Origin of the sequence: Pseudomonas sp. BF-R-26, from assembly GCF_019947395.1 — a bacterium.
In the GTDB taxonomy this organism is placed as follows: Bacteria; Pseudomonadota; Gammaproteobacteria; order Pseudomonadales; family Pseudomonadaceae; genus Aquipseudomonas; species Aquipseudomonas farris.
Map to the genome: position 1 here is coordinate 1 of NZ_JAGYGK010000004.1, position 57,289 is coordinate 57,289.

The following is a 57,289-nucleotide window of genomic DNA, read 5'->3' on the forward strand; positions in this document are numbered from 1 at the left end:
GGCATGGGGTTATTCAATCAGCAACCCATCGAGCTCGGCCTCGAGGATCGCGCAATGCATCATGGCCTGGGCCAGGTACTTCTTGACCATGCGCTCGCTCACGCCGATCTCGCTGGCGATGAGTCTGTAGGGCATGCCGTGCAGTTGAGCCAGGATAAATGCATCGCTGACCCGCTTGGGCAAGCGCTGCAGCAGGGCGTCCACTTCGTGCAGGGTTTCGACGATGATCGCCCGCTGTTCCGGTGAAGGCTGCAAGGCGGGAGGTCGTGCGGCGAGGGTCTGCAGCCACGCTTGCTCCAACTGCCGACGACGCCAGTGATCGATGCACAAACCGCGAGCAATGGTCGCCAGATAGGAGCGCTCTCGAACGTCGCAGTCGAACGCCTGCGGCCGCTTGAGCACCCGCATGAAGGTGTCATGAGCCAAGTCAGCGGCATCCATCGCATTCCTGAGGCGTCGACGCAACAACTCGTACAGCCATTGGTGGTGGCAGGTATAGAGGTTTTGAACCGAAGAAAAGTCAGCGATTGTCATTGAGAGCACACGTCCATGGCGACCGGCGTCGCGGTGCAAATAAGAATTGGTCGCGATTAAAGCAAATGGCCGGAAGTCTCGCAAATGATATTGGTTTGCTTTTAGGTGGGCCGTAGCAGCTGCCGAGCCTGCGAGGCTGCGTTCGGCTGCGAAGCAGTCGTGAAATCAGATGTCGCGGTGCGCCAGGAATACCGTGCATGTAGGGTTTGCGACGGCTTTGCCGCCGAACGCAGCCTCGCAGGCTCGGCAGCTGCTACGAGCGCGGCGGCAGCGACCGGTGGTCGATGAACATGGCTAGTGGGTCAAATTGCGCTTAGCTGTAGGGATAACCCAAGGCGCGCGTAACCGCCGACCTTGTAGGAGCGAAGCTTGTGGCGAGGGGGCTTGCCCCCGTTGGACTGCGAAGCTGTCCTAAAACCTGCAATCTCGTACTGCCAAGCACACCGGTACGCACTGGATTTGCGACTGCTTCGCAGCCGAACGGGGGCAAGCCCCCTCGCCACGAGGCGCCCCTTCAGAACACCGTGAGTCTGAGGAAACCCGCAATGTTGACCCTTAACATCAATGGCAAGGACCAGGAACTGGATGTCCCCGCGGACATGCCGTTGCTCTGGGTGCTGCGCGATGTCGCGCACCTGACGGGCACCAAATTCGGTTGCGGCATGGCCCAGTGTGGCGCTTGCACCGTACACGTCGACGGCGCGCCGCTGCGCTCTTGCATCACGCCCGCCACGGCGGTGGCCCACGGGCAGAAAATTCTCACCATCGAAGGCTTGTCCGCCGATGGCTCGCACCCGGTCCAGCAAGCCTGGGCCGAGCTCGACGTAGTCCAGTGCGGTTATTGCCAGTCGGGGCAGATCATGTCGGCGGCAGCCTTGCTGGCGAAGATCCCCAAACCCACCGACAGCGACATCGACCAGGCGCTGTCCGGCAACATCTGCCGCTGCGGCACCTACCCAAGAATCCGCGCCGCGGTCAAACGCGCCGCCGAGATCGGTTGATACCACGTCGAAGGGAGCTGACCCATGAACAGAATCAACCCTGTCTCGCGTCGCGGTTTTCTCAAGGGCAGCGCAGTGTTGGGCGGTGGTCTGGTGGTGGCTTTTGTCATCCCGGGTGCCAATCGCTTTGCTCTGGGCGCCGAGAATCAAGGAAACGTCTTCGCACCCAATGCCTTTTTACGCATTGGCAACGACAACAGCATCACCGTGCTGCTCGGGCATTCGGAAATGGGCCAGGGCATCTGGACCGGCCTGACCATGTTGATCGCCGAAGAGCTGGACGCCGACTGGTCGAAAATCCGCGTCGAACATGCGCCGGCCTCGGCGGCCGATTATGGCCTGCCGGGGTTTGGCGGGATGCAGATCACCGGCGGTTCGACGTCGACCTGGATGGAGTTCGACCGCTATCGCCAGGCAGGAGCGGCGGCGCGCTTGATGCTGATCGAGGCGGCGGCCAAGCGATTCGACGTGGCGCCTTCGCAGATTCGCACCGAATCGGGCGTGGTCATTGCTGGCGACAAACGCGCCACTTACGGCGAACTGGCGGATGACGCCGCCAAGCTGCCGGTGCCGGATCCGGCGTCGATCAAGTTCAAGGAAGCCAAAGACTGGAAGGTCATCGGCAAACCTACCAAGCGCCTCGACACCCCGGAGAAAATCACCGGGCAGGCGAAGTTCGGCATGGACGTGCAATTCGATGGGTTGATGACGGCGATGGTCGCTCGCCCACCGGTGTTCGGCGGCAGCGTCAAATCCTTTGAAGGCGCCGAGGCACTGGCGGTGCCGGGCGTGCACAAAGTGGTGCAGGTGCCCACGGGTGTCGCGGTGATTGCCGATCATTATTGGGCGGCGAAGCTGGGGCGTGATGCGCTGAAGATCGAATGGGATCTGGGGCCGAACGCCGGACTGGACAGCCAACAGCTGCTGGAAAGCTTTCGTAAACTCGCCGCCACCCCCGGCACTTCCGCCAGTAAGGCCGGGGATGCGACGGCGACGCTGGGCAAAGCGGCGAAGACGATTGAGGCTGAATACAGCGTGCCGTACCTGGCTCACGCGCCGATGGAACCGCTCAATTGCACGGTGAAAATCTCCAAGGACAAATGCGAAATCTGGACCGGCACGCAGTTTCAGACGCTGGATCAGATGATCGCGGGGAAAATCACCGGGCTCAAACCCGAACAGGTCGAGATCCACACCCAATTCCTCGGTGGTGGTTTCGGGCGACGGGCCAATCCGACCTCGGATTTTGTCAGCGAAGCCGTGTACGTCGCCAAGGCGGCGGGCGGGCCGGTGAAAACCGTCTGGGCCCGAGAGGATGACATTCGCGGCGGCTACTACCGCTCGGCGTTCCTGCATCAGGCGCGCATCGGATTGGGTGCCGACGGCATGCCGATGGCCTGGAAGCATGTGCTGGTCGGGCAGTCGATTCTGACGGGCACGTCGTTCGCGGCGACCATGGTCAAGAACGGCGTCGACAAAACCTCCGTCGAAGGCGTGGCCGACAGTCCTTATCTTGTGGGGCTGGCCAATCATCAGGTCGAACTGCATTCACCGCAAACCGGCATCAGCGTGCTGTGGCTGAGGTCGGTGGGGCACACCCACACGGCATTTGTCATGGAGTCGTTGATCGATGAACTGGCAGACGCGGCCGGCAAGGATCCAGTGGAATACCGACGCGCCTTGCTCAAGGCGCATCCACGGCATTTGGGCGTGCTGAATCTGGCGGTGGAGAAAGCCAACTGGAAAGCACCCTTGCCAGACGGTCACGCATTGGGCGTGGCGGTGCATGAGTCCTTCGGCAGTTACGTCGCCCAGGTGGCCGAGGTGTCCCAGGACAATCTGGCGATTCGCGTGCACCGGGTGGTGTGTGCGGTGGATTGCGGCATTGCGGTCAACCCGCAGGGCATCGCCGCGCAGATGGAATCGGGTATCACCTTCGGTCTCGGATTTACCTTGCACAGCAAGCTGACGTTCAAGAACGGTCAGGTGGAACAGTCCAATTATCACGACTATCAGGTCCTGCGCCTGAACGAGATGCCGGTGGTCGAGGTGCATATTGTCCCCAGCAGCGACAAACCCGGCGGCATCGGCGAGGTCGGTGTACCGCCCGTGGCACCGGCCGTGGCGAACGCGGTGTTTGCGTTGACCGGACAGCGCCTGCGGGAACTGCCGTTGCAACTGTCGGGGGTGTGAGATGAGACGACATCTGATTCTGGGCGCGGTGGTGCTGATCGGTCTGAGTGGCTATGCCTCGGACCTGTTCGCTGATGATAAAGAGGCGGTGAAGGCGTTCGACACGGTGCAGAAAGTGTTCCAGAGCCCGCGTTGTCAGAACTGTCATATCCCCGGCGATTCGCCGCTGCAGTTCGATGCCGGTATTCCTCACGCAATGAATGTGGTTCGCGGAATGGACGGCAAGGGCGCGGCCGGTTTGCCGTGTGCTACATGTCACGCTGAAGGCAATCCTCCGGCCAGTTATGGCCTCAACGCGCCACCCGGAGCGCCGCATTGGAGCCTGCCGCCGGCTGCGCACAAAATGGCCTGGATCGGCCTGCCAGCCGACAAGTTGTGCGCGATGATCAAGGACCGATCCAGTAATGGCGATCGTGATTTTGCGGCGCTGATCAAACATGTCAGCGAGGACAAACTGGTGCTCTGGGGCTGGCGCCCGGGTGAGGGACGGGCGCCGGTGCCGGTGCCCCATGACATCTTCGTCACCCAGTTCAAACTCTGGGCCGATGCTGGAGGGCCGTGTCCGGTGGCAGGTAGCTGACCAGCGGCGCATTTATAGGGAGTCATACCGGGTATGAGCGACTCTAACGTTCATATCCATCAAGGAGTGAGTGATGCTAACCCCAGGAAAACCGCTCAAACCCGGCGCTGGCGCAGACATGCGTGCGCCGAATGCCCTCGACAGCGCAGATCGCGATGTACTGCGCGATCTGGCGCGAAAGGCCGAGCAAGCGCTGATGGGCGTGCAGATGGCGAGCATGGATGAATTGACGCTGCTCTCCAATCGTCATGGCTTCGAGGCTTTGGCTCAGTTAGGGCTGGAGGCCTGTCAGCAGTTGGGCAAACCCGCGACCCTGCTGTTCTTCGACCTTGATGACTTCAAACGCATCAATCAGCTGTACGGTCGCGCCGAGGGTGACGATGCCCTGAAAACCTTCGCCGATGTGCTACGCATCGCCTTTCGTGAAAGCGATGTGATCGGCCGGCTCGGCAGCGATGAGTTTGCTGCCTTGCTGACCGGCGCCGACGCCGTGGAAATCGCCGCGATCAGAGCGCGCCTCGAAGAAATACTCGATGAACGCAATGCCACAGCGCATCGTGGCTATGACATTCGCTTCAGTATCGGGCAGATCGAGTTTGATTCTCGGCTGCACCAGACGGCGGAAGACTTGCTGGCTTTGGCCGATAAGGCGCTGTGCGCCCGGCAGTTCGATGCTCGTCATTGTTGAATGGCATCTTGCAAGACCGCTGCAATGTGCTCGGCTGTTCGCAACAGCCGGTCGGGCAGATCATTTGGCGAACAACTGATCGATATTCTTGAACGCCTTGAACTCCAGAGCGTTGCCGCTGGGATCGAAGAGAAACATCGTCGCTTGTTCGCCCACCAATCCCTGAAAGCGGATACCCGGTTCGATGACGAAGCGCGTGCCAAGGGCTTTCAAGCGCTCGGCCAGCGTTTCCCATTCCTCCATCCCCAATACCACACCGAAATGCGGCACCGGTACGTCGTGGCCATCCACGGCGTTGGTATGGGCGGCTTCCTGAGAAGCGTTTTTCGGTGCCAGATGAATCACCAGTTGATGGCCGAAAAAGTTGAAATCGACCCAGTGGTCGCTGGAGCGACCTTCCTCCAGACCGAACACTTCACCATAGAAGCGCCGGGCAGCGGCCAAGTCGTAAACCGGGATAGCCAAGTGAAAAGGGGACAGTTGCATCGGACGTGCCTCGACGGGTTGAGCGTTAAGACCGAGTTTAGTCCTGTGCTTTTTGATTGAAAGACGATAGTTTTTGCGACGAGCTCAAATTATTTCGATCAATCGGAGAGCCGCATGCTGCGGGAACTGAAAACCTTCATTGCCGTGACGCGTCATGGCACGTTCGCAGCGGCAGGCATGCACATCGGCCTGACCCAGTCGGCGGTCAGCGCACAGATCCGTAACCTCGAACAGGCGTTGGGCATTCGCCTGTTCGATCGCACCGGCCGTCAGGCGATTCTCAACGCGGCGGGGCAGCGGGCGTTACCGATGGCTCGGGAAATCCTTGAGACCTTCAACCGCATGGCCGTCAGTGATAGCGTCGGCGAGTTTCGTGGCGAATTGAAGATCGGCGCGGTGGCCACCGTCCAGACCGGGTTGTTGCCGCGCGCGCTGTTACGCCTCAGGCAACAGGCGCCATTGCTGGAGGCGAAGCTGGTGCCGGGGGTATCCCTGAGTCTGTTGAGCCAGGTGGACACCGGCGAAGTGGACCTGGCGATTCTGATCAAGCCGCCGTTTGAATTACCCAAGGAATTGTCGGTGCAAGTCATTCGCCGGGAGCCGTTTGTGCTGATCGTGCCGGCAGACCTTGAGGGTGACGACCCGCTGCAGTTACTCGCCAACCATCCACACGTACGCTACGACCGCAATTCTTTCGGTGGGCGCCTGGTGACTCGCTTTTTACGCGAGCAGCAGATCGATGTGCGGGTGGCTCTGGAGCTGGATGAGCTGGAAGCTATCGTCAAAATGGTCGAATGCGGACTGGGTGTTTCGCTATTGCCCGAGGCAGGGCTTTGGCTTGAGCATGGGGCGAAGGTGCGGATCATCCCGCTGGGTGAGCTGACGTTCTACCGGGAGATCGTGCTGTTGCAGCGTTATAGCCAGCGCACACAACCGATCCAGCAGTTGTTTGCGCGGTGTTTGACACAGATCGACGACTAAACGCTACCCCCTGTGGGAGTAGAGAACACAAAATCTGTGTGCGGCGCGGACTATTGTGGGAGCGGGCTTGCCCGCGATGAGGTCATCACATCCAACATTGATGTTGCCTGATACTCCGCAATCGCGGGCAAGCCCGCTCCCACAGTTGATCGAGTGCGCTGCAAGATTGCAGGCATAAAAAAACCCGCCAATCGGCGGGTTTTTTCATGGCTAACCGAAGATCACTCTTCGATGTTGCCCATGGCGGTGGTGTTGAAGCCGCCGTCTACGTACATGATTTCGCCGCTGATGCCGGACGCCAGGTCCGAGCACAGGAAGGCGCCGGCGTTGCCGACTTCGTCGATGGTGACGTTACGACGCAGCGGGGTTTGCGCTTCGTTGGCGGCCAGCATTTTGCGGAAGTTCTTGATGCCGGAAGCGGCGAGGGTGCGGATCGGGCCAGCCGATACGCAGTTCACGCGGGTGCCGTCCGGGCCCAGGGAGCCAGCCAGGTAACGCACGCCAGCTTCCAAGGAAGCCTTGGCCATGCCCATTACGTTGTAGTTCGGCATGGTGCGCTCGGCGCCCAGGTACGACAGGGTCAGCAGGCTGCCATTGCGGCCTTTCATCATTTCGCGGCCAGCCTTGGCCAGGGCCACGAAGCTGTAGGCGCTGATGTCGTGAGCGATGCGGAAACCTTCACGGGTGGTGGCTTCGGTGAAGTCGCCGTCCAGTTGGTCGCCCGGGGCGAAGCCGACGGAGTGCACGATGCAATCCAGGCCGTCCCACTTCTTGCTCAGTGCTTCGAAGACCTTGGCGATTTCTTCATCGCTGGCCACGTCGCACGGGAAGCACAGCTCAGGGCTCGAACCCCAGCCTTGTGCGAATTCTTCGACACGACCCTTGAGTTTGTCGTTCTGATAAGTGAAGGCAAGCTCAGCGCCCTCGCGATGCATGGCGGCAGCGATGCCGGATGCGATGGACAGCTTGCTGGCGACACCGACGATCAGTACGCGCTTACCGGCGAGAAAACCCATGTGTTGCTCCTCTTTTCAGGTTTATTGCGCAGTGGCTGGTGCCAGAAAAGCGGCTTCCAGCAACTGCTGTGTATACGGATGTTTGGGGGCGGCAAAGATACTTTGCGCGTCTCCCTGTTCGACCACTTGGCCATGCTTGACCACCATCAGCTGGTGGCTCAGCGCTTTGACGACAGCCAGGTCATGGCTGATAAACAAATACGTCAGGTTGTACTTGGTTTGCAGTGAACGTAGCAGCTCCACCACTTGGCGTTGCACGGTGCGGTCGAGGGCCGAAGTCGGCTCGTCCAGCAGAATCAACGCCGGTTTTAGCACTAATGCCCGGGCAATGGCGATTCTTTGCCGTTGCCCACCGGAAAATTCGTGGGGGTAGCGGTGCCGGGTTTCCGGGTCCAGACCTACCTCCTTGAGTGCCGCAATAATCGCTTGTTCCTGTTCTGCCTCGGTGCCCATCTTGTGGATCCGCAGGCCTTCGCCGACGATCTGGCTCACGCACATCCGTGGGCTCAGGCTGCCGAACGGGTCCTGGAACACCACCTGCATCTCCCGCCGCAGCGGTCGAACTTCACTCTGCGTCAGGCAGTCTAGCTGCTTGCCTTCAAAACGGATGGTGCCTTTGCTACCGATCAGCCGCAATATTGCCAGGCCGAGCGTCGATTTGCCGGAACCGCTTTCTCCCACAATCCCCAGAGTCTGGCCTTGGGGCAGGCTGAAATTGATCCCGTCTACCGCTTTGATATGGTCCACGGTCTTTTTCAGAAAGCCTTTCTTGATCGGGAACCAGACTTTCAGGTCCTCGACCTGCAGCAACGGCGGGCCAATCACATTGGTCGCCGGCTTGCCGCTGGGCTCCGCTGCCAGCAGTTCCCGCGTGTACGGATGCTGCGGCGCGCGGAACAATTCTTCGCACGATGCCTGTTCGACGATGCAACCGCGCTGCATGACACATACGCGATGCGCAATTCTTCGTACAAGGTTCAAATCATGACTGATCAGTAACAACGCCATGCCCAGACGGGCCTGCAATTCCTTCAGCAGTTCGAGAATTTTCAGTTGAACGGTCACGTCCAGCGCTGTGGTCGGTTCGTCGGCGATCAGCAATTCCGGCTCATTGGCCAGGGCCATCGCGATCATTACCCGCTGGCGCTGGCCGCCGGACAATTCGTGGGGCAGGGCCTTGAGACGCTTCTCCGGTTCGGGGATGCCGACCATTTCCAGCAGTTCCAGCGTGCGCTTGGTCGCGACTTTGCCGGTCAGGCCTTTGTGGATGCCCAACACCTCGTTGATCTGCTTCTCGATCGAATGCAGCGGATTGAGCGAGGTCATCGGCTCTTGAAAGATCATCGCAATCCGGTTGCCGCGGATGTGGCGGATGGTTTTCTCTTTCAGATCCAGCAGATTCCGGTCGGAATAAGTGATGGTGCCGGATGGGTGCCGGGCCAGCGGGTAGGGCAGCAGTCGCAGGATCGAGTGGGCGGTCACCGATTTGCCGGAGCCGCTTTCACCCACCAGCGCCAGGGTTTCGCCGCGCTTGATATCGAAGCTGACGCCCTCGACCACCCGCTGAACGCGTTCGCCGACGATAAATTCGACGGCCAGGTCGCGCACTTCGATCAGATTGTCCTGATTCATTTCACTTCCTCGGGTCGAAGGCATCGCGAGCGGACTCGCCGATGAACACCAGCAAACTCAACATCAGCGCCAGCACCGCAAACGCACTCATACCGAGCCACGGCGCTTGCAGATTGGATTTGCCCTGGGCCACCAGTTCACCCAGGGACGGCGCGCCCGGCGGCAAGCCGAAGCCAAGGAAGTCCAGGGCGGTCAGGGTGCCGATGGCTCCGGTCAGGATGAACGGCATGAAGGTCATGGTCGAGACCATGGCGTTGGGCAGGATGTGGCGGAACATGATCGCACCATTTTGCATGCCCAGCGCACGGGCCGCGCGCACGTATTCCAGGTTACGACCGCGCAGGAACTCGGCGCGCACCACATCCACCAGGCTCATCCACGAGAACAGCAGCATGATCCCCAGCAGCCACCAGAAATTCGGCTGCACGAAACTGGCCAGAATGATCAGCAGGTACAGCACCGGCAACCCGGACCAGATCTCCAGAAAACGCTGCCCGGCCAGATCGACCCAGCCACCATAAAAACCCTGCAAGGCCCCGGCGATCACGCCGATGATCGAACTGAGAATGGTCAGCGTCAAAGCAAACAGCACCGAAATCCGGAAGCCATAAATCACCCGGGCCAGCACATCGCGGCCCTGATCGTCGGTGCCCAGCAGATTGTCGGCCGAGGGCGGCGCGGGGGCCGGGACTTTCAGGTCGTAGTTGATGCTCTGGTAGCTGTAGGGGATCGGTGCCCACAAGACCCAGGCGTCCTTGGCCTTGAGCAGTTCGCGGATGTACGGGCTCTTGTAGTTGGCTTCCAGCGGGAATTCGCCGCCGAACGCGGTTTCCGGGTAGCGCTTGAGTGCCGGGAAATACCAGGCGTTGTCGTAGTGCACCACCAGCGGTTTGTCGTTGGCGATCAGCTCGGCACCGAGGCTTGCGCCGAACAGAATCAGAAACAGCCACAGCGACCACCAGCCACGCTTGTTGGCCTTGAACAGTTCGAAGCGTCGGCGATTGAGAGGGGACAGGTTCATCTCAATGCTCCCGGCTTTCGAAGTCGATGCGCGGATCGACAAAGGTGTAAGTGAGGTCGCCGATCAGTTTCACCACCAGCCCCAGCAGGGTGAAGATGAACAGCGTGCCGAAAACCACCGGGTAGTCGCGGTTGATCGCTGCTTCAAAACTCATCAGGCCGAGGCCGTCGAGGGAGAAAATCACTTCCACCAGCAAGGAACCGGTGAAGAAGATCCCGATGAATGCCGAAGGGAAACCGGCGATCACCAGCAACATGGCGTTGCGAAACACATGGCCGTACAGCACGCGATGGCGGGTCAGGCCCTTGGCCTTGGCGGTGACCACGTATTGCTTGTTGATTTCATCGAGGAAGCTGTTCTTGGTCAGCAGCGTCATGGTTGCGAAGTTGCCGATTACCAGTGCGGTCACCGGCAGTGCCAGGTGCCAGAAGTAATCGAGGATCTTGCCGCCGGTGCTGAGCTCATCGAAGTTGTTCGAGGTCAGGCCTCGCAACGGAAACCAGTCGAAATAGCTGCCGCCGGCGAACACCACAATCAGCAGGATGGCGAACAGGAACGCCGGGATCGCGTAACCGACGATGATCGCCGAACTGGTCCAGACGTCGAAGTGGCTGCCGTGTCGCGTCGCCTTGGCGATCCCCAGCGGGATCGACACCAGGTACATGATCAGCGTGCTCCACAGCCCCAGGGAGATCGACACCGGCATCTTTTCCTTGATCAGGTCGATGACCTTGGCGTCACGAAAGAAGCTGTCGCCGAAATCCAGGGTGGCGTAGTTCTTGATCATGATCCACAAACGTTCCGGCGCCGATTTGTCGAAGCCGTACATGTGCTCGATTTCCTTGACCAGCGCCGGGTCCAGGCCTTGCGCCCCACGATAGGCAGAACCAGCCACCGACACTTCGGCACCGCCGCCGGCAATGCGGCTGGTGGCGCCTTCGAAGCCTTCGAGCTTGGCGATCATCTGTTCCACCGGCCCACCGGGGGCCGCCTGGATGATCACGAAGTTGATCAGCAGAATGCCGAGCAGGGTCGGGATGATCAGCAGCAGTCGCCGAAAAATATACGCCAGCATCTGATTACTCCGTGCCCGCAGGGTCGGCTTGCAGTTTGGTTTCGACTTCTATCGGCAATGTCGCGTTGGGCTTGACCCACCAGGTATTGATGCCGATGTCATATTTGGGCGAAACCTGCGGGTGGCCGATGTGGCTCCAGTACGCCACGCGCCAGGTCTTGATGTGCCAGTTGGGGATCACGTAATAGCCCCATTGCAGCACCCGGTCCAGCGCCCGGGCATGGGCCACCAGGCTTTGCCGCGAATCGGCGTTGATCAGCTGCTCGACCAGTTGGTCCACCACCGGGTCTTTCAAGCCCATGGAGTTGCGACTGCCGGGTTTGTCGGCTGCGTCGGTCATCCAGAACTCACGCTGTTCATTACCCGGCGAGTTGGACTGCGGGAAGCTGCCGACGATCATGTCGAAGTCCCGGGAGCGCACGCGGTTGATGTATTGCGAGACATCGACGCGACGGATTACCAGGTCGATACCCAGGTCGCTGAGGTTGCGCTTGAACGGCAACAGTACCCGCTCGAACTCGGTCTGGGCCAGCAGGAACTCGATGGTCACCGGTTTGCCGGTGGCGTCGACCATCTTGTCGTCGACGATCCGCCAGCCGGCCTCTTGCAGCAGTTGATAGGCCTTGCGCTGTTGGGTGCGGATCATGCCGCTGGCGTCGGTCACTGGGTTCTGGAACGCTTCGCTGAACACTTGCTCGGGAATCTTGCCGCGGAATGGGTCGAGGATCGCCAGTTGATCGGCGTCCGGTAGGCCAGTGGCAGCCATTTCCGAGTTTTCAAAGTAACTTCGGGTGCGCGCGTAGGCACCGTTGAACAATTGCTTGTTGGTCCATTCGAAGTCCAGCAACAGGGTCAGTGCCTGGCGCACGCGCACATCCTGAAACACCGGACGGCGCAGGTTGAACACGAAGCCTTGCATGCCAGTGGGGTTGCCGTTCGGGATTTCTTCCTTGATCAGCCGACCTTCGGTCACCGCCGGAATGTTGTAGGCCTTGGCCCAGTTTTTCGCGGCCGATTCCAGCCAGTAGTCGAACTGACCGGCCTTGAGCGCTTCCAGCGCGACGGTGTTGTCGCGGTAGTAGTCGGTGGTCAGCACGTCGAAGTTGTAGAAGCCGCGATTGACCGGCAGGTCCTTGCCCCAGTAATCCTTAACCCGCTCATAGCGCACCGAGCGTCCGGCCTTCACTTCACTGACTTTGTACGGGCCGCTGCCCAGCGGCAATTCCAGGTTGCCCTTGTTGAAGTCGCGGGTGGCCCACCAATGCTTGGGCAGTACTGGCAACTGACCGAGGATCAGCGGCAACTCACGGTTGTTTTTATGCTTGAACTTGAACAGCACTTTGAGCGGGTCTTCGGCGACCACTTCTTCAACGTCGCTGTAATAGCCGCGGAAGAGCGGGGCGCCGTCCTTGATCAGGGTCTGGAAGCTGAACACCACGTCTTCGGCACGTATCGGGTGACCATCGTGGAAGCGTGCTTCGGGACGCAGGTAGAAACGCACCCAGCTGTTGTCCGGGGCTTTTTCGATTTTGCCGGCGATCAGGCCGTATTCGGTAAACGGTTCATCCAGACCCTGTTTGGCCAGGGTGTCGTAGATCATGCTGATGTCGTCGGCCGGCACGCCTTTGTTGATGAACGGGTTGAGGCTGTCGAAGCCGCCGAACCCGGCCTGGCGGAAGATCCCGCCCTTGGGTGCGTCGGGGTTTACGTAATCGAAATGTTTGAAATCGGCCGGGTATTTCGGCGGCTCGTTGTACAGGGTCAGGGCATGTTGCGGGGCGGCACAGGCCAGCCCGGCGAACAACAGACCGCTGGCCTGCAAGAGCAGGGCGCGTACGGGTTTCATCGATCTTTCTCCGAAGATTTCAACCACCACGCGCTCAGGCCCAGGGTGTAGGGCGGCGTGGTGACGAAGGCGAACCGGTTGCGGTAGGCCAGGCGGTGATAATTGAGGTACCAGTTGGGAATGATGTAGTGCTGCCACAGCAGCACCCGGTCGAGCGCCTTGCCGGCGGCGACTTGTGCATCGCGGGTCTGGGCGGCGAGCAGTTGTTCGAGCAAATGGTCGACTATCGGGTTGGCGATACCGGCGTAGTTCTTGCTGCCCTTGACCCCGACCTGGCTGGAGTGGAAGTACTGCCATTGTTCCAGACCCGGGCTCAGGGTCTGGTTGAGGGTCATCAGGATCATGTCGAAATCGAACTGATCGAGGCGCTGTTTGTACTGGGCACGATCGACCGTGCGCAGCCGTGCGTCGATGCCGATGCTGGCGAGGTTCTCGACGTAAGGCTGAAGGATGCGCTCCAGGTTCGGGTTGACCAACAGAATCTCGAAACGCAACGGTTGGCCGATGGTGTTCTGTAGCCGCTGACCGTTGAGCTTCCAGCCGGCCTCGGCGAGCAGTTCCAGGGCCTTGCGCATGGTTTCCCGCGGAATGCCGCGGCCTTCGGTCTGCGGCAGGCTGAACGGCTCGGTGAGCAGCTTGGCGGGCAACTGATCGCGATAGGGCTTGAGCAATAGCCACTCATGACCGACCGGTAGCCCGGTGGCGGAGAACTCGCTGTTGGGGTAATAGCTCATGGCGCGCTTGTAGGCGCCGCTGAACAGCGTGCGGTTGGTCCACTCGAAGTCGAACATCAGCCCCAGCGCTTCGCGGACCTTGGCCTCGGCGAAAGCTGGTCGCCGGGTATTCATGAACAGGCCCTGGCTCTGGGTCGGGATCTGATGCGCGATTTGCGCCTTGATCACCTCGCCACGGCGCACGGCGGGGAAGTTGTATCCGTTGGCCCAGTTCTTTGCCTGGTGCTCGATGTAGATGTCGAACTCACCGGCCTTGAACGCTTCGAAAGCCACGTCGCTGTCACGGTAGAACTCGACTTCCATGCGATCGACGTTGTACTTGCCGCGATTGACCGGCAGGTCTTTGCCCCAATAATCCTTGACCCGTTCGAAGACGATCTGCCGCCCGGGCGTTACCGAGGTGATGCGATACGGCCCACTGCCCAATGGCGGTTCGAAGGTGGTGGCCTTGAAATCGCGACCTTCCCAGTAATGCTGAGGCAACACCGGCAACTCGCCCAGGCGCAGGATCAGCAGCGGATTACCGGCGCGCTTGAAGACGAAGCGGATGCGCCGTGGGTTGAGGATATCCACCCGCGACACTTCCTGAAGGTTGGTGCGGTATTGCGGATGACCTTCCTTGAGCAGCAGACGGTAAGAGAACGCCACGTCGTAAGCGGTAATCGGCGTGCCATCGTGGAAACGCGCTTCGGGGCGCAGGTTGAACACCACCCAGCTGCGGTCTTCGCTGTATTCCACCGATTGGGCGATCAGGCCGTAACTGGAGGTCGGCTCATCGCCGGACGGCGCGTATTGGCCGGTGCCGACCATCAACGGTTCATTGAGTTCGTTGATGCCGTATTGCAGGAAGTTGCCGGTGGAAACCGGGCTCGAGCCTTTGAATGTGTAAGGGTTGAGCGTATCGAAGGTGCCAAACGCCATCACCCGCAACGTACCGCCCTTGGGCGCTTGCGGGTTGACCCAGTCGAAGTGGGTAAATCTGGCCGGGTACTTGAGCGTGCCGAACTGCGCATAACCATGGCTTTCGCTGATCGTCGCGCTTGCGGGGGAGCTCAAGGCCAGGCTGATCAGGAGCAGAAGGAGGGGACGCTTCAAGTCAGAGATCCGATCCAGGCGGCTTGGGCTTTGTGGGCCGTACAGTAACAGCTTGTATCGACAGGAAAAAGACGGGGGGTTAATGCGGGCGTAATGCTGAAGCGGGTCGAAAAAAAAGATCGCAGCCTGCGGCAGCTCCTACACCGATCATGTACACCCAAGATTGATCGGATGTACGCATTATCTGTAGGAGCTGCCGAAGGCTGCGATCTTTTCGGCATCACATCAATTCTAATTCGGCGAAGCAACCGTCAGCATCTGCCCCGGCTTCAGCGCCTGGCCAACCCGAGGGTTCCAGCGCTTGAGGTGCTGCATTTCAACGTTGAAGCGTTTGGCGACCATGTACAGCGAGTCGCCTTGCTTGACCTTGTACTGGGTCTGTTGCGTCTTGTTGGTTACCTTGCCGTTGGTCTTGCTGTTCGCCGCGACCACGGTGTTGACGCGCCCGGATTTTCGTTTGGTGGTGTCCTGCATCACCAAAGTCTGGCCGACCTTGAGGTTCTTGCCGTTCAGCTTGTTCCAGCGTTGCAGGTCTTTGACGTCGACCTTGTTGGCCTTGGCAATGGTGCCCAGGTTGTCGCCGCGCTTGACCCGATAGGCGCGCTTGAGGCTGGCGATTTCGCTGTCGTCTGCCCCTTCGAACACCGGCTTGAACGATCGCTGACTGATCAGCTCGTCAGGACGCATGGTCGACAGGCTGGCGGTCAGCAGTTGCGCCTTGGACGTTGGCACCAGCAGATGCTGGGGGCCGTCGATGGTGGTGCGCTGCTTGAAGGCCGGGTTGAGCTGGAACAGTTCGTCTTCGTCGATGTTGGCCACCGCGGCAACCTTGGACAGGTCCATGCGCTGGTTGATTTCGACGACCTGGAAGTACGGTTCGTTGGCGATCGGGTTGAGGTTCACGCCATAGGCTTCGGGCGCCAGGACCACTTGCGACAACGCCAGCAGTTTAGGCACATAGGCCTGGGTTTCCGCTGGCAGCGGCAGGTTCCAGTAGTCGGTCGGCAGGCCGAGTCGTTCGTTGCGCTCGATGGCCCGGCTGACCGTACCTTCGCCGGCGTTGTAGGCCGCCAGCGCCAGCAGCCAGTCACCGTTGAACATGTCGTGCAGGCGGGTCAAGTAATCCATGGCCGCGGTGGTCGAGGCGGTGATATCGCGCCGGCCATCATAAAAGCGGGTCTGACGCAGGTTGAAGTAACGCCCGGTGGAAGGAATGAATTGCCAAAGACCCACCGCGTTGGCCCGGGAATAGGCCATCGGGTTGTAGGCGCTTTCAATCACCGGCAACAGCGCCAGTTCCAGCGGCATGTTGCGTTCTTCAAGGCGTTCGACGATGTAGTGAATGTAGAGGCTGCCGCGTTCGCCGGCATTTTCGAGGAAGGACGGGTTACTGGCGAACCACAGGCGCTGTTGCTCGATGCGCGGGTTGACGCCCAGGTTGTCCTGCAACTGGAAGCCCTGGCGCATGCGCTCCCAGACGTCCTGTGGAATTTGTGGTGTTGGTTTTTCGCTGAGCCAGATGGGTTTTTGCTTGGCTCGAGCGGCAATATTCGGAGTGTGTGTCGCTTCGGTCTGCGGCACATGGCTGGAACAGCCCGCCAAAGTGGCGGACACAGCCACCGCAATGGCTTGAGCCAAGCGGGTCAATGCGTCTGAATTGATGGCTTTACGAATAGGTGACGACATTGGCTGGAAGTAAGTTCCGGGCAAAAATGTCGGGCGATTCTAGAAAGCGCACCCCCTGCGGTCAACCATTCAGAATTTTTGTATTATCAAGCAGCCTCCCTAGAACGTATCTTTCCAAGCTCGAAGAGCAGCAAAAACCGCACTCGGAGCCCGGTTATCGGGTCCGTTCCGTTCGTCCACTTTTTCTTTAACGGATGTTTCTCCGGTACGCAAAAACGGATTGGTGCGCTTTTCCAGTGCCAGCGTCGAAGGCAACGTCATGATTCCGGCGTCGCGTTGCCGGGTGACTTTGGCCAGTCGTTCGAGGGTATCGGGGTTGTTCGGTTCGACCGCTGCGGCGAACTTCAGATTGCTCAGGGTGTACTCGTGAGTGCAGTAGACCAGCGTGTCTTCGGGGAGCGCTGCGAGGCGGCTCAGCGAGTGATGCATTTGCTCGGGCGTGCCTTCGAATAACCGTCCGCAACCGGCAGCGAACAGGGTGTCGCCGCAAAACAAATGACCCTGGTGATAAAAGGCGATGTGCCCCAGGGTATGGCCCGGCACCTGGATGACGTCGAAGTCCCAGTCCAGCACGTTGATGCGGTCATTGTCCTTGAGCGCCACGTCCCGCGCCGGGATGCTTTCGCTGGCCGGGCCGTAGACTGTCGCGTCTGTCGCTTTTTTCAGCCGCTCGACGCCGCCGACATGGTCATGATGGTGATGAGTGATCAAAATATCGCTTAACACCCAACCCGGGTGTGCCGCGAGCCAGGCTTGTACTGGCGCGGCATCGCCCGGATCGACCACGGCGCAGCGCTGGGTGCTGTGGTCTTGTAACAACCAGATGTAGTTGTCGGTGAAGGCGGGCAGGGCACTGATCTGTATCATCGTCGGATTCGCCAAGCGGAAAACATTGGCGCATCTTAGAACTTCCTGGCGCGTTGGAGAATGCAATGACCGATAAAGCGTTCGCTCAGGCCGATCCTGAGTGGCTGACATTGATCAGCGCGGCCCGTGAATGGCTGTCCGGGCCCATCGGGCAATTTCTGCTGGACGAAGAACGGCGCATGCTCGAAGACGAGTTGGGGCGCTTCTTCGGCGGCTACCTGGTGCATTACGGCCCTTCGGCGCAGACACCGCCGTCGGCGCCGCAGGTCCAGCGCAATGTGCGGCTCGGTGCGCCGTTGCCGGGGGTCGAGATCGTCTGCGAAGAGCAGGCCTGGCCTTTGAGCGAGCACGCCGCCGATGTGGTGGTGTTGCAGCACGGGCTGGATTTCTGCCTGTCACCCCACGGTTTGCTGCGCGAAGCGGCGAGCAGTGTTCGGCCTGGCGGGCATCTGCTGATTGTCGGAATCAACCCCTGGAGCAGCTGGGGCCTGCGTCATGTGTTCGCTCATGACGCCTTGCGCAAGGCCCGTTGCATTTCGCCGTCGCGGGTTGGCGATTGGCTGAACCTGCTGGGCTTCGCGCTGGAGAAACGCCGCTTCGGGTGCTATCGTCCGCCGCTTGCGTCACCTGCCTGGCAAGCCCGTCTGGCCGGTTGGGAGCGCAAGGCCGGTGACTGGCAATTGTCGGGTGGTGGCTTCTATTTATTGGTCGCGCGCAAGATCGTGGTGGGCTTGCGGCCGGTGCGCCAGGAACGGCGCGAACCGATGGGCAAGCTGATTCCATTGCCGATGGCCAAGGTCAACCGTCGTCACCTCGAACCGTAATACACATTTTATTTTCCCGGCCGGGTTCGCCCCGGCCTCGGGCATCGTCGGTCACCGATCGGCGAGCCACCGCATTTTCTGGATAGATTGGCATGAGCGATAGCGTAGAACTCTTCACCGATGGCGCCTGTAAGGGCAACCCTGGTCCGGGCGGCTGGGGTGCGTTGCTGGTGTGCAAGGGCGTTGAAAAAGAACTCTGGGGCGGCGAAGCCAACACCACCAACAACCGCATGGAGTTGATGGGCGCGATCCGTGGCCTGGAAGAACTCAAGCGCTCCTGCGACGTACTGCTGGTGACCGACTCCCAATACGTGATGAAAGGCATCAACGAGTGGATGGCCAACTGGAAGAAACGCGGCTGGAAAACCGCGGCCAAGGAACCGGTGAAAAACGCCGATCTGTGGAAACTGCTCGACGAGCAGGTCAACCGCCACAACGTCACCTGGAAATGGGTGCGCGGGCACATCGGCCATCACGGCAACGAACGGGCCGACCAACTGGCCAACCGCGGCGTTGATGAAGTGCGTGGGTACAAACAAGCCTAGACCCTTCACTGATCGTTCCCACGCAGAGCGTGGGATCAGGGGGAGCGAGCCTGCTCGCGATGGGGGCTACACGGCGTATCTGAAAGACCCCCCGAGCGTGTTAACATCGCCGCTTTTGCACGATTGACCCGTTGAGAGCTGAGCACTGATGGCCACCAGATCCGTTGTACTCGATACCGAAACCACCGGCATGCCGGTGACCGACGGCCACCGGATTATCGAAATCGGTTGTGTCGAGTTGATCGGTCGGCGCCTGACCGGCCGGCATTTCCACGTTTACCTGCAACCGGATCGCGAAAGTGACGAAGGCGCCATCGGCGTCCACGGCATCACTAACGAATTCCTGGTGGGCAAGCCGCGTTTCACTGAAGTGGCCGATGAGTTCTTCGAGTTCATCAAGGGCGCGCAGCTGATCATCCATAACGCGGCGTTCGACGTTGGCTTCATCAACAACGAATTCGCCCTGATGGGCCATCACGATCGGGCGGACATCACGCAACACTGCTCGATCCTCGACACCCTGATGATGGCCCGGGAACGTCACCCGGGGCAGCGCAACAGCCTCGATGCCTTGTGCAAACGCTATGGCGTCGACAACTCCGGCCGTGAACTGCACGGCGCCTTGCTCGACTCCGAGATTCTCGCCGACGTTTACCTGACCATGACCGGCGGCCAGACCAGTCTGTCGCTGGCCGGTAACGCGTCCGATGGCAATGGTTCAGGTGAAGGCGCGGACAACTCCGCCACCGAAATCCGTCGTCTGCCGGCTGATCGTCAGCCAATCCGGATCATCCGTGCCAGTGAAGAAGATCTGGCCCAGCACATTGCGCGCCTTGAAGCCATCGCCAAATCCGCCGGCGCTCCGTCGCTGTGGCAGCAATTGGCTGAGGCCAAGGCCCAGGCCTGAAGGCCTAAAAGATCGCAGCCTTCGGCAGCTCCTACAGGATCGGGGGGGCTTGATTTGATGGTCAACACGGTTGGCGTAGGAGCTGCCGCAGGCTGCGATCTTTTGATCTTCACAAACGCACCCAACGCCCCACTTCAGGGCATCCCGCTCGCCACATGCGCTCCAACCCTCTACCCTGAGGTTATTGGCAGGCCACGGTCTGCCGCCTCAGGACACCGAGCCTCATGTATAAAGATTTGAAATTCCCGGTCCTGATCGTCCACCGCGACATCAAAGCCGACACCGTTGCCGGTGATCGTGTGCGTGGCATCGCCCGGGAGCTTGAGCAGGAAGGCTTCAGCATCGTCTCGGCGGTCGATTACAACGAAGGGCGTCTGGTCGCCTCGACTCATCACGGCCTCTCTTGCATGTTGATTGCCGCCGAAGACGCCAGCACCAATGCTCATCTTCTGCATAACATGGCGGAGCTGATCCGCCTGGCACGGGTTCGGGCGCCGGACCTGCCGATCTTTGCCTTGGGCGAGCAGGTGACCCTGGAAAATGCCCCCGCCGATGCCATGGCGGAGCTCAATCAGCTGCGCGGCATTCTTTATTTGTTCGAAGACACCGTGCCATTCCTCGCCCGTCAGGTCGCTCGCGCGGCGCGTAAATATCTGGACGGACTGTTGCCGCCGTTCTTCAAGGCGCTGGTGCAGCACACCGCCGACTCCAATTATTCCTGGCACACCCCCGGCCATGGCGGCGGCGTGGCGTATCACAAGAGCCCGGTAGGGCAGGCGTTTCACCAGTTTTTCGGGGAAAACACGCTGCGTTCGGATTTGTCGGTGTCGGTGCCGGAACTCGGTTCCCTGCTCGATCACACCGGCCCGCTAGCCGAGGCGGAAGCGAGAGCAGCGCGCAATTTCGGCGCTGATCACACCTTTTTCGTGATCAATGGCACCTCGACCGCCAACAAGATCGTCTGGCATTCCATGGTGGCCCGCGATGATCTGGTACTGGTGGATCGCAACTGTCACAAGTCGGTGCTGCACTCGATCATCATGACCGGCGCGATTCCGCTGTACCTGTGCCCGGAGCGCAATGAGCTGGGGATTATCGGGCCGATTCCGTTGAGCGAATTCAGCCGCGAATCGATCCAGGCCAAGATCGACGCCAGCCCGCTGACCCAGGGCCGCGAGCCCAAGGTCAAGTTGGCGGTGGTAACCAACTCGACTTACGACGGCCTGTGTTACAACGCCGAGCTGATCAAGCAGAGCCTGGGCAACAGCGTCGAGGTGCTGCATTTCGACGAGGCCTGGTACGCCTACGCGGCGTTCCACGAGTTCTTCGCCGGCCGTTACGGCATGGGCACCTCTCGTAGCGAAGACAGCCCGCTGGTGTTCACAACGCACTCAACGCACAAACTACTGGCGGCGTTCAGCCAGGCGTCGATGATTCATGTTCAGGACGGCGGCGCGCGGCAGCTGGATCGCGACCGTTTCAACGAAGCGTTCATGATGCACATCTCGACCTCGCCGCAATACAGCATCATCGCCTCGCTGGACGTAGCGTCGGCGATGATGGAAGGACCAGCCGGTCGTTCGCTGTTGCAGGAAATGTTCGATGAGGCCCTGAGCTTTCGCCGGGCCCTGGCCAATCTGCGTCAGCACATCGCCGCCGACGACTGGTGGTTTTCCATCTGGCAACCGCCCTCGGCCGAAGGTATCGAGCAGGTGGTCACCAAAGACTGGCTGCTGCAACCCGACGCCGATTGGCACGGCTTTGGCGGCGTGACCGACGACTACGTGCTGCTCGATCCGATCAAGGTCACGCTGGTGATGCCGGGTCTGACGGCGGGCGGTGCCCTGAGTGCGCGGGGGATTCCGGCGGCGGTGGTCAGCAAATTCCTCTGGGAACGTGGGCTGGTCGTGGAAAAGACCGGGCTGTATTCGTTCCTGGTGCTGTTCTCCATGGGCATCACCAAGGGCAAATGGAGCACGTTGCTGACCGAGTTGCTGGAGTTCAAGCGCAGTTACGACGCCAATGTCAGCCTGGCCACCTGCCTGCCGTGCGTGGCACAACACAATATTGCCCGTTACCAAGGCATGGGTTTGCGCGATCTGTGTGATCAATTGCACGCCTGTTATCGCAGCAATGCCACGGCCAAACACCTCAAACGCATGTACACCGTACTGCCGGAAGTCGCGATGAAGCCGGCGGACGCCTATGATCAATTGGTACGCGGGGAGGTTGAGGCTGTTTCGATCGATGCTCTGGACGGGCGGATCGCAGCGGTAATGCTGGTGCCATACCCGCCGGGGATCCCGTTGATCATGCCCGGCGAGCGTTTCACCGAGTCGACCCGTTCGATCATCGATTACCTGAAGTTTGCCCGTACGTTCGACAGTAGTTTCCCCGGATTTGTCGCCGATGTGCATGGCTTGCAACACGAAGACGAGGGCAATGGACGGCACTACACCGTCGATTGCATCAAGGAATGAGGACCTTTCCGAGTATGCAACCAGTCATGAATCCCAAACACCCAGGCCTCTCGGTGCGTGTCGCCGATGAGGGGTTTGCGGCTTATATCTGGGGCAGTGATTTCAGTTTTGAAGTCGCCGCCTATGGTGCCGCGCAAATCGGCAAGCCGGTGGCGCAGTGGCCGGTGACGCCCATCACCCCGTATCGCAAGTGTTATGGCATCGATCCCGAGGAATTCAGCAGTTTTCACGATGCCGCTGACAGCGCGATTTTCATGGCTTATCTGGATGACGAGCCGGTGGGTCATTTGGTGGTCAGCACCAACTGGAACGGCTTCGCCCATATCGACGAATTGGCGGTGCATGCTCCGGCGCGCCGTCATGGCGTGGCCAAGTCTCTACTGGATGTGGCGCAGTTCTGGAGTCGCAAGAAAAAACTGCCGGGCATCATGCTGGAAACCCAGAACAACAACCTGGGCGCCTGTCGGCTTTATGAGCGCTGTGGCTATGTGGTCGGCGGGATCGATCATCTGCGCTACCGCGGGATCGATCCGAACACCGCTGAGGTGGCGCTGTTCTGGTATCGCCTGTTCGATAATCCGCTGGAAAACCCGCTCAGCTCGCCAACATCGCCACGGCTTGTTCCGTAACGATGTCCAGCAGCGCCTGAACCGCCGAAGAGGGCTCGGCGGTCTTGAGGCTCAAGGCATACACGCTGATCGGCACGGCAGGCGCCAGGGGGCAGGCATCGAGCCCGGCCGATTTGGCGCCGAGGGCGGTAAACGGGTCGACGATCGCCAGGCCTTCACCGGCCTCGACCATGCTGCGCATCATTTGATGAGTCTGAACCCGGGTCTGGATGACCGGGGCAGGGCGCAGCGCATGCAGCTTGTTGTCCAGCGCCGGGCTTAACGGATCGTGACCTTCCAGGCCAACCATCGACTGGCCGGCCAGGTCCTGCAGTGAAATGTACTTCTGTTTCGGTTGCAGCCAGCCATGGGGCGCCAGCAGCTGGAGCTTGCCTTGAGCGATGACCTGGCAATGGATATCGGCGTGGTCCGGGTCATGCAGGCTCAGGCCCAGATCGCTTTCACGCAGCAGCAGGCTTCTGACAATCTCGCGGGTCGGCTGGCTCAGGAGGGTGCAAGGTGCGTCGGGGAGGCGTCGGCGCAGGGCCGCGATGCTGTGTGGCAACAGTTGTTGTGCCAACGGCGGGGTGCAGATGATTCGCAGGGGCGGGGCCAAATATTGCTTGAGGCTGCTGGCCAGTCGCTGGACCGGCTCGAGGGCTTCGTAGACGTGGGCGAACTCGACCTGCAGCTCCCGCGCCTCGCGCGTGGCTTGCAGGCGACCACGCACGCTGGCAAACAGCATGAAACCCAACTGATCCTCGGCATCACGCAGGGTGCGTTCAACCTCGGCCACCGGCAGCTGCAGCCATTCGGCGGCGGTGCCCAGGTGACCGGTCTGCAGGAGCGCCTGGATCACTTCGATATGACGTAAACGCATGCGTGAAGTCCATGTTCAGCAGGTGAGGGAGTCAGTTACTGAATCCTAACTCAAGTGCGCGCATATGACTTCTGCTCATAACAGCGGGTTATGAGGCCACGTTCGTTTCAGGTTCGCGAGTGAGGGTGACGCCTGATTGCACCAGCACAAATTCGTTGTCGTCGAGTTTGTTGAGCCGGTCGCCAATGGCCAGCTTATAGGTGGTGACAGGCACCGAGCCGGCGAGGCCGTCGTGCGACGGGGTGGATTCCTGGAACTCATGCACGGAATAAACGCGGCCTTCCGCGTCTCTTGCATGGAACTGACCGACGAGTACTGCTGCCATCTGCTTAGAACCTCTGGAGATAAATCACTCAATTTGCGGTTCTGTAGACCGTGGTTGGGCGAGGTAAGTTTTCCTACAGGAAAAAAATAGTCAGGGGCGGCGTTTTTCCGTCGCCCGCTGGTTGAATCGTCATTTGATCATCTATAACTAGAAGCTCTTCCCATCGGACAGTCGAGAATCTTCCATGAGCAACGTCTACGAGATCGCCGTTCTGGTCGGCAGCCTGAGAAAAGCGTCGATCAACCGCAAGGTCGCGCTGGCGCTGGCCGAGCTGGCGCCTGCCAATCTGAAGCTGAATATCGTCGAAATCGGCGATTTGCCGCTCTACAACGAAGACATCGATGGCGAATCACCGCCGGCAGCCTACAGCACTTTCCGACAACAAGTGAGTTCATCCGACGCCGTGCTGTTCGTGACCCCGGAATATAACCGTTCGGTGCCGGCGCCGTTGAAGAATGCGATCGACGTGGGGTCGCGCCCCTACGGCAAGAGCGCCTGGAACGGTAAGCCGGGTGCGGTGATCAGCGTTTCACCAGGCGCCGTCGGCGGATTTGGCGCCAATCACAACGTGCGCCAGTCCATGGTGTTCCTCAATGTGCCGTGCATGCAGCAACCGGAAGCCTACCTGGGCGGCGCCGGTTCAGCGTTCGACGAGGCGGGGAAGTTGTCGGAGTCGGTCAGGCCGTTCTTGCAGAAATTCATCGATGCGTATGCGCTGTGGGTTGAGCAGCATAAAAAGCTATGACCCTTTGCATGGCGCTGATTAATTCTTGTAGCCAGCCACAATCCCTGTGGGAGCGGGCTTGCTCGCGAAGACGGCGGCACAGTCAATATTGATATCGCCTGACATACCGCTATCGCGGGCAAGCCCGCTCCCACAGGATCACACTAATCCCTGTGGGAGCGGGCTTGCCCGCGATAGGGCTGGTCCATTCACCGCAAATTCAGCCATTACCCGGCACATTCGGCCAAAGATCGGACACCAGAAACAGCCGCTCGGCTTCTTCCCAATCTCCTTCGCCATTCTCTGTCAGCCGCACCATCAATTGCGCCGGTGCCAGCGGGACCAGATCGCTCAGCCATGCACTCAGCTGTTCAGCGTTCCAGGTTTGCTCTTCGGGATAGTGTGCCGGCGCCAACCAGGCATGGCGGGGCAGGGGTTGCCAGCGACCGAATGGGCGCTGCACGACAAAGTCCGCCCAGTCTTTCTGATGCAGCCAGCTACCGCGCAAATGCTGAGGGTGCGCGCCGCTGGGTGATTCGGCCTGTCCCGGCCACGGATAGAGCAGATAACCGCCCAGCCACAGATGCGCACTGAACTGCTGGATATCCAGCGACGCCAGCACTGCACGGCTTTCCGCCCGCGCGGAAATTGGCAATTGATGCTGGCTCAGGTGCTTCAGTTTACGGTCCAGTCGATCATGACAACCCGGTCCGAGCCACTGCGCGGTGTCATGGCCGTCACCGTTCTGTGGCCCAAGGTAGAGCTTGATCGCCAGTTCCAGGTGATGCACGCCATCGCGATCACGCAGCAGCATGTCCAGTTCACCCAAGGTGTGGCCTTCACGGCGGATCGGCATGTTGGCGGCAATCAGTTCGATACCCGGCGCGTGCCGCACGGCGTATTGCCACAGCCGTTCGTAGTACAGACCCAGTCGCCGGGTTCTGGCCTGGGCCAGCCAGTGCAGCAAATCGTAACTGTCGCGATCCAGTTGCCTGAGCCAGTGTTCCAGGCGCTCCGGTGCCTGCACCCAGTCGCTGCCCGCCAGCGGATGACGCTGCGGCCACGGGGTGACGCTGAGCATCGGCGGTGCGAGGATGACCCAAGCCAAGTCGCGCACTTCAGGGTGGCGCAACTGGTGAGGTAACTGGAGCAAATCTGGAAATAGGATCATCTTGCGAGCATAGCCCGAAACGCGAGCACACCGTTGTGGCTGAAAGGGTTTTGTCTACGCCGCGCTTTCGCCCATAATCGTGTTTTTCGCCGTCGCAGGCCCTCCGCGTCCCAATAGGAGCCCCATGGAGCAATTTCGTAATATCGGCATCATCGGTCGCCTGGGCAGTTCTCAGGTGCTGGATACCGTCCGCCGACTGAAACGGTTTCTGCTCGATCGTCACCTGCACGTGATCCTCGAAGACACCATCGCCGAAGTCCTGCCGGGTCATGGCCTGCAAACTTCGTCGCGCAAGATGCTCGGTGAAGTGTGTGACATGGTGATTGTGGTCGGTGGTGACGGCAGCCTGCTGGGCGCCGCCCGGGCGCTGGCCAAGCACAATATTCCGGTGCTCGGCATCAACCGGGGCAGCCTGGGATTCCTGACCGATATTCGTCCCGATGAGCTGGAAGTCAAAGTCGCCGAAGTGCTCGACGGCCACTATCTGGTGGAAAACCGCTTCCTGCTGCAAGCCGAAGTCCGTCGCCACGCCGAGGCCATTGGCCAGGGCGATGCGCTGAATGATGTGGTGCTGCACCCCGGCAAATCGACGCGGATGATCGAGTTCGAGTTGTACATTGACGGCCAGTTCGTCTGCAGTCAGAAGGCTGACGGCCTGATCGTTGCCACGCCGACCGGTTCGACCGCTTACGCACTGTCGGCGGGCGGCCCGATCATGCATCCCAAGCTCGACGCTATTGTGATTGTGCCGATGTACCCCCATACCTTGTCAGGTAGACCGATCGTGGTCGATGGCAATAGTGAGCTGAAAATCGTCGTGTCCAAAGATATGCAGATTTACCCGCAAGTCTCCTGTGACGGGCAGAATCACTTCACCTGCGCGCCCGGTGACACCATCACCATCAGCAAGAAAGCGCAGAAGCTGCGGCTGATTCATCCGCTGGACCACAACTACTATGAAGTCTGCCGGACCAAGCTCGGCTGGGGCAGCAAGTTGGGTGGTGGAGGCGACTGATGCTCGATCCCGCGCGTAGCTACGACCTGATCGGTGACGTGCACGGTTGCGCTCTGACCCTTGAGCACTTGCTCGACCGGCTCGGTTACCACAAACAGGCTGGCGTCTGGCGGCATCCGTCGCGCATGGCGGTGTTCCTAGGCGACATCATCGACCGCGGCCCGCGGATTCGCGAGGCGCTGCACATCGTCCACGACATGGTCGAGGCCGGGCAGGCGCTGTGCATCATGGGCAACCATGAATTCAACGCCCTCGGCTGGAGCACGCCAGCGCTGCCGGGCAGCGGCCAGCAGTTCGTGCGTGAACATACGCCGCGCCATGCCCGCCTGCTTCACGAAACCCTGACCCAGTTCGAAGATCATCCCGAAGATTGGCATGACTTCCTGCAATGGTTCTATGAACTGCCCTTGTTCGTCGATGCCGGGCGTTTCCGGGTGGTGCATGCCTGTTGGGACGCCGGCCTGATCGAACCGTTGCGCGGGTTGTTTCCCGACGGTTGCATCGATGAGCATTTCCTCCAGGCCTCCGCGGTGCCGGGCAGTTTTGCCTGCACCGTGTTCGATCGCCTGTTGCGCGGCACCGACATGCGTTTGCCCCACGGGTTGACCATGACCAGCGGCGACGGCCTGACGCGCTCGTTCTTCCGCACCAAATTCTGGGAAGACGACCCGCAAACCTACGGAGACATCGTGTTCCAGCCCGACGCCTTGCCTGAGCCGGTGGCCCGCACGCCGCTGTCGTCCAGCGAAAAAGACAACTTGCTGCGCTACGGCGTCGATGAGCCGCTGTTGTTCGTCGGTCACTACTGGCGCAGCGGCAAACCGGCGCCGATCCGCCCGAACCTGGCGTGCCTGGATTACAGCGCGGTGCTCTACGGAAAACTGGTCGCTTATCGACTGGATCAGGAAACCCGTCTCGACCCGCATAAATTTGTCTGGGTCGATGTCGAGCGGCCGGAGGTGTTGCGATGACGGCGGTGGCGGTATTGCGTCTGCCTCTGGCGGTGGATTTGAGCGGGTTCGTCAAACTGCTGCAGCGCATGCAAGTGCCCCATCGGGTCAGCGAAGAGGCGGGCGAGCAGGTGCTGTGGGTGCCGGCCAACATCAGCGAAGACGTGCGCTCATTGTACGAACGCTTTCCGGCAGGCGACCCCGATCAGCAACTGGATATCCCGATCACGCAGACGCTGCAGCGTCCAGGCTTCGTCGAGCAATTGCGCCACAGCAAGGCTACGGCGTTGGTGCTGCTGTTGACCCTGATCGTCGCGATGGTGACGCTGCTGGGCGATAACCTCGAAACGATACGCTGGCTGACCTTCCTCGATTTCCGTGTGGTCGGCGAGTACATCCATTTCACGCCATTGGCCGACAGCCTGGCGGCGGGGCAGTGGTGGCGTCTGGTAACGCCGATGCTGATCCACTTCGGCATTCTGCACCTGGCCATGAACGGCATGTGGTACTGGGAGCTGGGGCGGCGTATCGAGTCGCGTCAGGGCAGCATCAACCTGATCGGCCTGACGCTGCTGTTCAGCCTGGTGTCCAACTATGTCCAGTTCCTTTTCAGCGGCCCGAGCCTGTTTGGCGGGTTGTCCGGCGTGCTGTACGGCCTGCTCGGGCATTGCTGGATTTTCCAGGTTCTGTCGCCGAACCCGGCGTATCGCCTGCCCCGAGGGGTGTTGGTGATGATGCTGGTGTGGTTGCTGGTGTGCCTGTCCGGGCTGGTTTCGATGATCGGCTTCGGCCAGATTGCCAACGCGGCCCACGTCAGCGGGTTACTCATCGGATGCTTCACCGGTTTGTTGGGCGGTTTGTACAACCGCCGTAAACTGACTTCCAAATAAGCTATGTGATTAAAGAGCGCGGAGCCCTTGATGTCCTCTTTTAACGAAATGATCAAAAACATCACCCCGGATATCTACCAGAGCCTGAAACTGGCGGTGGAAATCGGCAAATGGTCCGACGGTGGCAAACTCACCGCCGAGCAGCGCGAACTGTCCCTGCAAGCGATGATCGCCTGGGAAATCCAGAACTTGCCCGAGGAAGAGCGCACCGGCTACATGGGCCCGCAGGAATGCGAGTCGAAGTCGATTGAAGTGCCAAACATTCTGTTCAAATCGGATGCCATCCATTGATCGAGATTGGCCGCGGTGCAATCAGCAAAATGTCGGCGCGCCTTGACGGGCCGAACGTTCAGTACGCTTTTCGTCTGGGCGACGCCGAGGTACCGGTCAATCCGTTGATCGGCACCACGGTGCGCCTGGAATACCTGGGGGCGATCCACTGCACCCATTGCGGACGCAAGACCAAAACCAGTTTCAGCCAGGGTTACTGCTACCCGTGCATGACCAAACTGGCCCAGTGCGACATTTGCATCATGAGCCCGGAGCGTTGCCACTATGACGCCGGCACCTGCCGTGAGCCTGCGTGGGGCGAAAAATTCTGCATGACCGATCACGTGGTGTATCTGGCCAATTCGTCGGGGATCAAGGTCGGCATAACCCGCGCCACGCAACTGCCCACTCGTTGGCTCGATCAGGGCGCCAGCCAGGCCTTGCCGATCATGCGCGTCGCGACCCGCCAGCAGTCGGGCTTCGTCGAAGACCTGTTCCGCAGCCAGGTCGCCGACAAGACCAACTGGCGTGCTTTACTCAAGGGCGATGCCGTATCTGTGGACCTGGCGCAGGTTCGCGATCAGCTGTTTGAAAGTTGTGCGGCAGGTTTGCAAGGTTTGCAGGAACGATTTGGCCTACAAGCAATCCAGACCATTACCGATGTCGAACCGCTCGAGATCCGCTATCCGGTCGAGCAATACCCGGCCAAGATTGTCAGCTTCAACCTGGACAAGAACCCGATTGCCGAAGGCACGCTGCTGGGGATCAAGGGCCAGTACCTGATTTTCGACACCGGCGTGATCAATATTCGTAAATACACGGCCTACCAGCTCGCCGTGCATCAGTAAGGATTCCAGTATGCGCACCGAACAACCGAAGATGATCTACCTGAAGGACTATCAGGCGCCTGAGTACCTGATCGACGAGACGCACCTGACCTTCGAGTTGTTCGAGGACCACAGCCTGGTCCATGCGCAACTGGTGATGCGCCGCAATCCTGAGCGTGGCCCGGGCCTGCCGCCGCTGGTGCTGGACGGTCAGCAACTCGAGCTGCTGTCGGTGACGTTGGCCGATCGTGAGCTGAGCGCTGCCGACTACCAACTGACCGAGAACCATTTGACCCTGCAACCGACCGACACAAGCTTCACGGTCGACACCAGCGTCAAGATCCACCCGGAAACCAACACCGCGCTGGAAGGCCTGTACAAATCCGGCACCATGTTCTGCACCCAATGTGAAGCCGAAGGTTTCCGCAAGATCACCTATTACCTCGACCGCCCGGACGTGATGAGCACGTTCACCACCACGGTGGTTGCTGAGCAGCACAGCTATCCGGTGCTGCTGTCCAACGGCAACCCGATTGCCTCAGGTCCCGGCGAAGACGGCCGGCACTGGGCGACCTGGGAAGACCCGTTCAAGAAGCCGGCCTACCTGTTTGCGCTGGTGGCCGGTGACCTGTGGTGCGTCGAAGACACCTTCACCACCATGACCGAGCGCTCCGTGGCGCTGCGCATCTACGTCGAGCCGGAAAACATCGACAAGTGCCAGCACGCCATGAACAGCCTGAAAAAGTCGATGCGCTGGGACGAAGAGGTTTATGGTCGCGAGTACGACCTGGACATCTTCATGATCGTCGCGGTCAACGACTTCAACATGGGCGCCATGGAGAACAAGGGCCTCAACATCTTCAACTCGAGCGCCGTACTGGCCCGCGCCGAAACCGCTACCGATGCCGCGCACCAACGGGTGGAAGCGATCGTTGCCCACGAATACTTCCACAACTGGTCGGGCAACCGCGTGACCTGCCGCGACTGGTTCCAGTTGTCGCTGAAGGAAGGCTTCACCGTGTTCCGCGATTCCGGCTTCTCCGCCGACATGAACTCGGCGACGGTCAAGCGCATCCAGGACGTGGCTTACCTGCGTACCCACCAGTTTGCCGAAGACGCCGGCCCGATGGCTCATGCCGTGCGCCCGGACAGCTTCATCGAGATTTCCAACTTCTACACCCTGACCGTGTACGAAAAGGGCTCGGAAGTGGTCGGCATGATCCACACCTTGCTTGGCGCTGACGGTTTCCGCAAAGGCAGCGACCTGTACTTCGAACGCCATGACGGCCAGGCCGTGACCTGCGACGACTTCATCAAGGCCATGGAAGACGCCAACGGCGTTGACCTGACTCAATTCAAACGCTGGTACAGCCAGGCTGGTACACCGCGTTTGGCGGTGAGCGAGTCCTACGACGCCGCAGCGAAAACCTACAGCCTGACCTTCCGCCAGAGCTGCCCGGAAACCCCGGACAAGGTGGAAAAACTGCCGTTCGTGATTCCAGTGGAACTGGGCCTGCTGGACAGCAAGGGCGGCGAAATTGCCCTGCGTCTTGCCGGTGAAGCCAGTGCTCAAGGCACCTCGCGGGTTATTTCGGTGACTGAAGCCGAGCAGACCTTCACCTTCATCGACATTGCTGAAAAGCCGCTGCCTTCGTTGCTGCGTGGCTTCTCGGCGCCAGTGAAACTGAGCTTCCCGTACGACCGCGATCAGCTGATGTTCCTGATGCAGCACGACAGTGATGGTTTCAACCGCTGGGATGCCGGTCAGCAATTGTCGGTGCAGGTGCTGCAAGAGTTGATCGAACAGCAACAGAAGGGTGAAGCGCTGGTGCTGGATCAGCGTTTGGTTACAGCGCTGCGTACCGTGCTGTCCGACGAAACGCTGGATCAGGCGATGGTTGCCGAAATGCTTTCGCTGCCGGGCGAGGCGTATCTGACCGAGATCAGTGAAGTGGCTGACGTAGACGCCATTCACACGGCTCGCGAGTTTGCCCGTAAGCAATTGGCTGAAGGCTTGTTCGAGGCGTTGTGGCTGCGTTATCAGGCCAATCGCGATCTCTCGAAGAAAACGCCGTATGTGGCCGAAGCCGAGCATTTCGCCCGCCGCGCGCTACAAAACATTGCGCTGTCGTACCTGATGCTCAGCGGCAAGCCGGAAGTGTTGGCGGCGACCCTTGAGCAGTTCGACACCAGCGACAACATGACCGAGCGTCTGACGGCGTTGGCGGTGGTGGTGAATTCGCCGTTCGAAGAGCAGAAAGCCACGGCGCTGGCGACCTTCGCCGAACACTTCAAGGACAATCCGCTGGTCATGGATCAGTGGTTCAGCGTTCAGGCGGGAAGCACGTTGCCGGGCGGTCTGGAGCGGGTCAAAGCCTTGATGCAACACCCGGCGTTCACGATCAAGAACCCGAACAAGGTGCGGGCGCTGGTCGGCGCGTTTGCCGGGCAGAACCTGATCAACTTCCATGCGGCTGACGGTTCCGGGTATCGCTTCCTGGCGGATCTGGTGATCGAGTTGAACGGGTTTAACCCGCAGATCGCCTCTCGCCAACTGGCGCCGCTGACTCGCTGGCGCAAATACAATGACGCTCGTCAGGCGTTGATGAAAGGTGAGTTGGAGCGGATTCGCGCTTCGGGGCAACTGTCCAGCGATGTGTTTGAAGTGGTCAGCAAAAGCCTGGCCTGAGTTTGGCCTTGCTCCCTCAGGGTTCACTCGGACTCTGTGGGAGCGGGGCTTGCCTGCGACTGGTTTTTTTGATGGTGTACATATCCATTCCTGCGGTAACGGCCACTTAGGGTTCCGCTCTTACAGCGGGTCACTTTGGAAAAGCGCCAAAGTAACCAAAACGCTTTTGCCCCTTTCGTTCGGTGCCTCGCCTAGGCTCGGCATGCCCTCGCTCCGGTCCTGCTCCGTGGGCCCGCCGCCATCGGCCATCCATGGCCGGGGGCGGCTAACCCGGCATCCATGCCGGGTTGCCCACTACGCAGAACCTCCACTCGGCCTCTCGAGGGGGCGGTGCGTCAACATCAAAAGCGAGGCGGCCCACCGGCCGGCCTGACTTCAAGTGAACGCATGTCCCTGTGGGAGCTGTCGAGCGAAGCGAGGCTGCGATCTTTTGATCTTGCCGTTGCCGTTGCCGTTGCCGTTGCCGTTGCCGTTGCTTCTGCTGTTGCTTTGGCATTGGATCTGCCGCCTCTTTCCCAGAGGCCGAACGCAGGCGTTGCGCAGGGGGCACCGCGGCAAGGATGCCGCGGTAGCCGCCCCCGGCCATGGATGGCCGATGGCGGCGGGCCCCCGGAGCAATGCCGGAGTGAGGGTATGCCGAGCCTAAGCGAGGCACCGAATGGAGGGGCAAAAAGCGCTTTGGTTACTTTCGCGCTTTTCGAAAGTGACCCGCTGTAAGAGCGGAACCAATAGCCGCCGTTACCGCAGAAACGGATATGTACACCAAAGCCCAAAGCCCAAAGCCCAATCACCCCACCTGATACCCAATCATTCACCCCCACCCCATACCCCTCAGGTTAACAAAACATAACGTGGCGTCGATTGTCAGACCTTTCCAAACCCCGATAGGATAAGCCAGCTTCCGAAGGGGCTCTGGATTGCGGGTTTCAGGACTATGCTCCTGAATAGGTCAATCCCGATGAGCACCCCTTACGGCGCCCTGAAGGGTTGAACGACCTAACAATAATAATGTGAGGGAAGGTCTATGAGTGAGCCTGTCATGGGTGTGAGTATTGGCCGCCCGCCGGCGTTACGCAGGTTCGCGTTGCTGGCTACAGCGCTCTCGCTGTTGGGCTGTACCGTGCTGTCGGCGCCTGTGCTGGCCGCTGCCGCGTCGGCCACCGATGTGGTTTATTCCGTTGAATCCGCCAAGGCCAGCAAAGGCCTGATGCTCGATGTCGTACACGCCGGCAAACGCCTGGTGGCGGTCGGCGATCGCGGGCACATTCTGTATTCCGATGACCAGGGCGCGACCTGGACCCAGGCCAAGGTGCCGACCCGGCAACTGCTGACGGCAGTGTTTTTTGTCGATGACAAACACGGCTGGGCCGTTGGCCATGACGCGCAGATCCTCGCCAGCGAAGACGGCGGCATTACCTGGACCAAACAATTCGAAGACCTGAAACGCGAATCGCCGCTGCTCGACGTCTGGTTCAAGGACGTTAACAGCGGCTTTGCCGTGGGCGCTTACGGTGCCTTGCTGGAAACCACCGATGGCGGTAAAAACTGGGAAGACGTCAGCGATCGCCTCGACAACGAAGACCAGTACCACCTCAACGCCATCGCAGCGGTCAAGGAATCCGGCATTTTCATCGTCGGCGAGCAGGGCAGCATGTTCCGCTCCGCCGATGATGGGCAGACCTGGGACAAGCTTGAGGGCCCCTACGAAGGCTCGCTGTTCGGCGTGATTGGCACTGCTCAACCGGCCACGCTGCTGGCCTACGGGTTGCGCGGCAATCTCTACCGTTCCACGGATTTCGGCAGTACTTGGGAGCAGGTCGAGCTCAAGGCTGCACGCGGCGCACTGGAGTTCGGTCTGTCCGGCGCGACATTGCTCGATGACGGTTCCATCGTGATCGTCGGCAACGGCGGCAGCATTATTCGCAGCACAGACGACGGCGAAACCTTCAGCGTGTTCAACCGTCCGGATCGCATCTCCGTCTCGGCGGTGACTGCGGCAGGCAACGGCAATCTGATTCTGGCTGGACAGGGTGGTGTTCGCGTCACTTCGCCCACCGGTGCAGAGAATGGAAAAAACGGGTCGTCCAAATGAGCCGGGCAAATAATAAGAAGGCGGGTCTATGACATCCTTAAGCACTCCTCATCAGGACAAGGCGACGTTTCTTGAACGCCTGATTTTCAATAACCGCCCGGCAGTCATCGTCATCTGCCTGCTGGTCAGTGTTTTCCTGTTCTGGCAGGCGACGTTGATCCGGCCGTCCACCAGTTTCGAAAAAATGATCCCGCTCGAGCATCCGTTCATTGAAAAAATGATGGAGCACCGCAACGATCTGGCGAACCTGGGCAACACGGTGCGGATTTCCGTGGAAGCCACCGATGGCGACATCTTCTCCAAGGAATACATGGAGACCCTGCGTCAGATCAACGACGAGGTGTTCTACATTTCCGGCGTCGACCGTTCCGGTCTCAAGTCGCTGTGGAGCCCGAGCGTGCGCTGGACCGAGGTGACGGAGGAGGGCTTCGCCGGCGGTGAAGTGATCCCCCAGAGCTATAACGGCTCCCAGCAAAGCCTCGACCTGCTGCGCAACAACGTGCTCAAGTCCGGGCAAGTCGGGCGGCTGGTGGCCAACGATTTCAAGTCGAGCATCGTCGACATCCCGCTGCTGGAGTCCTATCCGGACCCGCAGGACCAGGGCAAGTTGCTGGCGCTGGACTACCGCAAGTTCTCTCACGAACTCGAAGACAAGATCCGCAACAAGTTCGAAGCCCAGAACCCCAACGTGAAGATCCACATTGTCGGGTTCGCCAAGAAAGTCGGCGACCTGATCGATGGGCTGGTCATGGTGGTGATGTTCTTCGGTGTCGCCTTCGTCATTACCCTGATCCTGCTGTACTGGTTCACTAACTGCATGCGCAGTACCGTGGCGGTATTGAGCACGACACTGGTGGCGGTGGTCTGGCAGCTCGGCCTGATGCACTTCTTCGGCTTCGGGCTTGATCCGTATTCGATGCTGGTGCCGTTTCTGATCTTCGCCATCGGGATTTCCCACGGCGTGCAGAAAATCAACGGTATCGCCTTGCAGTCCAGCGAGGCGGAGAACGCGCTGACAGCGGCACGCCGCACATTCCGTCAGCTGTTTCTGCCGGGGATGATCGCTATTCTCGCGGATGCGGTGGGCTTCATCACGCTGTTGATCATCGACATTGGCGTGATCCGTGAACTGGCCATTGGCGCCTCCATCGGCGTGGCGGTGATCGTGTTCACCAACCTGATCCTGCTGCCGGTGGCGATTTCCTACGTCGGTATCAGCAAACGCGCGGTCGAACGCAGCAAGAAAGATGCGCACCGCGAACATCCGTTCTGGCGACTGCTGTCGAACTTTGCCAGCCCGAAAGTCGCACCGATTTCCATTGCCCTGGCGTTGATCGCTTTCGGTGGCGGCCTCTGGTACAGCCAGAACCTGAAAATCGGCGACCTCGACCAAGGCGCGCCAGAGCTGCGTCCGGACTCGCGATACAACAAGGACAACAGCTTCATCATCAACAACTACTCCACCAGCTCTGATGTATTGGTGGTGATGGTCAAGACCAAGTCCGAAGGTTGCTCGCGTTATGAGGCCATGGCGCCGATCGACGAGCTGATGTGGAAAATGCAGAACACCGAGGGCGTGCAGTCGGCGATCTCGCTGGTGACCGTGTCCAAGCAGATGATCAAGGGCATGAACGAGGGCAACCTGAAATGGGAAACCCTGTCGCGCAACCCGGACGTGCTGAACAACTCCATCGCCCGTGCCGATGGCCTGTACAACAACAATTGCTCCCTGGCGCCGGTGCTGGTGTTCCTCAACGACCACAAGGCCGAAACCCTGGATCGTGCGGTGCATGCGGTGCAGGACTTCGCCAAAGACAACAACAAGGAAGGCCTGGAATTCATCCTGGCCGCCGGTAATGCCGGGATCGAAGCGGCCACCAACGAGGTGATCAAACGCTCCGAACTGACCATTCTGGTCCTGGTGTACATCTGCGTCGCGACCATGTGCATGATCACCTTCCGTTCCTGGGCGGCGACCTTGTGCATCGTGCTGCCGCTGGTACTGACCTCGGTCCTCGGCAACGCGCTGATGGCGTTCATGGGCATCGGCGTGAAAGTGGCGACTTTGCCGGTGGTGGCGCTTGGGGTGGGGATTGGCGTGGACTACGGGATCTACATCTACAGCCGTCTGGAAAGCTTCCTGCGTGCCGGTCTGCCGCTGCAAGAGGCGTACTACCAGACGCTGAAGTCCACCGGTAAAGCCGTGCTGTTCACCGGCCTGTGCCTGGCGATCGGCGTGTGCACCTGGATCTTCTCGGCGATCAAGTTCCAGGCCGACATGGGCCTGATGCTGACCTTCATGCTGCTCTGGAACATGTTCGGCGCATTGTGGCTGCTGCCAGCGCTGGCACGGTTCCTGATCAAGCCGGAGAAACTGGCAGGGCAGAAGGGCAACTCGCTGTTTGCTCACTGACCGGTCGCTGAAACAACAAAGCCGCAACCAAGGTTGCGGCTTTTTTTCATCTCAAACTTCACATCAGTCCCTGTGGGAGCGGGCTTGCCCGCGATGGCGGCGGATCATTCAGCATCTATATCGACTGACACTCCGTAATCGCGGGCAAGCCCGCTCCCACAGGGTTCAGTGGTGGTTATGAGGGATCGGTTCCCAACACCACATTCAACGCACTACGCGCATCATCCAGCTGCACCAGCGTCGCATGCCGCGCGCCCAGCGCATCACGATTCTCGATAGCGGTCAGGATCGCCTTGTGCCGTGGCATCGCCAATTCATGCAGATTCGGCCGTTGATTGGAATGCTTCAAGGCTTCGGCAATCGCCACCGACAGCATGTTGCACAGGTTCGCCAGCAAGTCATTATGAGTCGCGTCGGCGATGCGGCTGTGGAAATCCAGGTCCGGTTGCAACAACGCTTCCGGGGTCGGTGCCGCTTCCATGCGTTGGTAGGCCTCGCCGATAGAGGCGATGTCTTCATCCGTGGCGAACTGCGCGGCCAACGCGGCGGCGGCGGGTTCGATGATGCTGCGCACGCTGGTCAGCAGATCAAAAAATTCGTTTTGCGGACTGCTTTGCATCAGCCAGTGCAGCACGTCCGGGTCGAGCATGTGCCATTCCTTGCGCTGCTTGACCACCGTGCCGACCCGCGGACGGGAATACACCAGGCCCTTGGCGACCAAAACGCGGGTGGCTTCGCGCAGCACCGGCCGGCTGACCGCGTATTCCTCGCACAGCAGGGCTTCGGCGGGCAGTTTGTCGTCCGGTTTGAAACGTCCCGAGACGATCTGCATGCCCAGTTCCTGGACGATGCGCGAGTGCATGCTTTTGCGGTCGGAGGGTTTGCGGTAATCCATGGGGAACGGCGCGATCCTGTGCGATGGGGTGCCGCGCATGATAGCAGGCGCGGCGAGGACGGTCGCCAGAGCAAGCACAGTCCTGAATCAGATGAAGATTAATATGTGGGAGCGGGCTTGCCCGCGATGGGGCCATCACGTTTAACATTGATGGCGACTGATCCACCGCTATCGCGGGCAAGCCCGCTCCCACAGGGGTTGTGGTGATTAGTGAGAGTGGCGCGGCACCTCGGCCCCTCGGCAACCGACCAGGAAGTCGAAGTCGCAACCCTGATCCGCCTGCAGCACGTGATCGATATACAACTGACGATAACCGCCCACGATCAATTGCTGTGGCGGCTGCAGATCCGCCATGCGCGCTGCCAGCTCTGCATCCGGAATGTCCAGGTGCAAACGCCCGTTGGCGCAATCAAGCTCGATCCAGTCGCCTTCCTTCACTGTCGCCAATGGTCCGCCGGCCGCAGCTTCCGGTGCCACATGCAGAACAACAGTGCCGTAAGCGGTGCCGCTCATGCGTGCATCGGAAATCCGCACCATGTCGGTCACGCCCTGGGCCAGCAGCTTGGCCGGTAATCCCATGTTGCCGACTTCGGCCATGCCCGGATAACCCTTCGGACCGCAGTTTTTCATCACCAGAATTGAATTGGCATCTACATCCAGTTCCGGATCGTTGATCCGCGCCTTGTACATGTCGAAGTTTTCGAACACCACCGCACGGCCACGGTGTTGCATCAATTCGACACTCGCGGCGGAAGGTTTGAGCACCGCACCGAGTGGTGCCAGATTGCCGCGCAACACACAGATGCCGCCGTCGGCGCGGATCGGGTTGTCGAGGGTGCGGATCACTTCGTCCTGGCCGTAAATCGGCGCGTCCTTGGTGTTTTCACCGATGGTTTTGCCGTTGACAGTGAGGGCATTCGGGTTCGGAATCAGGTTCGCTTCGCCGAGGCGACGCAGCACCGCGGGCAAGCCGCCGGCGTAGTAGAACTCTTCCATCAGGAAGCGCCCGGAGGGTTGCAGGTCGACGATGGTCGGCATGCCGCGACCGATGCGGGTCCAGTCATCCAGGTCCAGCTCGACACCGATGCGCCCGGCGATGGCTTTCAAGTGGATCACCGCGTTGGTCGAACCGCCGATGGCGGCGTTCACCCGAATGGCGTTTTCGAAGGCTTCCTTGGTGAGGATCTTCGACAGTTTCAAATCTTCACGCACCATTTCCACCGCGCGCATGCCCGACATGTGCGCCAACACATAACGGCGTGCATCGACCGCTGGAATCGCCGCGTTGTGGGGCAGGGAAGTGCCGAGTGCTTCGGCCATGCAGGCCATGGTGGAGGCCGTGCCCATGGTGTTGCAGGTACCGGCCGAGCGTGACATGCCGCCCTCGGCTGCGAGGAAATCATCGATGGTGATGGTACCCGCCTTGACCTGTTCGCTGAGCTGCCAGACCACCGTGCCCGAGCCGATGTCCTGGCCCTTGTGCTTGCCGTTGAGCATCGGTCCACCGGTGACGACGATGGCCGGCACGTCGCAACTGGCTGCGCCCATCAGCAGCGCCGGGGTGGTTTTGTCGCAGCCGGTGAGCAGTACCACGCCATCGATCGGGTTACCGCGAATCGCTTCCTCGACGTCCATGCTTGCCAGGTTGCGGGTGAGCATCGCGGTGGGGCGCAGGTTCGATTCGCCGTTGGAGAACACCGGGAATTCCACTGGAAAACCGCCGGCTTCGATCACCCCACGCTTGACGTGCTCGGCGATCTGCCGGAAATGCGCGTTGCACGGGGTCAGTTCCGACCAGGTGTTGCAGATGCCGATGATCGGCTTGCCGTGGAACTGATGGTCGGCGATGCCCTGATTCTTCATCCAGCTGCGGTACATGAAGCCGTTCTTGTCGGCGGTGCCAAACCATTGGGCGGAGCGCAGGGTGGGTTTCTTATCAGACATGATCGGTTCTCTTATTGTATGACTATATTGTTCGAGCTACGGCGTAACATAAGCGCTATTTCGGCTGTTTGGAAGTGTTGTTGGTTAAATAGTATTACTATATAGTCGTTTTCAACGGAGGGATGGCCCTGGTGGTTTTCTGCGAGAGGCGTCCCCCGAGGTTCTATAACAACAACAATCGGAGACCGAACTCATGAGCCAGGAACTGCGGCTTATTCGTCGCATCACGCTGAAACTGATTCCCTTCCTGATCCTGCTGTACCTGATCGCCTATGTGGATCGCTCCGCGGTCGGTTTCGCCAAGCTGCACATGGGCGCCGACATCGGCCTGGGTGACGCGGCTTATGGCTTGGGTGCCGGGCTGTTCTTCATTGGCTACTTCCTGCTGGAAATCCCCAGCAACCTGATGCTCGACCGCTTCGGCGCCCGGCGCTGGTTCGCGCGGATCATGGTCACCTGGGGTGCCATCACCATCGGCATGGCGTTCGTCCAGGGACCGAACAGCTTCTATGTGATGCGCTTTCTGCTCGGTGCGGCCGAAGCCGGGTTCTTCCCGGGCGTTCTGTACTACATCACCCAATGGTTCCCGATCCGCCATCGCGGCAAGATCCTCGGGTTGTTCATCCTTTCCCAACCCATCGCGATGATGATCACCGGCCCGGTGTCCGGCGGCTTGCTGGGCATGGACGGCATTCTTGGGCTGCACGGTTGGCAGTGGCTGTTCATCGTCATCGGTACACCCGCGATCCTGCTGACCTGGCCAGTGCTGCGTTACCTGCCGGATGGCCCGCAACAGGTGAAATGGATGGACCAGTCTGAGAAAGACTGGCTGACCGGCGAACTGAAAAAAGACCTGGAGGTGTACGGCCAGACCCGCCACGGCAATCCGCTGCATGCGCTGAAGGACAAACGCGTGTTGCTGCTGGCGCTGTTCTATCTGCCGGTGACCCTGAGCATCTACGGTCTCGGTTTGTGGTTGCCGACGTTGATCAAGCAGTTCGGTGGCACTGACCTGGTGACCGGGTTCGTGTCGTCGGTGCCGTACATCTTCGGGATCATCGGTTTGCTGATTATTCCGCGCAGTTCCGATCGCTTGAATGATCGCTACGGTCATCTGGCGGTGCTGTATGTGTTGGGCGCCATCGGTCTGTTCCTCAGCGCCTGGCTGACGGTGCCGGTGCTGCAATTGGCGGCGCTGTGCCTGGTGGCGTTCGCGCTGTTTTCCTGCACCGCGGTGTTCTGGACCTTGCCGGGTCGCTTCTTCGCCGGTGCCAGTGCGGCGGCGGGGATCGCGTTGATCAACTCGGTGGGCAACCTCGGCGGCTACATCGGTCCGTTTGTGATCGGTGCGCTGAAGGAATACACGGGCAATCTGGCGTCGGGGTTGTACTTCCTGTCCTGCGTGATGGTGTTCGGCCTGGTGCTGACGGGTGTGGTTTATCGGCTGCTGGAGCGTAAGCATGTGCTGCCGGCCGATGAGTTTGCGGCTAGCGCTCGCGGTGCTACCCGCACCTGACACGAAATAGGCAATCACCACCGACCCTGTGGGAGCGGCGGTGCGACGATTCGACTTGCCCGCGATAGCAATCTGCCTGGCACCTCAATGGTGAATGTGCCGCCGTCATCGCGGGCAAGCCCGCTCCCACAGGGGCCTGCGTTGTTTTGAAGTTTTGCGTTAACAGGAGAAAATCATGCGTTTAGTTCAGTTCGAATTGAGTAACGGCGAGCGCCGTGTCGGCGTGGTCGAGGACGGTCTGGTGTGCGAAGTGCAGGATGCGCGCTCGGTGCGGGATCTGGCGCTGGCGGCGATCGAGGCGGGGGTCAATCTTGAGCAGCAGGTTCAAACCCTGGGGTTGGGCATCAGCCACGACTACTCAGCGCTGCTGGCCAATCTGCAAATCCTTCCGCCGCTGGATCACCCCGACCCGGCGCACATGCTGGTCAGCGGCACCGGCCTGACCCATTTGGGTAGCGCTTCGGCCCGGGACAAAATGCATCAGCAGGCCGGCGACGAAACCGCCATGACCGACACCATGCGCATCTTCAAGTGGGGCGTGGAGGGCGGTAAACCCGCGACCGGCCAGGCTGGCGTGCAACCGGAGTGGTTCTACAAGGGCGACGGCAGCATCGTTGTGCGACCGGGCAAACCGTTCCCGCTGCCGCCGTTCGCCGAAGATGCCGGGGAGGAGCCTGAACTCAGCGGTCTCTATGTAATCGGCCACGACGGCAAACCGTATCGCCTCGGTTTCGCGGTGGGCAACGAGTTCTCCGATCATGTGATGGAGCGCAAGAACTACCTTTACCTGGCCCATTCGAAATTGCGCAGTTGCAGTTATGGCCCGGAGCTTCGAGTCGGCGAATTGCCCCAGCATCTGGCAGGCACCAGCCGGATCCTGCGCGATGGTGAAGTGCTGTGGCAGAACGAATTCCTCAGTGGCGAAGCGAACATGTGCCACAGCCTGGAAAACCTCGAGTACCACCATTTCAAGTACAGCCAGTTCCTGCGCCCCGGTGACGTGCACATTCACTTCTTCGGCACCGCGACCCTGTCTTTCGCTGACGGCATCCGCACCCAACCGGGTGATGTGTTCGAGATCAGTCAGGCCGAGTTCGGCGCGCCCTTGATCAACGGCATTGAGCCCGTTGAAGCGGCGTTCGAACCTGGCACCGTCGGCACACTTTAAGGAGACACCCATGACCCGGATTTTTGGTCACAACTACATTGGCGGTCAGCGCAGCGCTACCGGCACCGTCAAACTCCGGAGCGTCGACGCCAGCACTGGCGAGGCTTTGCCTCACGATTTCTATCAGGCCACCCTTGAAGAAGTCGACGCCGCCGCGAAGGCCGCCGCCGCTGCTTACCCGGCCTATCGCAGCCTGAGCGCTGAGCGACGTGCGCAATTCCTCGATGCGATTGCCGATGAACTGGACGCGCTGGGCGATGACTTTGTCGCCGTGGTCTGTCGCGAAACCGCATTGCCGGCCGGTCGTATTCAGGGTGAGCGTGGTCGCACCAGCGGCCAGATGCGTCTGTTCGCCAAGGTGCTGCGACGCGGTGATTTCTATGGGGCGCGGATTGATCGCGCGCTGCCTGAACGTACGCCATTGCCGCGTCCGGATTTGCGTCAATACCGCATCGGCCTCGGGCCGGTCGCGGTGTTTGGCGCGAGTAACTTTCCGCTGGCGTTTTCAACGGCTGGCGGCGACACCGCTTCGGCATTGGCCGCCGGTTGCCCGGTGGTGTTCAAGGCCCACAGTGGCCATATGGCAACCGCTGAATGGGTGGCCGACGCCGTGATCCGCGCCGCCGAGAAAACCACCATGCCGGCCGGTGTGTTCAACATGATCTACGGCGGCGGGGTGGGTGAAGCGCTGGTCAAGCACCCGGCGATTCAGGCGGTCGGTTTTACTGGTTCGCTGAAGGGTGGTCGTGCGCTGTGCGACATGGCCGCAGCACGTGCGCAGCCGATTCCGGTATTTGCCGAGATGTCGAGCATCAACCCGGTGATCGTGCTGCCTCAAGCGCTGGAAGCTCGGGCTGAAAGCGTCGCCCGTGACCTCACTGCATCGGTGGTGCAGGGTTGTGGGCAGTTCTGTACCAATCCGGGGTTGGTGATCGGTATTCGTTCGCCGCAGTTCAGTGCGTTCGTGCAGCAGGTGGCGGGGCTGATCGGCGATCAACCGGCGCAAACCATGCTCAATGCCGGTACGTTGAGCAGCTACGGCAAAGGCCTGCAGAAGCTTCTCGCGCATCCGAAGATCGAGCATCTGGCGGGTAACCCGCAACAAGGCAATCAGGCGCAACCGCAACTGTTCAAGGCCGATGTCAGCTTGTTGCTCGATGGCGATGAAGTGCTGCAAGAGGAAGTGTTCGGCCCGACCACGGTGTTCGTCGAAGTGGCGGATCAGGCGCAACTCAGTGCCGCGTTGAACGGCCTGCATGGGCAGCTGACGGCAACGATCATCGGTGAGCCGGCAGACTTCGAACAATTCGGCGAACTGACGGTGTTGCTGGAGCAGAAGGTCGGGCGGATTCTGCTCAATGGCTATCCGACTGGCGTGGAAGTCTGTGACTCAATGGTTCATGGCGGGCCGTACCCCGCGACTTCCGATGCGCGCGGCACCTCGGTGGGCACCTTGGCCATCGACCGATTCCTGCGCCCGGTGTGCTTCCAGAACTACCCCGACAGCCTGCTGCCGGAAGCACTGAAGAATGGCAATCCGCTGCGCATCCAGCGCCTGGTCGATGGCAAGCCATCGCGCGATGCGCTCTAACGATTGAACGCAATCCCTGTGGGAGCGGACTGTGGCGAGGGGGCTTGCCCCCGTTTGAGTGCGTAGCACTCACAAAATCTTTGGTACATCAGAGATTTTGGGGCTGCTTTGCAGCCCAACGGGGGCAAGCCCCCTCGCCACAGTCTGTACCCACATTGAGCTATCATTGCCTCTTTCCCATTCAAAGATTGACTGCCATGACTGCCGTAAACGACACCTTGATCAACGCTCTCGAACACTGCGACATGCTGGAGATCGACGGGCTGCACGCGTTCGACTTTTCTCTCGATGAAGACGATAACCTGCACATCGAATGCATGGACGGTCGGGCGCTCAAGCGCTGGGAGTTCAGCGTGGCGCAGATCGCGGCGGCAACGTTTGATCCCGACTTGAAGAGCTGGATCATTACCGGCGATTCCGGCGAGCACCGGTTGGTGCCCATGGAAGCATTCGGCGGTGGTGACGACGAGGACGAAACGAATGAGGATGCGTAACTTCTGGCCACTGTTGATGGCCGGCAGCGTCGGTGCGATGGGCGTGCAGGCGGCACCGGCCGACAGTTACGAGTTGCTGGTGGGCTCCTACACCGCCGGCCAGAGCCAGGGGATTTATCGCCTGAACTTCGACAGCCGTACCGGGCAGATTGACGCCAAACCCCTGCAAGTGGTGAAGAGCGCCAACCCGTCCTGGCTCGCCGTGTCCAAGGACCAACAGCGCCTATTCGCGGTCAACGAAAACGGCCCGGGGCAGGCCGATCCGGTAGGGCGTGTCAGCAGTTATGCGATTGATCCAAAGACCCATGAATTGAGCCTGATCAGTCAGGCGCAAACCCTGGGCAACGAGCCGACGCACTCGAGCGTCAGCGGCGACGCCAGTCACGTGTTTGTCAGCAACTACTCGGTGGCTGAAGACCCGGGCGGCACCTTGGCGGTGTTGCCGGTGGGCACCGATGGCAAGCTAAAACCTGTCGTGCAGATGAGCAGTCATCAGGCCAGCCGGGTCAACCCCGAGCGACAGAAGTCGGCGCATGTGCATTCGGTGATTTCATCCCCGGATGGCCAATACGTGTTTTCCAACGACCTGGGGGCGGACAAGATCTTTGTCTATCGCTTCGATCCCAAGGCCAATCCGGAACTGCCATTGACCGCCGCCAATCCTGCGTCCGTCCAATTGCCACCCGGCAGCGGGCCGCGACACTTGCTGTTCAGTGCCGATGGCAAGCACGCTTGGCTGACCATGGAAATGAGCGCGCAGGTCGCGGTGTTCGATTACCGCGACGGCAAGCTTGAGCAAACGCAGTTGGTCGATCTGGCGGCGGGTCTGCCGACATCGGGCAAGGCAGCGGCTGCGCTTCACGCCTCGGCCGATGGCAAGTTCCTTTACGTCAGCAACCGTGGCACCACCAATCAGTTGCTGGTGTTCGCCATCGACCCGGCGACCGGGCACCTCAAGGAGCTTCAGCGTCGCTCCGTGGACGGTGATCACCCGCGCGAGTTCAGCCTCGATCCGAGTGGCAAGTTCGTGCTGATTGCCAACCAGAAGAGCAACCAGATTGTCGTCGTCGAGCGCGATACCAAGACCGGTCTGTTGGGTAAAACCGTGCAGAAACTGTCGATGGATGCCCCGAGCGATCTCAAGTTCCTGGTGCGTCAATAGACCGCAGGCCCCGGTTGATGGGGCCTGCAACCTTCTATTAATGAGACTGATATCGGCTAATGCTACAAAGCATTTCAAGGCGCCGACCCTCGGGAGTTAAGTTTGCTTCACGGCCCCACCGGGCAAGCAAGCCAACTGAATCGAGGAATACCGCCATGAACTTCAATCTCTTCTCTGTCATCGCCGCTTCCGCAATCTCTGCCACCGTTGCACTGCCCGCCAGCGCCAACGTTGAAATCAGCGACAAAAAATCCCACGCCCAAAGCTATACCCAGAAATACCTGCAACAGAGCGCCAACTTCTACGCCGCGCTGGATCACAAAGCCCAACACTGAAATGTAAGCCCTGCACCTTTTATGCAGGAGCGAAGTCACTTGCCGATCGAGCTATAAGCGCCGAAAAGCCCCGAAGTGATGTCGCTCCTGCATAACGCGTTTCCGACAGCATCATATTGCTATCAATGTATTGCTTGATATCACATGGCCATGAGTTTAAATTTGACGCTGATTTTTTGACTCCTTCCCCAATAAGGATCGACAGCATGGCGATGCGTCTGGCAGTGGTTCTCCTGTTTCTCTATTCAACCCCGATTCTGTCGGCAGCCCAGCCCGTTTCAAACGAGCCGGATGCGGCCCGTGAGCGCTTGATGAGCTTTATCGAGGACTGAAACACGCTGGGTTCATGATCAATAAAACTGATAGCTACTATGCATAAAGGTCGCTAGTGATCTTCTGTTTTTTGATCGATTCTGTGGGCACTGAAACATGCCCACGGAGAACACCATGGCCAGCGCAATCATCACTTCTGCCAAATACGGCGCCTACCTGGCGATCGGTCTTTACGTGGCCATGGTGTTGCTCGTCAGCCTTTCGGCTCAATCGCAACAAAGCCTTCAAGCACCGATCCAGGTCGCTTATCCCGCCGTTCAATTCGAACACCGCACGCAAAACTTAACGGTCGATCACGTCGACGTCGCGGGAGTGGTGGGGGCATGAAAGGACGCAGACTCTGGGTCATTGCCTTCCTGGCGTTCATGACCAATGGTGCTTCTTTGTTGGGGATCGGGCAGGGCTCGGCGGGGTCGGTGGCGCGGGCCATCGAATGCAATCACAACATCGCCCACAACATTCAGACGGCCAAGGCCTTGGGGTTGCTGGTGGGTAATCCGCCGATCAAATCCAATGGCGAATTCTTCGGGCCGTTCCAGGTGGATTGCTCGGCGTTGGGGATGTGCTCGGTATTGGCATGAATCCCCAATCCCCCCTGTAGGAGCGAGGCTTGCCCTAATGCCAGTCAGTTAAGCAAATTCAGCCGCGACGCACTCTTTGTAGCAGCTGGCGAAGCCTGCGTTCGGCTGCGTAGCAGTCGTGAATCCGGCTGATGCGGTCTGCCTGACACACCGCGACCTCTGATTTTACGACTGCTTCGCAGCCGAACGCAGGCTTCGCCAGCTGCTACAGATCGCATTCCCGCTTAACTGACTGGCATTGAGGCTTGCCCGCGAAGAACGATGACGCGGTTTACTTGAACACCGCAGTGGATTCTTCGCGGGCAAGCCTCGCTCCTACGGGGGGGATCGGTTATTTCTTCATTATTGATGTGAACAGGTCTGACTCGATGAAGCGCTGCAACCACGCCTGCAATCGCACATAAGGCGTCTGCCCGAACCACTCGCGATCCACGTGGGCGAATTGCCGTACGAACGGCATCAGGGCGATATCCGCCAGGCTCGGGTGCCCGGCCAGCAAGTAGTCGCGCCCCTCCAGCAAGTCATCCAGCTTGCGCAAGAACACCTCGCCCTCTGACCGGTAAAACTCCATTGGCTGCTCGGGATAACGCTCGGCGTACTTGTAGCGATTCAGGTGCACCTTGAACACCTGATCGTTCTCTTCGATCAGTGCGGCGCTGCGTTGCTGTCCTTGCGGATCATCCTTGAGCAACAAGTCCTGCGGATCGTTCTGCGCCAATGCCCAGCGCATGATTTCCAGGCTCTCATCGATCACCCGTCCATCCACATTCAGCACCGGCACCGTGCCTTTGCTCGACAGTGCGAGCATTTCGGCCGGTTTGGCCCTGAGGCTGACCTCGACGATCTGCACCTCACCCCCCGAATAGCGCAGCGCCATGCGTGCGCGCATGGCGTAGGGGCAGCGGCGGAACGAATACAGCGTATTCATTTCACCTCCAGCGTACTCAGGCCGTTGCCTTGGCGGTGGACCTGAATCTGTACCGGAATCCGTTCATGCATTTCCTGCACGTGGGAAATCACCGCGACCTTGCGGCCCTGAGCTTGCAGGCCGTCGAGGGCGTCCATGGCCAGTTGCAGGGATTCCGGATCGAGGCTGCCGAAGCCTTCGTCGATGAACAGCGATTCGATTTTCAGCGTGCTTGACGCCATCGACGCCAAACCGAGCGCCAACGCCAGCGACACCAGGAATGTCTCGCCGCCGGACAGCGAATGCACCGAGCGCAGTTCATCGCCCATCTCGGTGTCCATCACCAATAACCCGAGCATGCTGCCGCCGCGTTTCAAACGATAGCGCCGCACCAGTTGTCGCAACTGAACGTTGGCGTGATGCACCAGCAGGTCGAGGTTGTAGGCCTGGGCGATTTTGCGGAAGGTGTCGCCGGTGGCCGAACCGATCAATGCACTAAGCCGCGCCCAGCGTTGGTATTCGGTATAGGCGTCGGCGATCTGCTGCGCCAGCGCCTGATTGGCGTTCTGTCGACGCTGATCCTCGGCCTGTTCGGCGCGCAATTCGGCGCAGCGGTGCTCGCTGGCGGCGAACAGGTTTTGCAGCTCGGCCAGCGTCGTGGCCAGTTGTTCTGCATCGAGATTGCCGTTGTGCTGTGCCTGATGATCGAGCAAGCGTTGATCGCGCTCCTGCAACAGCACTTTGGCTTGCTCGATGGCTTTTTCGCTCTGCTGCAACCGTTGACGCAGTTCGCTGACCTGTTGGTCGTCGACGCTCAATAGATCTTCCAGTCCGCCGTCGTCCAGCTCTGGATGCTGCGCACGCCAGTCGGCGATCTTGCCGCTCAGCTCGCGATCTTCGGTTTCCAGGGCCTGCGAACGTTCCTGCTGCGCCTTGAGTTCAGCGGCCAGTTGCACCAACCGCGTACGCACGGTTTGCAATTCCTGATTGGCCGTCGCTTCGGCAGTGCGCGCTTGCTCGACGGCCTGATCCAGTTGCTGCTGCCACTGTTCGGCGCTGGCATGTTCGCCCAGCAGTTGCGTCAGTTTTTCCTGGCAAGCCTGTTGCTGTCCGGCCAGCGCCGTGAACTGCTGCTGCGCGGCGTCCAGCTGCTGGATGCGAGTCTGCTGACGGTCCTGTTCTTTCTCCAGCGACTGCTGGCGTTGTTGCTGTTCGCCGAGTTCATCGCGCTGCTGGTCGAGTTGTTCCAGACGCTGGGCGATCAGCCGGTCGAGCTGCATGAAGGTCGCGGCGGGTTCGTTGCGCAAGGCCTCGAGTGTGTCGGCCGGGAGCAGGGTGCTGAACGCCGCCAGTTCATCGTCCAGGCGTTTACTATCGCTGCTCAACTCGCGTTGCTGGTTGAGCAGGTGTTGTGTGGCCTGTTGGTTCGCTGCTTCGGCGCTGCGCAGTTGTTGCGCCAGGCGTGCGGCATCCTGTTGCAGGGTGAGCAGGGCGGTTTGTCGTTGTTCGTCCTGCGTGATGCTCTGGTTCAACTGGCTGCTTTGTTGCGTTAGCCAGGCGTCGCGTTTGCTGGCGTCCTGGGCCAACAGTTGTGCGGACAGCGGGTGCGCTTCCAGGCTCGGCGTCAGACCTTGTTGCTGAGCCGCGAGCTGTTCTTGCTGTTGCAGCAATTCCTTTTGCTGAGCAATCAAACCGCCGACTTCAGCGCGCAGATCGGTGAGTTTTTCCTTGAGCAGGTCGACGGCTTTCTGAGCGTTGGCCTGTTCGCTTTCATCATGCCGGCCGAGGCTTTGCAGCAAGGCTTCAGGCTGATGATAAGGATGGTCCGGGCTGCCACAAACCGGGCACGGCTGATCGTCCTGCAACTGCGCGCGCAGTTCTTCGACGCTGGCACTGCGCGCCAGACGCTGACGCTCCAGCAGTTCGCGGGTGACGGTCAGGGTCTGTTCGGCGACGCTCAGTTCGGCCTTGGTCTTCACGCCGTCCTGGGTCAGACGATCGCGAGCTTGCTGAGCGGCGAGTTGCCGCTGCTGAAGCTCGGCACCGCGCTTGTCCAGTTCCTGCTGGCTGGCCCACAGTCGCGTCAGCTCTTCAAAGGCTCGCAGTTGCTTGCGGTTGTCCTGTAGCAGACTGCCGAGGATCTGAATCTGCTCGGCCACCGCTTCGGGCTCGGCGCCGGCTTCTTTGTACAGCACCTCAAGGCTCTGGCGCTGAGTGGCCAGTTCCTCGGCGGCGCGGGCGGCGCTTTGCTCCAGGGCGGCCAGTTCGGCCTGGCCCTTGTTCAGGCGATTACCGATCAGCATCAGCTGTTGCAGGCGATCGCGGTAGGCATTCCAGGCATCGCTCAACGGCGCCAGATGGGTGCTTTGCTCAAGCTCACCGGCAATCCGCTGCAACCGTTCGGCGACCTGTTTCTGTTGGTCGAGCAAACCCTGAATCGTGCCCTGGCCCTGAGTGCAGGCCAGTTCCGCCTGCTGCTTGAGGTCGGCACTGAGGCTGGCGTCCTTGACCAGGCGGGCGAGGGCGCTTTGCTCTTCGAAGGCTTGACGCAGCAGTGGCGCGCTGGAGGTGTGTTGGCTTTGCGCTTGGGTCAGCGCCGTTTGGGCGGTGCTCAGGCTCTGTTCGAGTTGAGTCTGTCGCTCGGTCAGCTCGCTTTGCTGTTGCGTGTGTTGCTGAATCTGCGCCGCCAGCGGGGTTAGCTGAGCGGTGAGTTCGGTCTTGCGTGCGAACTGATGCCGTTGCGGCGCCAGTTGCTCCAGGCGGGTCAGCTTCAAGCGCTCGCCGGCCAGACTGTTCCAGTGTTGCTGGGCGGAGTGCAGTTGTTCGGTGGCGCTCTGTTGTGCGTCCTGCACCTGGCGCAGGTCCTTGAGCCAGGTGTGTTGCAACTCCAGCTGTTTGAGCTGCGCCTGCTGGGTCTTCAGTTGCTGTTGAGCGTCGTTGAAACGCTCATCGAGTTCGGCCCGGGCTTCCGGCGACAGCGGCGTGACCCCGGTGGCCTGATCCTGCAACAGCTTGTGGGCTTCGCGAGCTTCTTTGGTCTTGTCGAAAGCGCGGCGACCGAGACGGGTGTAGAGCGCGGTGTCGGTGAGCTTTTCCAGCAGTTCGCTGCGGTCGTTGTCATCAGCCTTGAGGAAGGCGCTGAACTCGCTCTGAGCCAGCATGACGGCGCGGGTGAACTGTTCGAAGTTCAGGCCCAGTGCGGCTTCGAGCTGAGCTTTGTATTCGCCTTTCTGGCTGGCCAGCAGTTGATCCTGATCGATGTCGCGCAGGCTCTGGCGACTGGCTTGCAGCTTGCCGCCGGCCTTTTCCCGGGCGCGATTGGCCTCCCAGCGAGCGCGATAGCGGCGACCGTCGATGCCGACGAAATCCACTTCCGCATAACCTTCGCCGGTGCCGCGGCGCAGGAGGGTGCGCGGGTCGCCGGTGCCGATTTCGCCATCGGCGTCCGGAACCTTGGCGTCGCGACCGGTGTTGTTCAGGCGCGGCACGGCGCCAAACAGCGCCAGGCACAGGGCGTCGAGCAGCGTGCTTTTGCCGGCACCGGTCGGTCCGGTAATCGCGAACAGACCGGCACTGGCCAAGGGCTCAGCGGTGAAGTCGATTTCAAACGGCCCGGCCAGGGAGGCGAGGTTTTTCAGGCGGATCGCGAGGATCTTCATGGCTGTTCGCTCTCCATCTGCACGTCTTGCAACAGCTCGGCGAAGTCCTTGAGCGTTTGCTCGTCGACCTCGCTGCCGTAGTTGTCCTGCCAGGCGCGGCTGAACAGTTCCTGGGGCGAAAGCTGATCCAGTTCGATCAAGGTTGTGCCGTCATCGACGCCGTCGCGGCTGCCGTTGCCGGCGTATTCGGCGGCAATCCGCACCAGTCGCACGGCTTTGCCTTGCAACGCCGTTTCCACTTGATGGCGCAGGTCCGGTTGCGGTTCATCGAGACGGACCCGCACTTCCAGCCACGGCTGACGCTGGATATCGGCGAGCAGGTCGATGTTGGGCAGATCGGCCAGTTGCAGCAGGATCTCCGCCAACGGCGCGGAGCCGAGGCGTTGCAGGTGGACGGAGCGCGGAATCAGGCGCGGTTCGACGCTGACCAATGTTTCGCCATCGAGCTGAATGTCGAGAATCTGATGCTGGTAATTGATCTCGGAGAACGACAAGGGAATCGGCGAGCCGCAGTAGCGGATGCGCTCTTCACCGTTGACCTTCTGCGGCTTGTGCAAATGCCCGAGGGCGACATAGCTGATGCTCGGCCCGAACAGGCTGGCGGGCAGGGCTTCGGCGTTGCCAATGATCAGGCTGCGTTCGGAATCCTCCGAAACCGAACCGCCGGCCATGTGCGCATGGCTGATGGCGATCAGCGCCTGGCCCGGCTTGCGCTTGGCGTTGGCCGCTTCGATCAGCCATTCATGGACCTGGCCGATGCCACGCAAATAGTTATCGCCCAAATGCGCACCGGTCACTTCGGCCGGGCGCAGGAACGGCAGCGCCAGGCACCAGGCGGCAATTTCGCCGCTGGCATCAGGCAACGGCAGCAACAGGCGTTCGGCATCCAGTTGGCCGTCATTGAGCCACAGCACGCGACCGAGGGCGTGAGTGCGCAAGCGCCGCATCAACGGCGCGGGCAGTTCGATTCGTGAGCCGGAGTCGTGGTTACCGGCGATCATCACGATGGTCAGCAACGGCTGCTGTTCGTGGGCGCTGACGATGAAATCGTAGAGGCGTTCCTGGGCTTTGACCGGCGGGTTGACCGTGTCAAAGATATCGCCGGCGATCAGCAGCACATCGGGCTGGTCCAGCTTCAGCTGGCGCAGCAGCCAGTCAAGAAAGCAGGCGTGCTCGAAATCGCGCTCCTGGCCGTGCAGGTTCTGCCCAAGGTGCCAGTCGGAGGTGTGAAACAGACGCAAGGCGTACTCCGTAGGAAATAAGGTAATGGTCGCGAAGAAAATGACAGCGACTAAAGGGAGGAGAGTTTACTGGCAAAAGGTCGGGAATGCAGAAGGGCAGAAAAGATCGCAGCCTTCGGCAGCTCCTACATTGGAATGGTGTACACCCGTAGGAGCTGCCGAAGGCTGCGATCTTTTGATTCTATTTCGGATAAAGCGGCGGCAACCCGGTATCGCCGACCAGATCCTGAACCCCTTCGGCCGTCGGGATTGCACGAATCGCGCGCCAGAGATCTTCGCCCTGCCAGTACTGGCCGGTTTCGCTGTACAGCGCGCCATTCAGGCCGTCCAGCGCATCGGACAGCGGCACAAAACGCGCCGCCATGTCGGCCAGGGTTTCCGGTTGTTGCCGGGCCCAGGCGTCGAGGGCCTGGCGGGTGGCGTGAGTGTCGTTGGCCTGACAGGAGCGCTTGAGGTCGTCGAGCAAGGTGCGTGGGCTCGGGCCGGTCTGCGCCGCTCGCAGGATCGCCGGTTGCCAGCGAGCGCGCCACCAGAGGCCGAAGCCCAGCAGGGTGGTGCAGGCCAGAATCACAGTGCTGAGTTTCCACCACCAGAGGGCTTCGTTGCTGGCACCGGACATCGCCTGCGGGCTGCCCGCCGGTGTATCGACGATCAGGCTTGGATTGCTCGCCACTTGTAGCGTGCGGGCCGGCAGGCTGCTGTGTTCCAGGTGATCCTCGAAGGTGTTCCACCAGACCACTTCAACGCTCGGCAAATCAATGTTGCCGGTACGGGTCGGCACCAGGGCTTCACGGTCCTCGCGACTGCCGATCAAGCCGCGCTCGCTGCTCTGGTTGCCCAGCACCGGTTGATCCGGATAGCGCCGCAGGCCGTTGATTTCGGTGGCGGGCAACGGTGGCAATTGCGAACTGGCGAGGCCTTCGGCGTTCAGGGTCAGGCTGCGGGTCAGCGAGTCGCCGACCTGCAAATGATCCGGTTCCGGGCTCCAGCTTTCGCTCAGGCTCAGGCTGCGGGCTGGCAGCCAGGGCACATCGGCCGGATACGTGGCGGGTTTGGCCTTGACCGTCAGCGGGATCTCGGCGGATCTGACGCGCATCTGCTTGCCCGGTTTCGGCCCTTGAGGTGTTGCGTCCTGGGACGGCCGGGTATCGACCGGCGTGGCACTGAACATCTGCGCCGGAATGGTCAATTCACCGCTGTGTTGCGGGTAGATCGCGTAGCGCATTTCGATCACGCCATGGCGCAATCCGTTGATGACTTTTTCGTAGGTGCGCGACTCGCCCAGCTGTTCGATGCGCGCATCGGGAATCTGCAAGGGGGTCAGGCTGCTGTCGTCGTACAGCGACACCGAATGGTAGATGCGCAAGGTCAGGATCGCCTGAGCCTGCACATAGACGCTGCTCTGGTCGAGACTGGCCTCGATGAACACTGGCTCCAGTGTATTGCTGCTGTCCTGGGTTTCGCTCTCGATCACCTGCACGGTAATCGGCTGGCTCTGGACGTCGCCCAGTTGCAGCGATGGAATCACCACGCTGCCGTTTTGCCGGGGCAGCAGGGTGATGATCCAGCGGGTGGTCGCCTGAGTGTCGCCGTTGAGGGTGTTCAGTTGGTTGACCTGGCGGGTGCCGCGCACTTCGAACAGCGGTTCCAGCGGGGTCAGGTCGGGCTTGCCGAACTGGGTCACGTCGCTGGTTTCCAGGGTCAGTTCGACCGTCTCGCCGGAATTCAGGCGGCTGCGATCGACGCTGGCGACCAGCTCCGCAGCCTGGGCCTGAACGGTGCAGAGCAACAGGGCGGGCAACAATGCGAGCAAGAAGGCGGTGAAGCGGGTCATCGAGTTTTTTCCTGATCCTGATGTTGTTGCTGTTCGTACCAGAATTTGCGTCTGAGCAGTTCGCCGGGATCATCCGGGATCTTGCGCAGCCATTGCTCCAGCGCCTGGCGCTGTTCGCCTTCGATCATGTCGCTGGCCGGGTGCCGTGGTGGCGTGGTGCTTTGCTCATCGCCCAACTCGCTGCCCGGGACTTCATTGGCACCCGGTTGCGGTGGCGTCGTGGGGGGCTGCTCGGCGTCCGGGGTGGTTTGCTCGGCGTCGGCTTTCGGCTCGCCATTGCTGGGTTGGGTGGCGCTGCCTGGCGGTGGTTCCTGGGTGATGGTTTCGGTTTTGCCATCGGCGGTTTTGTCCGGCTCGACGGGCGGCGCTGAGGTTTTCTGTTTGAGCAGGCTTTCCACCAGCGCCTTGTTGGTCAGGGCCGGACGCAGATCCGGTTGACGTTCAAGTGCTTGATCGTAAGCATCCAGTGCCGCTTCCAGCTCACCGCTTTTGGCCAGGGCGTTACCCCGATTGTAGTGGGCGTGGGCGTCGGTGCCTTGGGCAAACCGCTGGGCGGCGCCACTGTAGTCGCCGGCTTCATAGAGCGCCACACCCCGCCACTGCGGATCTTCGAAATGCTGCGCGGCCTCGGCCGGGCGCTTTTGTTTGAGCAAGTGCAGGCCCTGCTGATCGGGACGCAGCCACAAGTCTTCGAAGTCGAAGGCGTAACTCGGTTGTGGCAACAGGAACAGCAGTGGCAGGCAGAACAGCCAACCCCGGCGCCCGGCACAGGCGGCCAGTAATAACAGCGGCAGCAGCAGCCAGTAACCCTGATCGGCCCAGGTGTCGAGGCGCAATGTCTGGCCGTCGTTGCGCAGATCCCGTGGCCCGTCGAACAGGCCAAGGCCACGCAGGTCGGCATCGTCCAGTCGCGCCTGGCGATAACGTCCGCCCAGGCCGTTGGCAAAGGCTTTCAGGCTGGGGCCGTCCAGACGGGGCACCAGAATTGCGCCCAGGTCATCCTTGAGGAAACTGCCGTCGTCCTGCGCGACCGGCGCCCCTTCGGCGGTGCCGATACCGAGCATCAGAAATTGCGTGGACTTGTCGTCCAGCGCCTGACGAATCCTTTGGCGTTCCTGTTCCGTCAGCGACGAACCGATCAGCAGGATCCGACCTTGGCCGAGGGCGCCCTGATCCAGCAGCGCAAGGGCCTTGGCCACCGCCAGATCGGCACGATGACCGGCTTGGGGCATCAGCGACGGCTTGAGTGCATCCAGCAGGTTGCGACTGGTCGACAGATCATCCGACAGCGGCACCAAGGTGTGGGCACTGCCGGCGTAGACAATGATCGCTGTCTGCGCGTCGCTGCGATTTTGTAGCAGATCGAACAGTTTGCGCCGGGCTTGTTCCAGCCTGTTCGGCGCAACATCGGTGGCGAGCATTTCCGGGGTCAGCTCAAGCAACACCACCAGCGGGTCGGCGGGTTTCTGGCTGGTTTGTTCGACGCGCTGCCAGCTCGGCCCGAGCAGGGCCAGCACGGTCAGCACCCAGGCCAGGCCCAGGGCGACCCATGGCAGTTTGCTTTCGCGACCGCTGCCACCACTGAGCAACGCGGCATGAAAGGCCGGCGGCAGAATCATTTGCCAGCGGCCGGCGCGTTTCTGCCGGTGCCAGAGTTGCCAGAGCAGCCAACCCAGTAACGGCAACAACAGCAGCCACCAGGGACGGAACCAGTGCGGCCAGAGCGCAATCATCGGCGCCTCCGCAGACGCAGGCGTTTGAGTCGCTGACGCCAGTCGGGCAGTTGCGTTTGTAGAAACCGCTCTTTGGTAAACAGCTCCTTGCTAAACAGCCGTTGCAACGGGTTATCAGGCCAGCGCTCGCGGATCACCAGCAGCATGCTTAACAGTAGCGCCATCGCCAAAGGCCAGTGATACAACGCTTGGGCCGGACGGGCCTGAGTGGGTTGCTGGGTCACCGGTTCCAGTTTGTCGAGGGTGCGCTTGATCGCCTGCAATTCCTCGCCGTCGTGGGCGCGGAAGTATTGGCCACCGGTGGCTTGGGCGATGGCTTTCAAGGCCGGTTCGTCGAGGTCCAGGCTCGGGTTGATTCCCAGGAATCCCAGGGTGCCGCTTTGTTCCGGGTCGGCGCCGATACCGATCGGGTAGATTTTCACGCCTTCTGTGGCCGCTAGGCGTGCGGCGGTCAGCGGGTCGATCTCGCCGCCGTTGTTGGCGCCATCGGTGACCAGAATCAGCACGCGGCTTTGTGCCGGGCGTTGGCGCAGGCGTTTGAGGGCCAGGCCGATGGCATCGCCGATGGCGGTGTTCTTGCCGGCGATGCCGATCCGCGCTTCGTCGAGCCAAATGCGCACGGTGTGCCGGTCGAAGGTCAGTGGCGCTTGCAGATAGGCCTGGCTGCCGAACAGGATCAACCCGACCCGATCGCCGTCACGACTTTCGAGAAAATCACCGAGCAAATGCTGCACCAGTGACAGTCGGCTGACCTCTTCGTCCTGCCATTGCATGTCGGGGAAGTCCATGGAGCCGGACACGTCCACCGCCACCAATAGATCGCGGCCACTGGCGGCAACCGGCAGAGGTTC

Annotated in this window: 49 protein-coding genes (1 of these 49 cut by a window edge); 28 read left to right on the forward strand and 21 right to left on the reverse strand. The window is 60.5% G+C overall.

Annotated elements, in window-relative coordinates:
- Positions 1–9: 9 nt before the first annotated feature.
- Positions 10–534 carry a sigma-70 family RNA polymerase sigma factor gene (locus tag KGB18_RS06095; RefSeq protein WP_123720491.1) on the reverse strand — a complete coding sequence of 175 codons (525 nt, stop codon included), beginning with the start codon at positions 532–534 and terminating at the stop codon, positions 10–12.
- A 545-nt stretch (positions 535–1,079) separates the two neighbouring features.
- On the opposite strand from KGB18_RS06095, the gene KGB18_RS06100 reads away from it, so the two are divergent.
- From KGB18_RS06100 to KGB18_RS06115, 4 genes are all read left to right on the forward strand, one after another.
- On the forward strand, positions 1,080–1,535 hold the full coding sequence (locus tag KGB18_RS06100) for a (2Fe-2S)-binding protein (RefSeq protein WP_007906916.1): 456 nt from the start codon (positions 1,080–1,082) through the stop codon (positions 1,533–1,535).
- 24 nt (positions 1,536–1,559) lie between these two features.
- Positions 1,560–3,728: a xanthine dehydrogenase family protein molybdopterin-binding subunit gene (locus KGB18_RS06105; protein ID WP_223569533.1), complete on the forward strand. Its 2,169-nt coding sequence runs from the start codon at positions 1,560–1,562 to the stop codon at positions 3,726–3,728.
- Between the two features lies 1 nt (position 3,729).
- Positions 3,730–4,308 carry a hypothetical protein gene (locus tag KGB18_RS06110; protein ID WP_223569534.1) on the forward strand — a complete coding sequence of 193 codons (579 nt, stop codon included), beginning with the start codon at positions 3,730–3,732 and terminating at the stop codon, positions 4,306–4,308.
- Positions 4,309–4,381: 73 nt separating this feature from the next.
- Positions 4,382–4,996: a GGDEF domain-containing protein gene (locus KGB18_RS06115; protein WP_123720494.1), complete on the forward strand. Its 615-nt coding sequence runs from the start codon at positions 4,382–4,384 to the stop codon at positions 4,994–4,996.
- 60 nt (positions 4,997–5,056) lie between these two features.
- Here KGB18_RS06115 and KGB18_RS06120 read toward each other — a convergent pair whose 3' ends face one another.
- Complete coding sequence (locus tag KGB18_RS06120) at positions 5,057–5,482, reverse strand: VOC family protein (protein WP_123720495.1); 426 nt, start codon at positions 5,480–5,482, stop codon at positions 5,057–5,059.
- A gap of 114 nt (positions 5,483–5,596) precedes the next feature.
- Between KGB18_RS06120 and KGB18_RS06125 the strand changes: the two genes are divergently transcribed.
- Positions 5,597–6,463 (forward strand): LysR family transcriptional regulator, encoded by an 867-nt coding sequence (locus KGB18_RS06125; protein WP_223569535.1) that lies wholly within the window; start codon positions 5,597–5,599, stop codon positions 6,461–6,463.
- A 221-nt stretch (positions 6,464–6,684) separates the two neighbouring features.
- On the opposite strand, the gene fabI is transcribed toward KGB18_RS06125, so the two are convergent.
- The 8 genes from fabI to gloB form a co-directional block, all read right to left on the reverse strand.
- Positions 6,685–7,479: an enoyl-ACP reductase FabI gene (fabI, locus tag KGB18_RS06130; RefSeq protein WP_007906751.1), complete on the reverse strand. Its 795-nt coding sequence runs from the start codon at positions 7,477–7,479 to the stop codon at positions 6,685–6,687.
- A 21-nt stretch (positions 7,480–7,500) separates the two neighbouring features.
- Positions 7,501–9,111 (reverse strand): ABC transporter ATP-binding protein, encoded by a 1,611-nt coding sequence (locus tag KGB18_RS06135; protein WP_223569536.1) that lies wholly within the window; start codon positions 9,109–9,111, stop codon positions 7,501–7,503.
- A 1-nt stretch (position 9,112) separates the two neighbouring features.
- On the reverse strand, positions 9,113–10,132 hold the full coding sequence (locus tag KGB18_RS06140; RefSeq protein ID WP_008074378.1) for an ABC transporter permease: 1,020 nt from the start codon (positions 10,130–10,132) through the stop codon (positions 9,113–9,115).
- A 1-nt stretch (position 10,133) separates the two neighbouring features.
- Positions 10,134–11,207 carry a microcin C ABC transporter permease YejB gene (locus KGB18_RS06145; protein WP_007906757.1) on the reverse strand — a complete coding sequence of 358 codons (1,074 nt, stop codon included), beginning with the start codon at positions 11,205–11,207 and terminating at the stop codon, positions 10,134–10,136.
- A gap of 4 nt (positions 11,208–11,211) precedes the next feature.
- Complete coding sequence (locus KGB18_RS06150; RefSeq protein WP_201060298.1) at positions 11,212–13,053, reverse strand: extracellular solute-binding protein; 1,842 nt, start codon at positions 13,051–13,053, stop codon at positions 11,212–11,214.
- Positions 13,050–14,882, reverse strand: coding sequence for an extracellular solute-binding protein (locus tag KGB18_RS06155; protein ID WP_123723003.1), 1,833 nt, complete (start codon positions 14,880–14,882; stop codon positions 13,050–13,052). Before KGB18_RS06155 ends, KGB18_RS06150 begins: the two co-directional genes overlap by 4 nt.
- Before the next feature lie 231 nt (positions 14,883–15,113).
- A complete protein-coding gene (locus tag KGB18_RS06160; protein WP_223569537.1) occupies positions 15,114–16,568 on the reverse strand; it encodes a transglycosylase SLT domain-containing protein in 1,455 nt (484 codons plus the stop codon).
- Between the two features lie 99 nt (positions 16,569–16,667).
- Positions 16,668–17,435 (reverse strand): hydroxyacylglutathione hydrolase, encoded by a 768-nt coding sequence (gene gloB / locus KGB18_RS06165; RefSeq protein ID WP_123723001.1) that lies wholly within the window; start codon positions 17,433–17,435, stop codon positions 16,668–16,670.
- Between the two features lie 65 nt (positions 17,436–17,500).
- Here gloB and KGB18_RS06170 point away from each other — a divergent pair, with 65 nt between their 5' ends.
- From KGB18_RS06170 to KGB18_RS06190, 5 genes are all read left to right on the forward strand, one after another.
- Entirely contained in the window at positions 17,501–18,259 is a 759-nt protein-coding gene (locus KGB18_RS06170) for a methyltransferase domain-containing protein (RefSeq protein WP_052964263.1), read from the forward strand.
- Positions 18,260–18,351: 92 nt separating this feature from the next.
- Positions 18,352–18,804: a ribonuclease HI gene (gene rnhA / locus KGB18_RS06175; RefSeq protein WP_003180633.1), complete on the forward strand. Its 453-nt coding sequence runs from the start codon at positions 18,352–18,354 to the stop codon at positions 18,802–18,804.
- Positions 18,805–18,952: 148 nt separating this feature from the next.
- Complete coding sequence (gene dnaQ / locus KGB18_RS06180; protein ID WP_052964264.1) at positions 18,953–19,711, forward strand: DNA polymerase III subunit epsilon; 759 nt, start codon at positions 18,953–18,955, stop codon at positions 19,709–19,711.
- A 224-nt stretch (positions 19,712–19,935) separates the two neighbouring features.
- Complete coding sequence (locus KGB18_RS06185; RefSeq protein ID WP_223569538.1) at positions 19,936–22,191, forward strand: Orn/Lys/Arg decarboxylase N-terminal domain-containing protein; 2,256 nt, start codon at positions 19,936–19,938, stop codon at positions 22,189–22,191.
- 14 nt (positions 22,192–22,205) lie between these two features.
- Positions 22,206–22,820 carry a GNAT family N-acetyltransferase gene (locus tag KGB18_RS06190; RefSeq protein WP_223569539.1) on the forward strand — a complete coding sequence of 205 codons (615 nt, stop codon included), beginning with the start codon at positions 22,206–22,208 and terminating at the stop codon, positions 22,818–22,820.
- Here the strand turns inward: KGB18_RS06190 and KGB18_RS06195 are convergent.
- Both KGB18_RS06195 and KGB18_RS06200 read right to left on the reverse strand, forming a co-directional pair.
- Complete coding sequence (locus tag KGB18_RS06195) at positions 22,786–23,679, reverse strand: LysR family transcriptional regulator (RefSeq protein ID WP_123722998.1); 894 nt, start codon at positions 23,677–23,679, stop codon at positions 22,786–22,788. The two genes, KGB18_RS06190 and KGB18_RS06195, sit on opposite strands and share 35 nt — an antisense overlap.
- A gap of 88 nt (positions 23,680–23,767) precedes the next feature.
- Positions 23,768–24,004, reverse strand: coding sequence for a hypothetical protein (locus KGB18_RS06200; protein WP_052964268.1), 237 nt, complete (start codon positions 24,002–24,004; stop codon positions 23,768–23,770).
- Positions 24,005–24,188: 184 nt separating this feature from the next.
- On the opposite strand from KGB18_RS06200, the gene KGB18_RS06205 reads away from it, so the two are divergent.
- Entirely contained in the window at positions 24,189–24,749 is a 561-nt protein-coding gene (locus tag KGB18_RS06205) for an NADPH-dependent FMN reductase (protein WP_223569540.1), read from the forward strand.
- A gap of 199 nt (positions 24,750–24,948) precedes the next feature.
- Here KGB18_RS06205 and KGB18_RS06210 read toward each other — a convergent pair whose 3' ends face one another.
- On the reverse strand, positions 24,949–25,899 hold the full coding sequence (locus KGB18_RS06210) for a DUF1853 family protein (RefSeq protein ID WP_223569541.1): 951 nt from the start codon (positions 25,897–25,899) through the stop codon (positions 24,949–24,951).
- Positions 25,900–26,023: 124 nt separating this feature from the next.
- On the opposite strand from KGB18_RS06210, the gene KGB18_RS06215 reads away from it, so the two are divergent.
- The 8 genes from KGB18_RS06215 to KGB18_RS06250 all read left to right on the forward strand — a co-directional run bounded on the left by KGB18_RS06215 (position 26,024) and on the right by KGB18_RS06250 (position 37,045).
- Positions 26,024–26,914 (forward strand): NAD(+) kinase, encoded by an 891-nt coding sequence (locus KGB18_RS06215; RefSeq protein ID WP_030130396.1) that lies wholly within the window; start codon positions 26,024–26,026, stop codon positions 26,912–26,914.
- Positions 26,911–27,885: a metallophosphoesterase gene (locus KGB18_RS06220; protein ID WP_187326503.1), complete on the forward strand. Its 975-nt coding sequence runs from the start codon at positions 26,911–26,913 to the stop codon at positions 27,883–27,885. The genes KGB18_RS06215 and KGB18_RS06220 overlap by 4 nt, the downstream gene beginning before the upstream one ends.
- Positions 27,882–28,754: a rhomboid family intramembrane serine protease gene (locus KGB18_RS06225; RefSeq protein ID WP_123722994.1), complete on the forward strand. Its 873-nt coding sequence runs from the start codon at positions 27,882–27,884 to the stop codon at positions 28,752–28,754. The genes KGB18_RS06220 and KGB18_RS06225 overlap by 4 nt, the downstream gene beginning before the upstream one ends.
- A 30-nt stretch (positions 28,755–28,784) precedes the next feature.
- Complete coding sequence (locus KGB18_RS06230) at positions 28,785–29,045, forward strand: YeaC family protein (RefSeq protein WP_038984092.1); 261 nt, start codon at positions 28,785–28,787, stop codon at positions 29,043–29,045.
- The gene (locus KGB18_RS06235; protein ID WP_223569542.1) at positions 29,042–29,872 is read left to right on the forward strand and encodes a DUF2797 domain-containing protein; all 831 of its coding nucleotides are present in this window, start codon (positions 29,042–29,044) and stop codon (positions 29,870–29,872) included. Before KGB18_RS06230 ends, KGB18_RS06235 begins: the two co-directional genes overlap by 4 nt.
- 10 nt (positions 29,873–29,882) lie before the next feature.
- Positions 29,883–32,540, forward strand: a complete 2,658-nt coding sequence (gene pepN / locus KGB18_RS06240) for an aminopeptidase N (protein ID WP_123722992.1) — start codon at positions 29,883–29,885, stop codon at positions 32,538–32,540.
- A gap of 1,024 nt (positions 32,541–33,564) precedes the next feature.
- Positions 33,565–34,632, forward strand: coding sequence for a WD40/YVTN/BNR-like repeat-containing protein (locus tag KGB18_RS06245; protein ID WP_223569543.1), 1,068 nt, complete (start codon positions 33,565–33,567; stop codon positions 34,630–34,632).
- Between the two features lie 28 nt (positions 34,633–34,660).
- Positions 34,661–37,045 carry an efflux RND transporter permease subunit gene (locus KGB18_RS06250; RefSeq protein WP_008011335.1) on the forward strand — a complete coding sequence of 795 codons (2,385 nt, stop codon included), beginning with the start codon at positions 34,661–34,663 and terminating at the stop codon, positions 37,043–37,045.
- A 175-nt stretch (positions 37,046–37,220) separates the two neighbouring features.
- Here the strand turns inward: KGB18_RS06250 and KGB18_RS06255 are convergent, their stop codons facing one another.
- Together KGB18_RS06255 and KGB18_RS06260 are read right to left on the reverse strand one after the other, a co-directional pair.
- Complete coding sequence (locus KGB18_RS06255) at positions 37,221–37,940, reverse strand: FadR/GntR family transcriptional regulator (protein ID WP_032835696.1); 720 nt, start codon at positions 37,938–37,940, stop codon at positions 37,221–37,223.
- 207 nt (positions 37,941–38,147) lie between these two features.
- On the reverse strand, positions 38,148–39,884 hold the full coding sequence (locus KGB18_RS06260; protein ID WP_123722989.1) for an IlvD/Edd family dehydratase: 1,737 nt from the start codon (positions 39,882–39,884) through the stop codon (positions 38,148–38,150).
- Positions 39,885–40,077: 193 nt separating this feature from the next.
- Here KGB18_RS06260 and KGB18_RS06265 point away from each other — a divergent pair, with 193 nt between their 5' ends.
- The 9 genes from KGB18_RS06265 (at position 40,078) to KGB18_RS06300 (ending at position 47,064) form a co-directional block, all read left to right on the forward strand.
- A complete protein-coding gene (locus KGB18_RS06265) occupies positions 40,078–41,400 on the forward strand; it encodes an MFS transporter (protein WP_123722988.1) in 1,323 nt (440 codons plus the stop codon).
- A 175-nt stretch (positions 41,401–41,575) separates the two neighbouring features.
- Entirely contained in the window at positions 41,576–42,568 is a 993-nt protein-coding gene (araD1, locus tag KGB18_RS06270; protein ID WP_123722987.1) for an AraD1 family protein, read from the forward strand.
- A 10-nt stretch (positions 42,569–42,578) separates the two neighbouring features.
- On the forward strand, positions 42,579–44,159 hold the full coding sequence (locus KGB18_RS06275; protein ID WP_123722986.1) for an aldehyde dehydrogenase (NADP(+)): 1,581 nt from the start codon (positions 42,579–42,581) through the stop codon (positions 44,157–44,159).
- 197 nt (positions 44,160–44,356) lie between these two features.
- A complete protein-coding gene (locus tag KGB18_RS06280; protein WP_038984082.1) occupies positions 44,357–44,653 on the forward strand; it encodes a DUF5629 family protein in 297 nt (98 codons plus the stop codon).
- Positions 44,646–45,815 carry a lactonase family protein gene (locus tag KGB18_RS06285; protein WP_187326502.1) on the forward strand — a complete coding sequence of 390 codons (1,170 nt, stop codon included), beginning with the start codon at positions 44,646–44,648 and terminating at the stop codon, positions 45,813–45,815. Before KGB18_RS06280 ends, KGB18_RS06285 begins: the two co-directional genes overlap by 8 nt.
- Before the next feature lie 155 nt (positions 45,816–45,970).
- Entirely contained in the window at positions 45,971–46,150 is a 180-nt protein-coding gene (locus tag KGB18_RS06290; RefSeq protein ID WP_095194921.1) for a hypothetical protein, read from the forward strand.
- A gap of 206 nt (positions 46,151–46,356) precedes the next feature.
- Entirely contained in the window at positions 46,357–46,482 is a 126-nt protein-coding gene (locus tag KGB18_RS29845) for a hypothetical protein (RefSeq protein ID WP_261984319.1), read from the forward strand.
- A gap of 115 nt (positions 46,483–46,597) precedes the next feature.
- Entirely contained in the window at positions 46,598–46,810 is a 213-nt protein-coding gene (locus KGB18_RS06295; protein WP_123722984.1) for a hypothetical protein, read from the forward strand.
- Complete coding sequence (locus KGB18_RS06300; RefSeq protein WP_123722983.1) at positions 46,807–47,064, forward strand: hypothetical protein; 258 nt, start codon at positions 46,807–46,809, stop codon at positions 47,062–47,064. Before KGB18_RS06295 ends, KGB18_RS06300 begins: the two co-directional genes overlap by 4 nt.
- Positions 47,065–47,395: 331 nt before the next feature.
- On the opposite strand, the gene KGB18_RS06305 is transcribed toward KGB18_RS06300, so the two are convergent.
- From KGB18_RS06305 to KGB18_RS06330, 6 genes are all read right to left on the reverse strand, one after another.
- The gene (locus KGB18_RS06305) at positions 47,396–47,992 is read right to left on the reverse strand and encodes a glutathione S-transferase (RefSeq protein ID WP_123722982.1); all 597 of its coding nucleotides are present in this window, start codon (positions 47,990–47,992) and stop codon (positions 47,396–47,398) included.
- Complete coding sequence (locus tag KGB18_RS06310; protein ID WP_123722981.1) at positions 47,989–51,630, reverse strand: AAA family ATPase; 3,642 nt, start codon at positions 51,628–51,630, stop codon at positions 47,989–47,991. The genes KGB18_RS06305 and KGB18_RS06310 overlap by 4 nt, the downstream gene beginning before the upstream one ends.
- A complete protein-coding gene (locus tag KGB18_RS06315; RefSeq protein ID WP_223569544.1) occupies positions 51,627–52,871 on the reverse strand; it encodes an exonuclease SbcCD subunit D C-terminal domain-containing protein in 1,245 nt (414 codons plus the stop codon). The genes KGB18_RS06310 and KGB18_RS06315 overlap by 4 nt, the downstream gene beginning before the upstream one ends.
- A 181-nt stretch (positions 52,872–53,052) precedes the next feature.
- Positions 53,053–54,705 (reverse strand): BatD family protein, encoded by a 1,653-nt coding sequence (locus KGB18_RS06320; protein WP_123722979.1) that lies wholly within the window; start codon positions 54,703–54,705, stop codon positions 53,053–53,055.
- On the reverse strand, positions 54,702–56,438 hold the full coding sequence (locus tag KGB18_RS06325; protein ID WP_223569545.1) for a tetratricopeptide repeat protein: 1,737 nt from the start codon (positions 56,436–56,438) through the stop codon (positions 54,702–54,704). The genes KGB18_RS06320 and KGB18_RS06325 overlap by 4 nt, the downstream gene beginning before the upstream one ends.
- A protein-coding gene (locus tag KGB18_RS06330) for a vWA domain-containing protein (RefSeq protein WP_223569546.1) crosses the window boundary here: on the reverse strand, positions 56,435–57,289 show its 3' portion. 240 nt of this gene lie beyond the right edge of the window; the window shows 855 of its 1,095 coding nt (coding positions 241–1,095); its start codon lies off the right edge, out of view — the gene reads right to left on this strand; it ends in the stop codon at positions 56,435–56,437. Before KGB18_RS06330 ends, KGB18_RS06325 begins: the two co-directional genes overlap by 4 nt.

What these genes read in the sequence shown, in the direction of transcription:
- KGB18_RS06095 (WP_123720491.1), bottom strand. Translation starts at nt 534, where the DNA reads ATGACAATCGCTGACTTTTCTTCGGTTCAAAACCTCTATACCTGCCAC.
- KGB18_RS06100 (WP_007906916.1), top strand. Translation starts at nt 1,080, where the DNA reads ATGTTGACCCTTAACATCAATGGCAAGGACCAGGAACTGGATGTCCCC.
- KGB18_RS06105 (WP_223569533.1), top strand. Translation starts at nt 1,560, where the DNA reads ATGAACAGAATCAACCCTGTCTCGCGTCGCGGTTTTCTCAAGGGCAGC.
- KGB18_RS06110 (WP_223569534.1), top strand. Translation starts at nt 3,730, where the DNA reads ATGAGACGACATCTGATTCTGGGCGCGGTGGTGCTGATCGGTCTGAGT.
- KGB18_RS06115 (WP_123720494.1), top strand. Translation starts at nt 4,382, where the DNA reads ATGCTAACCCCAGGAAAACCGCTCAAACCCGGCGCTGGCGCAGACATG.
- KGB18_RS06120 (WP_123720495.1), bottom strand. Translation starts at nt 5,482, where the DNA reads ATGCAACTGTCCCCTTTTCACTTGGCTATCCCGGTTTACGACTTGGCC.
- KGB18_RS06125 (WP_223569535.1), top strand. Translation starts at nt 5,597, where the DNA reads ATGCTGCGGGAACTGAAAACCTTCATTGCCGTGACGCGTCATGGCACG.
- fabI (WP_007906751.1), bottom strand. Translation starts at nt 7,479, where the DNA reads ATGGGTTTTCTCGCCGGTAAGCGCGTACTGATCGTCGGTGTCGCCAGC.
- KGB18_RS06135 (WP_223569536.1), bottom strand. Translation starts at nt 9,111, where the DNA reads ATGAATCAGGACAATCTGATCGAAGTGCGCGACCTGGCCGTCGAATTT.
- KGB18_RS06140 (WP_008074378.1), bottom strand. Translation starts at nt 10,132, where the DNA reads ATGAACCTGTCCCCTCTCAATCGCCGACGCTTCGAACTGTTCAAGGCC.
- KGB18_RS06145 (WP_007906757.1), bottom strand. Translation starts at nt 11,207, where the DNA reads ATGCTGGCGTATATTTTTCGGCGACTGCTGCTGATCATCCCGACCCTG.
- KGB18_RS06150 (WP_201060298.1), bottom strand. Translation starts at nt 13,053, where the DNA reads ATGAAACCCGTACGCGCCCTGCTCTTGCAGGCCAGCGGTCTGTTGTTC.
- KGB18_RS06160 (WP_223569537.1), bottom strand. Translation starts at nt 16,568, where the DNA reads ATGTCGTCACCTATTCGTAAAGCCATCAATTCAGACGCATTGACCCGC.
- gloB (WP_123723001.1), bottom strand. Translation starts at nt 17,435, where the DNA reads ATGATACAGATCAGTGCCCTGCCCGCCTTCACCGACAACTACATCTGG.
- KGB18_RS06170 (WP_052964263.1), top strand. Translation starts at nt 17,501, where the DNA reads ATGACCGATAAAGCGTTCGCTCAGGCCGATCCTGAGTGGCTGACATTG.
- rnhA (WP_003180633.1), top strand. Translation starts at nt 18,352, where the DNA reads ATGAGCGATAGCGTAGAACTCTTCACCGATGGCGCCTGTAAGGGCAAC.
- dnaQ (WP_052964264.1), top strand. Translation starts at nt 18,953, where the DNA reads ATGGCCACCAGATCCGTTGTACTCGATACCGAAACCACCGGCATGCCG.
- KGB18_RS06185 (WP_223569538.1), top strand. Translation starts at nt 19,936, where the DNA reads ATGTATAAAGATTTGAAATTCCCGGTCCTGATCGTCCACCGCGACATC.
- KGB18_RS06190 (WP_223569539.1), top strand. Translation starts at nt 22,206, where the DNA reads ATGCAACCAGTCATGAATCCCAAACACCCAGGCCTCTCGGTGCGTGTC.
- KGB18_RS06195 (WP_123722998.1), bottom strand. Translation starts at nt 23,679, where the DNA reads ATGCGTTTACGTCATATCGAAGTGATCCAGGCGCTCCTGCAGACCGGT.
- KGB18_RS06200 (WP_052964268.1), bottom strand. Translation starts at nt 24,004, where the DNA reads ATGGCAGCAGTACTCGTCGGTCAGTTCCATGCAAGAGACGCGGAAGGC.
- KGB18_RS06205 (WP_223569540.1), top strand. Translation starts at nt 24,189, where the DNA reads ATGAGCAACGTCTACGAGATCGCCGTTCTGGTCGGCAGCCTGAGAAAA.
- KGB18_RS06210 (WP_223569541.1), bottom strand. Translation starts at nt 25,899, where the DNA reads ATGATCCTATTTCCAGATTTGCTCCAGTTACCTCACCAGTTGCGCCAC.
- KGB18_RS06215 (WP_030130396.1), top strand. Translation starts at nt 26,024, where the DNA reads ATGGAGCAATTTCGTAATATCGGCATCATCGGTCGCCTGGGCAGTTCT.
- KGB18_RS06225 (WP_123722994.1), top strand. Translation starts at nt 27,882, where the DNA reads ATGACGGCGGTGGCGGTATTGCGTCTGCCTCTGGCGGTGGATTTGAGC.
- KGB18_RS06230 (WP_038984092.1), top strand. Translation starts at nt 28,785, where the DNA reads ATGTCCTCTTTTAACGAAATGATCAAAAACATCACCCCGGATATCTAC.
- pepN (WP_123722992.1), top strand. Translation starts at nt 29,883, where the DNA reads ATGCGCACCGAACAACCGAAGATGATCTACCTGAAGGACTATCAGGCG.
- KGB18_RS06245 (WP_223569543.1), top strand. Translation starts at nt 33,565, where the DNA reads ATGAGTGAGCCTGTCATGGGTGTGAGTATTGGCCGCCCGCCGGCGTTA.
- KGB18_RS06250 (WP_008011335.1), top strand. Translation starts at nt 34,661, where the DNA reads ATGACATCCTTAAGCACTCCTCATCAGGACAAGGCGACGTTTCTTGAA.
- KGB18_RS06255 (WP_032835696.1), bottom strand. Translation starts at nt 37,940, where the DNA reads ATGGATTACCGCAAACCCTCCGACCGCAAAAGCATGCACTCGCGCATC.
- KGB18_RS06260 (WP_123722989.1), bottom strand. Translation starts at nt 39,884, where the DNA reads ATGTCTGATAAGAAACCCACCCTGCGCTCCGCCCAATGGTTTGGCACC.
- KGB18_RS06265 (WP_123722988.1), top strand. Translation starts at nt 40,078, where the DNA reads ATGAGCCAGGAACTGCGGCTTATTCGTCGCATCACGCTGAAACTGATT.
- araD1 (WP_123722987.1), top strand. Translation starts at nt 41,576, where the DNA reads ATGCGTTTAGTTCAGTTCGAATTGAGTAACGGCGAGCGCCGTGTCGGC.
- KGB18_RS06275 (WP_123722986.1), top strand. Translation starts at nt 42,579, where the DNA reads ATGACCCGGATTTTTGGTCACAACTACATTGGCGGTCAGCGCAGCGCT.
- KGB18_RS06280 (WP_038984082.1), top strand. Translation starts at nt 44,357, where the DNA reads ATGACTGCCGTAAACGACACCTTGATCAACGCTCTCGAACACTGCGAC.
- KGB18_RS06285 (WP_187326502.1), top strand. Translation starts at nt 44,646, where the DNA reads ATGCGTAACTTCTGGCCACTGTTGATGGCCGGCAGCGTCGGTGCGATG.
- KGB18_RS06290 (WP_095194921.1), top strand. Translation starts at nt 45,971, where the DNA reads ATGAACTTCAATCTCTTCTCTGTCATCGCCGCTTCCGCAATCTCTGCC.
- KGB18_RS29845 (WP_261984319.1), top strand. Translation starts at nt 46,357, where the DNA reads ATGGCGATGCGTCTGGCAGTGGTTCTCCTGTTTCTCTATTCAACCCCG.
- KGB18_RS06295 (WP_123722984.1), top strand. Translation starts at nt 46,598, where the DNA reads ATGGCCAGCGCAATCATCACTTCTGCCAAATACGGCGCCTACCTGGCG.
- KGB18_RS06300 (WP_123722983.1), top strand. Translation starts at nt 46,807, where the DNA reads ATGAAAGGACGCAGACTCTGGGTCATTGCCTTCCTGGCGTTCATGACC.
- KGB18_RS06305 (WP_123722982.1), bottom strand. Translation starts at nt 47,992, where the DNA reads ATGAATACGCTGTATTCGTTCCGCCGCTGCCCCTACGCCATGCGCGCA.
- KGB18_RS06310 (WP_123722981.1), bottom strand. Translation starts at nt 51,630, where the DNA reads ATGAAGATCCTCGCGATCCGCCTGAAAAACCTCGCCTCCCTGGCCGGG.
- KGB18_RS06320 (WP_123722979.1), bottom strand. Translation starts at nt 54,705, where the DNA reads ATGACCCGCTTCACCGCCTTCTTGCTCGCATTGTTGCCCGCCCTGTTG.
- KGB18_RS06325 (WP_223569545.1), bottom strand. Translation starts at nt 56,438, where the DNA reads ATGATTGCGCTCTGGCCGCACTGGTTCCGTCCCTGGTGGCTGCTGTTG.